Genomic DNA, 57,671 nt, shown 5'->3' with positions numbered 1-57,671 from the left:
TGGGCTGGCGCACGGTGGTCAGCGGCGGCTCCGTGCAGTTCATGAACGCGGAGTCGTCGAAGCCCACCACCGAGACCTCGGAGGGCACCCCGAGCCCGCGCCGGCGGGCCGCCCGCACGGCCCCGAGGGCGAGCGGGTCGCTGGCGCAGATGATGCCGGTGACCCCGCGGTCCAGCAGGCGCGAGGTCGCCGCCTGGCCGCCTTCCAGGGAGAACATGGAGCGCTCGACGTGCTCGTCGGGCAGTTCCCCGCCCGCCGCCGTCGCGGCCGCCCGCGCCGCCGCGAGCTTGCGCCGCGAGGGGATGTGGTCGCCCGGCCCCAGCACCACGCCGATGCGCTCGTGGCCGAGCGAGGCCAGATGGCGCCACGCCTGCTCCACGGCCACCGCGTCGTCGCAGGAGATGCAGGGGAAGTCGAGGTTCTCGATGGGCGCGTTGATGAGCACCACGGGGATCCGGCGCTCGGCCAGCAGCCGGTAGTGCTCGTGCGGCGCGTCGGCCTGGGCGAAGAGCCCGCCCGCGAAGACCACGCCGGAGACCTGCTGCTGGAGCAGCAGCTCCACGTAGTCCGCCTCGGAGACGCCGCCCTTGGTCTGGGTGCAGAGCACGGGAGTGAGGCCCTGCTGGGCCAGGGCCCCGCCGATGACCTCGGCGAAGGCCGGGAAGATCGGGTTCTGGAGCTCGGGGAGGACCAGGCCGACGAGCCGCGCCCGCTCCCCGCGCAGCTGGGTCGGCCGCTCGTACCCGAGGACGTCCAGGGCCGTCAGCACGGACTGCCGGGTGGCCTCGGAGACCCCGGGCTTGCCGTTGAGCACCCGGCTGACCGTGGCCTCGCTGACTCCTACCTTCTTGGCCACCTGGGCAAGTCGTCGCGTCATGAACGCAAGACTAGCGCAAACCCTGCAAGCGGCTTGCGCCAGTCCGGCCCTTCGCGTCCGTCCGTTGCTACGGATTGATATCGATCGTGAAGGTGGACGTCGTGTTCCGTACGTCCACGGCGTTGTCGCCGAACCTCAGCCCGTTGAAGGTCACCTCACCGACCGCCGGACCCTGGCCCGCCTCGGGCAGCTCGTTCGCCCACAGACCGAAGCCCGACTTGTGGTCGAACGCGTCACCGCTCTTGCGCGCCCCGGTGATCGAGATGTCGGTCAGCACGGTGTCCTTGATCGGGAACTGCGGCTGCCCTCCCACGTAGTTGGTCTGGAACATGATCCCGCTGTACGTCGGGTCCACGATGTCCACGTTGTTCACCCGGATCCCCTGGAACACCTTGGACGCCGAGAACAGCCAGATGCCGGGGAAGGTCTGCGAGCCCCAGAAGTGGCCGCCGGCCCGGACGATCGACACGTTCTCGACCGTGGTCGGCTCGGTCCCGAAGCCGTTCATCGGGTAGCCGAAGTCCAGCGAGCTGATGGTGATGCCGGAGTAGACCAGGGTGTCCGCGATATGGATGTTGCGGAAGGTGTTGTTGTAGCCGCCGTAGACGGCGATGCCCGCCGCCCGCCAGGTCAGCGTGGAGGTCAGGTTCTCGTAGAGGTTGTTCTTCATGTCCGCGCCGCCCGCGTCGATCGCGGAGAAGAGGGCGAAGCTGTCGTCCCCGGTGGCCCGGGCGTCGTTGTTGGCGACCAGGTTGTCCGTCGATCCGTTGGTCATATTGACCCCGTCGGCGAACATGTTGCGGATCCGGGAGTTCCTGATCGTCACCCGGTCGGTGTTGGCGCCCCAGTAGAGGCACACCATGTGCTCGTTCCAGATGTTGTCGATGACGATGTCCGACACGTTCGCGAAGTCGAAGACCTTGCCCGGCCCGTCGATCCGCGAGGTGTAGTTGCCGAAGTAGGCGAAGTCCGCGAAGGAGGAGCCCTTGGCGCTCGCGTCGGCCCGGAAGCCGATGTCGGTGTTGTCCTGCGCGGCGGGCGCCCGGAACTTCGTGTACCAGGGCCCGGCGCCGACCACCTTCACGGCCTTGCCGTACACCTGGAACTTGCTCGACGTCTGGTAGTCGCCCGGCGGCAGGTAGACACCGGTCAGTGCGCCCGTCGAGTCCATCCGCACCCGGTCCAGGGCGTTCTGGACGTCCTGGTGGCTGAAGCCGGCCGGCACCGCGTACGCCGCGGGGTCGGGGTTGGCGACGGGGGCGACCTGCTCCAGGTTGATGAAGTCGATCGCGTACCGGGAGGTGTTGGCCGCGTCCTTCTGGAGCCGGATACGCGAGCCCGCGGGGACGGTCTCGCCGAGCATCAGATGCGCCTCGTCGTAGATGTGCCGCGGGGCGCCCGCGCTCGGGGAGTTGCCCGGGGACGCCTCGGCTCCGTACAGCCAGGCGTACTTGGAGGTCAGATCGAGGGCCTTGCGGAAGGTGCCGTCGACGTAGACGTTCAGGGTGGCGTCGATACCGCCGCCGCCCGGCGCGTCCGGGATGGAGAAGCGGGTGACCAGGGTGTTGGTGCTAGCCCGGGTGGTGAACTCGACGTAGTTGCCGGTGTTCTCCAGGGTCACGGCCCGGCGGCCGGAGGCCTCGCCCGCGATGTCGCCGACGGTCCGGTTGGGGCCGACGACCCGGGCTCCGCCGCCCGCCGTGCCGTCCTCGGCCTCGTACATGTCGTACGGCATGTTCGCGCCGCGCCCGACGAACAGGGGCCGGCTGGTGGTGTTGTTCTCCCGCTTGACCGGCGGCTCGTTGGCGTCCGGGGCGATGACCGCCTTCAGCGTGTACGAGCCGTTGGCCGCCGTCCAGGTGCCGAGGTCCACGGCCGGGGTGGTGGCGCCCGCGGCGATGACGCCGGTGTGGGTGCCGGTCAGGGTGCGCACCGTGGCGCCCTTGTCGTCGGTCAGGGTCAGGGTGATGCCGTGGCCGCCACCCGCCGATGCCTCGGTGCCCTGGTTCCTCAGGGCGACGGAGAAGGTGACCGTGTCGCCCGCGGCGGGCGAGGAGGGCGAGGTGGTCACCGCGGCGGCGACCAGGTCGGAGCCGGCCACCGGCTTGACCACCAGCGGGGTGGGGCTGGTGTAGGTGTTGTTGGACTCGTTCTGCTCGACGACCGCGCCCGCCTCGTCGGCGACCGCGCTGAGCTGGTAACTGCCCTCCGGGCGCTGCCCGAGGGAGGCGCTGACGGTGGTGGAGGCGCCGGCCGCGAGGGCGCCGACCTGCGCGGCGGCGGCCTTGGTGCCGCCGAGGCGCACGGCGAGGGCGCTGGCGGGGGCCGCGGCCGGGCCGCTGTTGCGGACGGTCGCGGAGACGGTGATCTCGTCCGACTCGACAGGGGAGGCGGGCGAGACGGTCAGCCCGGTGACCTCCAGGTCGGGGTTGGGGGCGGGGGTGCCCAGGATCTGGAACTCCGCGAGCTGCCCGGCCGTTGCCCCGGTGTTGGAGGTGAAGCGCAGCTGCACATCGGCCACCCGGGCGTCCACGGGCACGGTCACGGTGTTGCCGCTCGCGGGACTGAAGGCGTAGTCCCTCGCGGCGACGAGGGTGGTGAAGCCGGAGGCGTTCTGCTCGCGCCCGAGCACGGCGATGTTCTGGGTGCGGGCGCCCCAGCCGCTGTCCGGGTTGAGCTTGAGGGCGAGGCTGCTGAGGTCGGCGTTGGCGCCGAGCTCGACGGTGAGGGTGTTCGGGTAGCTGCCGGCGGCGCCCTCCCAGTAGGTGGTAAGGCTGTTGTCGTTGGCGTTCTCGGCGACGAAGGTGTGGATCACGGACGAGGCGGTGATCGGCTTGCCCACGGCCAGGTTGGAGGCGGTGCCGGTGGAGCCGTTGCGGGTGACGGAGTTGCTGTCGGCGGACTGGTTGCCGGCCGCGTCCTTGGCGCGCACGTAGTAGGTCACGGTGGTTCCGGCGGGCTGGTTGTCGGTCCAGCTGGTCGCCTCGCCGCCGAGGCTCTTGCGCAGGGTGTTGTCGGCGTACACGTCGTAGCCGGTCACGCCGGTGTTGTCGGTGGACGCGGTCCAGGTGAGCCGGATCTGACCGGTCGCGGGCTCGGTGAAGGCGAGGTTCGCGGGGGCGCTCGGGGCCTGGGTGTCCCCGGTGTCGCCGCGCCGGGTGACCGTCTTGCTGTTCGCGGACTGGTTGCCGGCCGCGTCCCGGGCGCGCACGAAGTAGGAGACGGTGGCGTTCGCCGGGCGGTTGTCGGTGACGGTGGTGACGTTCCCGGCCACGGTGGTGAGCAGGGTGTTGTCGGCGTACACGTCGTAGCCGGTCACGCCGGTGTTGTCGGTGGACGCGGTCCAGGTGAGCCGGATCCGACCGGTCGCGGGCTCGGTGAGGGCCAGGTCGGTGGGCGCGGTCGGAGCCTGGGTGTCCCCGGTCTCCGGGCCGTAGACCTCCAGTTCGGAGACCTGGGCGGCGGGCTGCACGGTGTTGGCGGTGACCAGGACGCGCACATACCGCGTGGTGGCCGCGTCAAAGGTGATGGTGGCGGACTGCCCGTTCGCCGCGTCGAAGCGGTGGGCGCGGGAGGCGGTCAGATCGGTGAAGTCGGTGCCGTTGGTGCTGCCCTGGATCTTCAGGGTCTGGCTCCGGGCGCCCCAGCCGTCGGGGAGGCGCAGCACCACCCGGTCGACGCGGACGGCGGAGCCCAGGTCGGTCTGGATCCACTGCGGGAGGGCGTTGTTGCGGCTCTCCCAGTAGCTGGCCCGGTTGCCGTCGCCGGCGTTGCCCGCGGTGTAGACCTCGGTGTGGCTGCCGGCGGTGAAGGTCCGGCCGCGGGCGAGGTTCACGGAGGAGTCACCGGCGGCGTGCACCTCCAGCTCGGAGAGCTGGGCGGCGGCCCAGCCGGTGTTCGCGGTGATGTGGACCCGCACGAAACGGGTCTGGGTCGCCGGGAAGGTCACCCAGACGGTGTTGGCCGAGCCCGGGGTGAAGGAGTACGCGGCGGACGCCTTGAGCGTGGTGAAGGCGGTGCCGTCGGCGCTGCCCTGGACGGACAGGGTCTGGCTGCGGCTCTCCCAGCCGGCGGGGAGCTTCAGTACCACCTCGTCGACGCGGGCGGTGGCGCCGAGATCGGTCTGCACCCACTGCGGCAGAGCACTCCCGGCGCTCTGCCAGTAGGAGCCCTGGTCGCCGTCGGTGACCTGGGCGGCCGCGTACTCGGCGTGGGAGCTGCTGGCGCTCGCGGGGCGGCCCGCGGCGATGTTCGGGCCGCCGGCCGCGGCGGCGTTCAGCGCCGGCCAGCCGAGCAGCAGGAGGCTGGTCGCGATCACGGCGGAGAGGCCCCGCCATCTCCAGCGTTGGGTTCTCATCTGTCCCCGATCTCTGGGATCTCTGGGCCCGTCTGCACCGCAGTACGGGCGCGGCTCTGCCACTGGGGGGTCAACTGCCTTTATGCGGCAATGAGTTCTGTCTTTTGCGTTCAGCAGCGAGAGAGTTGCAGAGAATTGGCGACCCGTCTATGGTCGCGGCGCGCCGCTCCCGCCTGCCCTCAGGTGGCCGGAGACCCTGCGTCCGCCCGCACCAGCGGCTTTCTCTCACCTTGCGACAGGAACGCAAGGCGAGAGAAATCCGCGCAAGCGGTTTGCGTGGCCGACGGCTGGGGCCGGGGAAGTTTCGGAAAGCAGGCGGTCCCGTCTACCGTTCACCGCATGTGTCCCGCACCGACCGCTCCCGCCCGGCGCCGGCGGTTCGGCTGGCCGCAGCGGGTCTTCGCCCAGGTCCTGCTGATGCAGCTCGCCGTCGCCACCGGTGTCACGGCGCTGGTCACCGGGCTGTTCCTGGCCCCGCTGAGCGACCAGCTCGACGACCAGGCCATGCGCCGCGCCCTCGCGATCGCGCAGACCACGGCCTCCCCCGAGCTGGCCGGTGAACTGACCGCCTCCCGGCCGGACGCCGAGGGGGTCGTGCAGCGCGAGGCCGAACGCATCCGGGCCGCGACCGGCGCGGAGTACATCGTCGTCATGGACACCAGCGGGGTGCGCTGGTCGCACACCTCGGTGACGGAGATCGGGCGGATCGTCTCCACCGATCCCAGCGACGCACTCGCCGGACGCGAGGTGATGGAGATCGACGACGGCACCCTCGGCCGGTCCGCCCGCGGCAAGGTGCCGCTCCGGGACGACGAGGGGCGCATCATGGGTGCCGTCTCGGTCGGCATCGAGTACGACAGCGTCCGGGCGCGGCTCCTCGCGGCAATCCCGGGCCTCCTCGCCTACGCGGGCGGCGCGCTGGCGGTGGGGGCGCTCGCCGCCTATCTGATCTCCCGCAGACTCCAGCGGCAGACCCACGACCTGGCCTTCTCCGATATCTCCGCGCTGCTGGCGGAACGGGAGGCCATGCTGCACGGCATCCGCGAAGGGTTCGTCGCCCTCGACGGCACCGGACGGATCAGGCTGCTGAACGACGAGGCCCAGCGCCTGCTGTCCGTGGGCCCGGACGTCACCGGACAGACCCTGGACGAGGTACTCGGCGACGGGCGGACCACCGAGGTCCTGGCGGGCCGGGTGACCGGCAAGGACCTGCTGACCGTCCGCGGGAACCGGGTGCTCGTCGCCAACCGGATGCCCACGGACGACGGCGGGGCCGTCGTCACCCTCAGGGACCGGACCGAGCTGGAGCGGCTCGGCCGCGAGCTGGACTCCACCCGCGGGCTGATCGACGCCCTGCGCGCCCAGGACCACGAGCACGCCAACCGTATGCACACCCTGCTGGGACTCCTGGAACTGGAGATGCACGAGGACGCGATGGAGTACGTGACCGAGGTGGTGGGCGTGCACCGGGCGACCGCGGAGCAGGTCACCGAGCGGGTCCACGATCCGCTGCTCGCCGCGCTGCTGGTGGGCAAGGCGACGGTCGCGGCCGAGCGGGGCGTCTCGCTCCGCATGGCCCCGTCCGCCCTGCTCCCGGACCGGCTGGTGGACCCTCAGGGGCTGGTCACCGTGGTGGGGAACCTGGTCGACAACGCGCTCGACGCCGCCGCGGGTACCCCGGACGCCTCGGTCGAGGTCGACCTCCGGGCCGAGGGCCGCACCGCCCTGCTCCGTATCGCGGACAGCGGGCCCGGTGTGCCGGCCGACCGGCGGGAACTGATCTTCACGGAGGGCTGGTCCACGAAGGAGCCGCCCGTGCACGGCAGACGCGGCCTGGGCCTGGCGCTGGTCCGCCGCCTCGCCGAGCGCCAGGGCGGCAGCGCGCGGGTCCACGACTCCGCGACCGGCGGCGCCGAGTTCGTCGTCGTCCTCCCGGAGGCCCTCTCCGACACCCCGACGGACGCCCCGACCGGCACGCCGTCCGACGCCCCCACGGCAGGCGCACCAGCCGCCGGCACCGGGCCCGGGGAAGACACCCCCACCAGCGGGGCGCCCACCGCCGGGCCCACCCCGAGGGAGGCGGCCCAGCCGTGACCATCGGCGTACTCGTCGTGGACGACGACACCCGCGTCGCGGAGATCAACGCGGCCTACGTCGCCAAGGTGCCCGGTTTCCGTGTGGTCGCCCGGGCGCACTCGGCCGCCGAGGCTCTGGACCGCATCCACGCCGCACCCGTGGACCTGATCCTGCTCGACCACTACCTCCCCGACGCCAACGGCCTCACGGTCGTCGCGGAGCTGCGCCGCCTCGACCGGGAGACGGACGTGATCATGGTGACGGCGGCCCGGGACGTGGCCACCGTCCAGGCGGCGATGCGCCACGGCGCACTCCAGTACCTGGTCAAGCCGTTCACCTTCGCCGGACTGCGCGCCAAGCTGGAGGCGTACGCGGCCCTGCGACGCACCCTGGACGGCGGCGGCGAGGCCGAACAGGCCGAAGTGGACCGGATCTTCGGCGCCCTGGCGGCCGGCTCGGTGGCTCCGGAGCTGCCGAAGGGCCATTCGCCGACCACGGCCGGTGTGGTGCGCCAGGTGCTGCTCACGGCCGACGGGCCCCTGTCCACGCAGGAGATCGCCGACCGGGCCGGGGTCAGCCGCCAGACCGCCCAGCGGTACCTCAAGCTCCTGGAGAAGGCCGGCCGCGTCCGCCTGACCCTCCGTTACGGCGAGACCGGCCGCCCGGAACACCGCTACGCCTGGACCAGGCCGGCCTGACCCCTCCCCCGGCAAGGCCCCCTGGAGCAGGGGCGCACCAGGGCAGGCCCAAGCCGGCCGGGGCCACCTTGACGGGCGCGGCGAGCCACGCCGCCCCCGCCAGGCGCCCGCGTCAGACCGCGCCCGCGCCCGTCAGCGCACGGACCTCCGTCTCCGCGTGCCGGGCTTCGTCCGGCGGCTCGGAGGAGGTGACCGTGCCGATCCAGCCCGCGAGGAAGCCGAGCGGGATCGACACCAGCCCCGGGTTCTCCAGTGGGAAGAGCTGGAAGTCCAGCCCCGGGAAGAGCGACTGCTCGCTCCCCGACACGACCGGCGACAGCACGACCAGCGCCACCGCCGGCACCAGCCCGCCGTACACCGACCACACCGCCCCACGGGTGGTGAAGCCGCGCCAGAACAGCGAGTACAGCAGGACCGGGAGGTTCGCGGAGGCGGCGACCGCGAACGCCAGGCCCACCAGGAAGGCCACGTTCAGGTCCTGGGCGAGCAGGCCCAGGCCGATCGCCACCGCGCCGATACCGGCCGCGGCCAGCCGGGCGACCGCGACTTCGCTGTACTCCCGCCGCTCCCCGCCGCCCTCCTTCCGTGCGCCTCCCTGCGCCGGGCGGCGGCGCAGGGAGGCGTACAGGTCGTGGGCGACGGAGACCGACGAGGCCAGCGTGATACCGGCGACGACCGCGAGGATGGTCGCGAACGCGATGGCGGCGACCACCGCGAACAGGACCGTGCCCCCCGTGGAACCCGCCCCGCCTCCGAGGTCGAGTGCCAGCAGCGGTACGGCGGTGTTCCCCGCCGCGTTGGACTCGCGGACCCGGTCGGTGCCGACCACGGCGGCGGCGCCGAAGCCGAGCACGATCGTCATGAGATAGAAGCTGCCGATCAGGCCGATGGACCAGACGACCGAGCGCCGGGCAGCCCGGGCCGTCGGCACCGTGTAGAAGCGCGACAGGATGTGCGGCAGTCCCGCCGTGCCCAGCACCAGCGCCACGCCGAGGCTGATGAAGTCCAGCCGGGACGTCCAGTCCCCGCCGTAACGCAGGCCCGGTGCGAGGAAGTCCTCGCCGTGACCGCTGCGTTCGGCGGCGGTGGACAGCAACCCGCCGACGTCCCCGCCGAAGCGCAGCAGCACGAGCACGGTCATCGTCACCGCGCCGGCCATCAGCAGCACGGCCTTCACGATCTGGATCCAGGTGGTCGCTCGCATCCCTCCCATCGACACATAGATCACCATCAGGGCACCCACGCCGACGACGGTCCACGAGCGCGCCGCCTCGCTCGTACCGCCCAGCAGAAGCGCGACGAGGGACCCGGCCCCCACCATCTGCGCAACCAGGTAGAGAACGGACACGACCACCGAGGAAGTTCCCGACGCGATACGGACTTTTCGCTCGCGCATCCGCGAGGCCACCACATCGGCCAGGGTGAACCGGCCGCAGTTGCGGACCAGTTCGGCGACGAGGAAGAGCACCACGAGCCAGGCCACCAGGAAGCCGACCGAGTAGAGCATCCCGTCGTACCCGAAGAGCGCGATGAGGCCGGAGATCCCGAGGAAGGAGGCTGCCGACATGTAGTCGCCGGCGATGGCGAATCCGTTCTCCATCGGGGAGAACAGCCGTCCCCCGGCGTAGAACTCCTCGGCCGAGCCACGCCTGTTGCGGCTCACCCAGGTCGTGATGCCGAGCGTGACGGCGATGAAGGCGCTGAACAGGACGAGCGCGAGGGCTTGGTGGTCGCCGTTCAACGCTCCGCCCCGCGGGTCATCTCCTGTGTGTCCCATCGCAGATCGAGGGCGACCCGGTCCCGCCTGAGCCGTGCGTGGCGGGCATAGGCCCAGGTCAGCACGAAGGTGGTGAGGAACTGGGCCAGGCCGGCGACCATCGCGACGTTCAGCGGGCCCGTGACCGGGGTGGCCATCAGGACGGGCGCGGAGACGGCGGCCACCACATAGGCCAGGTACCAGAGGAGGAATCCGAGCGTGGCCGGCACGACGAACCGCCGGTAGCGGCTGCGTACTTCCTGGAAGGCGGGGCTGCGCTGCACCTGCAGATAGATCTCGGCAGCGCTGGGGCCGGACTCGTGCCCCTGCCCGGCGCCGGACCGCTGCCCCGGGACGGACGACCGGGCGGCGGGCCCCTCGTCCTCCACGGCGTCGGGGTCGTCCCAGCCGCCCGCGAGGGCGTCGTACCAGGGATCCTCGATCGGCGCCGCGGCGGCATCCCGCCCTTCCTGTTTCTCCACGCTCAACTCTCCTTGTCAGCGAACCGTTTCGGTCCGCAGGAACAAGGATGGACAGAGCGGGAAGATCCCGGACTCTTCTCCCACTCCTCTTCACCCCATCAGGTGATCCAGGGCGGGAACCACGCACGAGCCGCACACCACTGCGGCGGGGGCGGGCAGGGACCCGTCGAACGGTCCCCGCCCGCCCCCGCCGCAGTGGAGGTCACGCGTCGATGCGCGAACGGTCCAGGGTGGCCGCCGAGGTGGTGATGAACTCCTTGCGCGGCGCGACCTCGTTGCCCATCAGGAGGTCGAAGACCTGCTCGGAGGCCTCCAGGTCGCCGATGTTGATCCGGCGCAGCGTGCGGTGGCGCGGGTCCATGGTCGTCTCGGCCAGCTGGTCCGCGTCCATCTCGCCCAGGCCCTTGTAGCGCTGGATGGAGTCCTTGAAGCGGATTCCCTTGCGCTGGAACTCCAGCAGGGTCTGGCGGAGCTCGTTGTCCGAGTAGGTGTAGACGTACTTGTCCTGGCCCTTCTTGGGCTGGATCAGCTCGATCCGGTGCAGCGGCGGCACGGCGGCGAAGACCCGGCCCGCCTCGACCATCGGCCGCATGTAGCGCTGGAAGAGGGTGAGCAGCAGGGTGCGGATGTGAGAGCCGTCGACATCGGCGTCGGTCATCATGATGACCTTGCCGTACCGGGCGGCGTCAATGTCGAAGGTCCGGCCCGAACCGGCTCCTATGACCTGGATGATCGCCCCGCACTCGGCGTTCTTCAGCATGTCGGAGACGGACGACTTCTGGACGTTGAGGATCTTGCCGCGGATCGGCAGCAACGCCTGGAACTCGCTGTTGCGCGCCAGCTTGGCGGTGCCCAGGGCGGAGTCGCCCTCGACGATGAACAGCTCGCTGCGGTCCACGTCGTCGCTGCGGCAGTCCGCGAGCTTGGCCGGGAGGGAGGAGGACTCCAGGGCGGTCTTCCGCCGCTGCGCCTCCTTGTGCTGGCGGGCGGCGATCCGGGTGCGCGCCGCGGCGACGGCCTTCTCCAGGACGGCACGGGCCTGGGCCTTGGCGTCCCGCTTGGTCGAGGTCAGGAAGGCCTTGAGCTCCTTGGCGACCACATTGGCGACGATGCGGTTGGCCGCCGAGGTGCCGAGGACCTCCTTGGTCTGGCCCTCGAACTGGGGCTCCGCCAGCCGCACGGTCACGACGGCGGTGAGGCCCTCCAGGGCGTCGTCCTTGACGATGTCGTCCTCGGCGACGCGCAGCAGCTTGGCGGAGCGGAGGACCTCGTTCACCGTCCTGGTCACGGAGCGTTCGAATCCGGTGACATGGGTGCCGCCCTTGGGGGTGGCGATGATGTTCACGAAGGACTTGACCGTGCTGTCGTAGCCCGTGCCCCAGCGCAGCGCGATGTCGACCCCGAGTTCCCGGGTGACCTCGGTCGGCGTCATGTGGCCGCGGTCGTCGAGGACCGGCACGGTCTCCTTGAAGGTGCCCTGGCCGGTCAGGCGCAGCACGTCGCAGACGGCCTTGTCCTGGGCGAGGTACTCGCAGAACTCGCTGATGCCGCCGTCGAAGCGGAAGGTCTCGACGCTCTTGCCCTCGCCGTCCCCGCCGGCCGCTCCGCGCTCGTCACGGACCACGATGGTGAGGCCGGGGACGAGGAAGGCCGTCTGGCGCGCCCGCTGGTGGAGGGTGTCCAGGGAGAGCCTGGCGTCCTTGAGGAAGATCTGGCGGTCCGCCCAGTACCGCACCCGGGTGCCGGTGCGGTTCTTGGGGACGCGCTTGCCCTTGAGCAGCCCGCCCGACGGGTCGAAGGGGGCGTCCGGCCCGGACTCGGTGAAGATCCCGGGCACACCGCGGCGGAAGCTGATCATGTGGGTGGCCGAGCCGCGGTCCACCTCGACGTCGAGCCGGGCGGAGAGGGCGTTGACCACGGAGGCGCCGACGCCGTGCAGACCGCCGGAGGCGGCGTACGAGCCGCCGCCGAACTTGCCGCCGGCGTGCAGCTTGGTCATGACGACCTCGACGCCCGAGAGGCCGGTCTTGGGCTCGACGTCCACCGGGATGCCGCGCCCGTTGTCGCGGACCTCGACGGAGCCGTCCTCGTGGAGGATGACCTCGATGTGGTCGCAGTGCCCGCCGAGGGCCTCGTCGACCGAGTTGTCGATGATCTCCCAGAGGCAGTGCATCAGGCCACGGCTGTCGGTCGACCCGATGTACATACCCGGCCGCTTGCGGACCGCCTCAAGGCCTTCCAGGACGAGCAGATGCCGCGCGGTGTAGTTGGAGCCGTCACGGTCTGCTGTCAGCAGCGCAGTGGACGGCACGGACGTTTCGGCGGTCACGCGGTTCGCTCCTCGCTGAATTTCAGATGTGGCCAAGTGGGGTAAAGGCCCGGGCGTCGGTCGCCGCACAGAGCGTACCGAGGCCTGGTAGAGCCGATGTAACGCCACCCACATGATGCGCCATGCTAGTCCACGCTCGCATGCGTGTTCGATCCCTCGATGGGGTGACGTGCACATCACGTTCCCTTCGAGGCATGAACCATTTAGGCTCCGGGCACGTCCTCATCAACAACCGGCAACCCAGCCGGGAGGACCGAACGAGACATGCAACCGCGAAATCCGTAGAGCGAAGCAATACGGTTCCTTCGCCGCCAACCGGCAGCAGACAGCCACCTCGGGAAAACTTTTCGAGGAAAAGCCACGAGCGGGAACGTTTTCGGGCTGGTTGGATGTTGACCCTGGTACGACAGCTCGTCGAGCTAGAGAAGAGGCGACGTGACTACTGTTCTGACCCCCGCGAGCCCGCTGACGGCCGCTGACCGCTGCGACCGCTGCGGCGCCCAGGCCTACCTGCGCGTCGTGCTGATCAGCGGCGGCGAACTGCTCTTCTGCGCCCACCACGGGCGCAAGTTCGAGCCGGAACTCAAGAAGATCGCCGCTGAGATACAGGACGAGACGGACCGCCTCACGGTCGTTCCCACGACCGTGGGCGACGAGGACCGCTGACGCCTCACGGAAACCGACGAGCCAAGGGCCGGTCCAGGACCGGCCGACGGGCGGCTGCCCCTGGAATCAGGAGCAGCCGCCCGTTCTCGTACCGTCACCTTCCCTGAGCCCTGCCCTCCCGAGCCGGGAGCGGCCAGGGGTCACCGGCTCCCGGGCCGGTCTCCGGCCCCGTCCTGGCTCGCCGCGCGTTCACCGTCCGCCGCGCGCTCGCCGAGGCCGAGAGAGGCCGCGCCGCCCTCCGTGGGGCCCTGCCCCGCCGTCGACGGCTTTTCTCCGCCGCCGTGGACGGAGGCCGCGCCCGGCCCGTCGGGGGGCTCCTGTGAGGTCGTGGGCCAGGAGGTCAGGGGCAGGCTCCCGATCGTCCCGCTGTCGTCGGCGGCTCCGTCCAGGGCCGGGGCCACGGCGGAGACCCGGGTGTAGACGCCGGGGCCGTCCGCGCGTCCGCAGCCGCTGCCCCAGGAGACCAGCCCCACCAGGCGTCCCCCGGCCACCAGCGGTCCGCCGCTGTCCCCCTGGCAGGCGTCGTGGCCACCTCGCGGATCACCCGCGCAGAGCATCGTGGCAGGGTCGTACCGCCCGCCCCGGCCTCCGGGGTACGCCCGCGCGCAGGTGGCGTCCGGCAGCACGGAGACGGGCGCGGCACGGAGCGTCGCGGCGTAGTCACCGCGGCCCGTGGTGTCGCCCCAGCCGTAGACCGTGGCCTTGGTGCCGGGTTCCTCGGCGGGGTCGTTCTCCCGCGCGACGGGGATCACCCGGGAGGCGGGCAGTTCCTCGTCGAGGGTCAGCAGCGCCAGATCGGAGCCGCTCGTCTCCGGGTCGTACGCGGGAGAGACCCATGCGGAACGGACGCCGACCTCCTCTCCGCCGTCGCCCTTCAGCGCCGACCGTCCGGCGATGACGCGCAGGTCCGGTACGGCCGCGACGTCCTTGCCGAGGACGGCGGGGCTGAGGCAGTGGGCCGCGGTCATCACCTTCGCCGGAGCGACGACCACCCCGCCGCAGAACTGGCCGGCGCGCGTTGCTCCGAACCGGTCACGGCTGGACAGGGCCACGACCCACGGGCTGCCTTCGACGTTCACCTCGTGGCCGCCGATCACCACACTGTCGGCGGCGGCGGACGGAGGCAGCGCCAGCGATGACGCGATCGCGGTGGCGATCAGGGCCGACCTCGCGGCCGGGCCTCGGGCAGTAGGACGACGCATGCGTACTCCTGACTCTGCGTGAATCGTGTTCACCCAGAGTCGGGGGTGGCGGGCGGGCCCGCACCCGCGCTCCCCGCCGCTGCCTCAGTGGCCCCGGAACGAGCGAGTGCCCGGAACCCTGCCGGGTTCCGGGCACTCGTCCGGTGCGTCGGCCGTCTCCGCGCGGGGCGGAACAGCCGGTCCGGGACGGCTCAGTCCAGGTAGTCGCGCAGGACCTGGGAGCGCGACGGGTGGCGCAGCTTGGACATCGTCTTGGACTCGATCTGGCGGATGCGCTCGCGCGTCACGCCGTAGACCTTGCCGATCTCGTCCAGCGTCTTCGGCTGGCCGTCCGTGAGGCCGAAGCGCATGGAGACCACGCCCGCCTCACGCTCGGACAGGGTGTCCAGCACCGAGTGGAGCTGCTCCTGGAGGAGCGTGAAGCTGACCGCGTCGGCCGGGACGACCGCCTCGGAGTCCTCGATGAGGTCACCGAACTCGCTGTCGCCGTCCTCGCCGAGCGGCGTGTGCAGCGAGATGGGCTCGCGGCCGTACTTCTGGACCTCGATGACCTTCTCGGGGGTCATGTCGAGTTCCTTGGCCAGCTCCTCCGGGGTGGGCTCGCGGCCCAGGTCCTGGAGCATCTGCCGCTGCACACGGGCGAGCTTGTTGATGACCTCGACCATGTGCACCGGGATACGGATGGTGCGGGCCTGGTCGGCCATGGCGCGGGTGATGGCCTGCCGGATCCACCAGGTGGCGTACGTGGAGAACTTGTAGCCCTTGGTGTAGTCGAACTTCTCGACCGCGCGGATCAGACCGAGGTTGCCCTCCTGGATCAGGTCCAGGAAGAGCATGCCGCGGCCGGTGTAGCGCTTGGCCAGCGAGACCACCAGGCGGAGGTTGGCCTCCAGCAGGTGGTTCTTGGCCCGGCGGCCGTCCTCGGCGATGATCTCCAGCTCGCGCTTGAGCTTGGGGGCGAGCTTGTCGGCGCCGGCGAGCTTGTCCTCGGCGAAGAGGCCCGCCTCGATGCGCTTGGCGAGCTCGACCTCCTGCTCGGCGTTGAGCAGCGGGACCTTGCCGATCTGCTTCAGGTAGTCCTTGACCGGGTCGGCGGTGGCACCGGCGACGGCGACCTGCTGCGCGGGCGCGTCGTCCTCGTCGTCGTCGGAGAGGACGAAGCCCTTACTCTCGCCCTCGGTCTCCTCCTCGTCGCCCTTGGCGCCGGGCTGGGCCTCGTCGAGCAGCTCCTCGCCCTCGGCCGGCTCGTCCGCGTCCTTCTTGCCCGCGGTCTTCTTGGCGGCGGTCTTCTTGGCCACCGTCTTCTTGGCGGCGGCCTTCTTCGCCGTCGTCTTCTTGGCGGCGGCCTTCTTCGCGGGGGCGGCGGCCGCGGGCTCCTCGGCGGCTGCCTCCACGGTCTCGGCGGCAGGCGCCGCCGTGGCGGCGACGGTCTTCGCCGGGGTCGTCTTGGCGGCGACCGTCCTGGTGGCGGTGCGCTTGGCCGGGCTCTTCGCTGCGACGCTCTTGCGGGCGCGCTTCGGCGACTCCGCTGCACTGACCATCAGCGTCACACCCTCTTCCTCGAGGATCTGATTGAGGCTGCGCAGAACATTCTTCCACTGGGTTGGCGGAATCTGGTCAGCCTCGAAGGCCCGACGCACGTCATCGCCGGCGATCTGCCCATCAGCCTTTCCCCGCTCGATGAGCGCCATCACAGACTCGGACTCGGCGATCTCCGGCGGGAGCGTACGGGATGTGCTGGCCGACACGAACAACCTCTCGGAACGATGGAAACGGCTTCCGGCCCCGTCCGTGACCGGACCGGAGCCGACGACCACCGGGCGGCGGATGCACCGGTGGCGTGGGCTGGACCGTGGAGCTCAGCACAGCGCCGGATGCGGCGGCTGTATTCCCTCCTCGGCTGTCACCTCTTAGGTCATCGCACTGCTTCGAGGAGCGTTACGCCCAATCCGCGTGGCCCGAGTCACACGATAAAAGCCATGAAACATGAAGAATGGCTCATACGTCGCAGAGTGTGTCGCCGGATCCGATCCGAATCCGGCGACACACCCTGCGTACACCAGACGACACGTCGCGCGATCCACGGGCCGGTCCCCGGGTGGTCCACAGACGGTCCCCGGCCGCTCCTCGGCCGGTCCACAGGTGTTCTGCGGACGGTCTGCCGCCGGCCTGCGGAAGGCCCCGGGCGGCCTGTGGACGGCCTGCGGAGGCCCCCGGCCGGTCAGTGCTCGCGGGGCGCGGGGACCACCCGGTCCACGTCCGGGTGAACGGTGAGCAGCTGGCGCATCGCGGCCTCGGCGCCGTGCTGGTCGCCGCCCGCGATCGCGTCGGCGATACGGGCGTGGTGCGCCACGGACGCCTCGGTCGGGCGGTCACAGCCGGTGACGGGGCCTCCGGACACCTGGAGCGCGGCCGAGACGATGCCGGAGAGGTGCTCCAGCATCCGGTTGCCCGCGAGCTGGATCAGCAGCGAGTGGAATTCGGCGTCGGCCCGCGAATAGGTGAGGGCGTCGCCTTGGGCGAGGGCGTGGCCCATGATCTCGACCATGTCGCCGATCCGCTGCTGCACGTCCTCACGGGCGTGGCCGGCGGCGAGGCGGGCGGCGAGGGGCTCGATGGTCCACCGCAGTTCGTTCAGCTCGCGGCGCTGGTCCTCGCGCTGCGGGCCGAAGGCGCGCCATTCGATGATGTCGGGGTCGAGGAGATTCCAGTCACTGACCGGCCGGACCCGGGTCCCGACATTGGGGCGGGCGCTGACCAGCCCCTTGGCCTCCAGCACGCGCAGCGACTCCCGCACGACGGTGCGCGAGACCTCGAAACGCTGGCCGATCTCCTCGGGGACGAGCGGCCGGTCGGCGCCGAGGTCGCCGGAGACGATCATCTGGCCAAGCTGCTGGACGAGTTGGCCGTGCAGTCCGCGGCCGCGGCTGCCCGCGGTGCGGCGGGCCGCGCGGCCCAACTCCGCGTCCCCGCCCTGCCAGGCGGAGGGGGCGACCCGGTCGCCCGGTGATTCGGCGTAGGGGTATCGGTCGAGTTCGCCCGGTCCGGCGAGGCCGCTCTCGGCGGTGCGGGCGGCGGTCATCATGGTGTGCGCAAGGGTACTCACGCATCCTTTGTCGGCCTCGTTTCCGGGCCCCTTGAGGTCTTTGGTGAAAAGCACACGAAAGGGTGATCGGTACCCGCTACCCAATTGACGCCTTATCGTAAGGAATCGGGCAGTTTTTACCGAGGGTGACGAGGGAGAGCAGGATCGGTCCTCCACGATCCGGCTCGATCTTGCTCGGTCTGGCTCGGTCCGGCTCGGTCACCACAGAGCGCGGCGGCGCATCATCGTGATCAGGCAGGCGCAGACGAGGACGGACAGCGACAACGCCAGGGCCGCGCCCACGGGTTGGGCGAGCAGATGGAGGGCCACCTCGGGCCAGCGGCCTGCCTCTCCTGGCAGTTCGAGGCCGGTGAGCGAACGGAGGCGGTCCGGCAGGCCGGTGACCGAGCGAACCGCCGGGCCCAGCAGGGCGTATTCGACGAGCGGCGCGACCAGCACCGGCACGGAGAGGACGGCCGCCACCCCGGCCGCCGTGACCCTGAACACGGCCGCGGCCAGCAAGCCCGCCCAGGCGCAGCCGACGCACAGCGCGGTCCAACTGACGCTCATCAGAATCCAGTTGTCCGGGACGAGTTCCGATCCGGTGCCGTGGAGCAGGCGCAGCGCCTGCGCGTCGACGGCCACCGACAGCACCGCCAGGACCAGGGAGGCGGCGCACGTCACCGCGAGCTTGGCGATCAGCAGCCGGGCGCGCCAGGGGGACGCGCCCCGCACGGCGGCCAGCGCCGGGCGACGGAACTCCTCACCGGCCGAGAGCGCGCCGAGCAGCCCGGCGCCGAACGCGGCCGGCGGCAGCGGCAGAAAGCCCGGCCAGGCGATGAGGACGCCGGTCTGCGAAGGGGCCGTCGTGCGGGCGAGGAGCAGGCAGAGCGCCACCGAGGAGACCAGGGCGGCGGCCGCGACCAGTACGGCGGTCCGGACGCCGAACATTCTGCGCAGTTCGTAGCGCAGCGGCCACCGCGGGCTGCGGGGGCGGCGGTCCAGCGCGGGAAGCGGATCGCGCGCCGCGGCGGTCCGTTCCTGGCGTCCCGGTGGGCGGGAGGCCGCGCTGCCGGCAACGGGCGGGCGCGAGATCGCGGTGCCAGGAACGGGCGCGGTGCCAGGAACGGGCGGGCGCGCGGCCAGGGGCACGAGGGCGGGGGCGTCCGCCGCGGCAGGGGTGCCGGGCACGCGCCCGGCACCGGCTGCATCCGCACCGGATTCGCGGAGCCCCGCGGACTCACCCGGTTCCCCCGGCAGGAGCGGTGCGTCGCCGACCTCGTCGGCGAGCCGGTGCACCAGGACGCCGTGGCGGAACGCGGCTTCACCGATCTCCGCGCAGTTGCTGCCGTAGACCGAGAGCAGGCTGCCGCCCTCCGTCACGACCTCCACCGAGCGGCGGGCGGCCCGCGCCTCGCGGCGCACCGCGTCCGAGAGCCGGGCCGCGTGCGGGGTGCGGACGACCACGCGCGGACGCAGACGGGTGCGGGCGAAGTCGGCGGCGGACTGGTCCGCGACGAGGCGGCCGCCGTCGACGGTGACGACGTGATCGGCGAAGCGGGCGGCCTCCTTGGCGTCCCTCGTGGTGCACAGGACCGTGCCGCCGGCCTCCGCGTGCGCACGCAGACGACCGAGGACCCACCCGGCGTCGGCCACGGGGAGACCGTGGCACGGCTCGTCGAGAAGGAGCGTCTGCGGCTCCCCCAACAGGGCTGCGGCCAGGCCGAGTCGGCGGTCCATGGACCGGGACAGCACACCCAACTGCTCGTCGCGCAGGCTGCCCAGACCGAACGCGTCGATCAGCTCGTCGGCCCGGGAGGCCGGCACGCCCACCGCCGCGGCGAGCATCCGCAGATGGCCGCGCACGGTACGGGCCGGGTGGCCCTGCACATCGCCCAGCAGCAGACCGATCTCACGCGCGGGTTCGGCGAGGCGGTGCAGGGGCGTCCCCTGGAAGTACGCGAGCCCCCTGCCCCGGTCGAGCCCCGCCACGAGCCGCACCAGGGTGGTCTTCCCCGCCCCCGGCCCTCCGAGGACGGCGGTCACCTGGCCGGGCAGGGCCTCGAACGAGACGTCGTCGACGGCGGATCGGCCGTCCTTGCGGGCGGCACTGGTGAGTCCGACGGCCTGAAGCATCGCTTCTCTCGCCTCTTTCGCGGAAGGTGAGACCGCTCAGCGGCAGCACGGGTACCGAAGCAAGATAACGCGACATTTCAGGCAATCTATGCACCGAATCCCGCCCGGTTGGCACCGATCCGAGCCGGATGTCCCGGACGGCGGCGCGGTGCGGACCTCAGTCCTCCGGACGCTCAGACCTCCGGGCGCAGCATCGGCGGATTGAGCAGCGTCGCACCGCCGGCACGGAACAACTGGGCGGGGCGACCGCCCTGGCGCGTGGTGGTGCCGCCCGCCGGAACGAGGAATCCCGGCGTGCCGGTCACCTTGCGGTGGAAGTTGCGCGGGTCGAGCGCCACCCCCCACACGGCTTCGTAGACCCGGCGGAGTTCCCCGACGGTGAACTCCGGCGGGCAGAAGGCCGTCGCCAGCGAGGAGTACTCGATCTTCGACCGGGCACGCTCGACACCGTCCGACAGGATCAGCGCGTGGTCGAAGGCGAGCGGCGCCGGGGGGTCGTCGTCCTGCCTGGCGGCCTCTACTTCCGGTCCCAGCAGTTCGTCGACGGGCGCCCAGCGCGCGAGGTTGGCGTCGCCGCCGGCCCGGGGGGCCGGCAGGTCGGGCGCCAGCACCAGGTGGGCGACGCTGACGACCCGCATCCGCGGGTCCCGGTCCGGAGCCCCGTAGGTGGCGAGCTGCTCCAGGTGGGCACCGTTCCCGGGGGCGGGCGACGCGGGGTCGTGCGCGCTGAGCCCGGTCTCCTCGGCGAGTTCGCGTGCCGCGGCGGCGCCGAGGTCCTCGTCGTCCCGCACAAAACCGCCGGGCAGTGCCCAGCGGCCCTGGAACGGCGGCTCCCCGCGGCGCACGACGAGCGCGCAGAGCGCGTGACGGCGCACGGTGAGCACGACCAGGTCGACGGTGACGGCGAAGGGAGGGAAGGCCGACGGGTCGTAGGGAGACATGTGGCGATCATAGTCGTCTGCCTGACGATAAAGACAGCCTTCCTCACGGGCGGCGACGGTTTCCGGCTGGCTCCGGTGTGCGGGATTCCGGCCCGGTCCGCGTGGGGGCGGCGCACGGGGCGCGGTGCCTCGTCCTGGACGCGTCATCGACCGCTGCTCCTCTCTCCGCCGGGCGCCGTGGCGCGGCGCGAGGCGGACGCGCTCTCCCGCCCCGTGCCCCGGGCGGTGCGGACCGGCTGGCGGGGACGACGGCGGGCACGGCGCACACCCCGCTTCGGCAGTACCGGGGCGTCGGCCGCCTCCTCCGGTGCCGGGCCCGCCTCCGGATCCGGTCGGGTCGCCTCGTCGGGCGGACCGGCATGCGTCCGCCCCGCACCGCCGGGCCCAGGATTTCCATCACCCGATCGAGGGACAGCGGGCTCGGAATCGGCCGGCTCGGCCGGCTCGGCAGCCACCGAATCCCCCGGCCCCGGCGGCGCGGCGGGCCAGTCCTGGTCCTGGCGCAGACAGTGCCGGAGCGTCTCCGGATCCAGCCCCTCGTTGCACGCCTGATGGAGGAGTTGCGCGAAGACGTAGTCGGGATCGGCCCGCAGGGCGAGGCCGAGGGCCACACGCGCCGAGGGCTCGTCCCCCATCGACCAGGAGACCCATCCCGCCAGGGTGAGCGGCGCCGCCGCGTATCCCTGGTGCACGGCCACACAGCGCCGGGCCAGGGAACGCCACAGGCGCAGCGCGGGCCCCGCGTCACGCCCCTCCATCCACTGGGCCGCCCGGTCCCGGGTCCGGCGGTCCTGGAGGCCGATGATCAGCTCGGCGGCCTCCCGGTCCGTGAGGAGCCGGTCGTCCTCGGCGTCCGTCCCGGGCCCCGTGCCGCCGCCGGGTTCGGCCGCGAACCGCTCCAGCGCGTCGCGGGCCAGTGCCAGGGTCTCGGCGGCCAGTTGCCTGCGTCCCCCTTCCTCGACTGCCCGGGCGACGAGCGCCGCGCCCACGGCGTCCAGCTCGATGGCCTGTGCCATGGCCCGGGGTGTGTGCGCCGGGACCAGCCGGGCCTCCATCTCCTTCTGCGTGCCGCGGACCTGAAGCCCCGCGTACGCCGCGGCCGCCGCCATCACGGAGGTGCCGCCCAGCGGAAGCGGCGTCCCGTCGGCCGGGCAGCAGCGGGCGTCGGGGCAGCAGTACGACCAGAAGCGGCCGCCAGAGATGCACAGCGCCTCGTAGACCGGCACGTCCAGGGCGCCGCAGGCGACGCGCAGATACTGGGCCAGCGGTCGGAGCCGCTCCACGACCTGGTCTCCGCCCTCCCCCACCGCCGGGTCCCGGCAGAGGAAGACGACCATGCCGTCGGGGTGCGCGCCCCGGCGCTCGCTGCCGCGGATCAGACAGTCGGCGACCTGGTCCGCCACGGGCTCCCACTCGTCGGGCGACCGGGGGATGCCGATCCGGAGCCGCCCGCCGAACCTGCCCTCACCGCCGTGGAGAGTCACGAGCACGATCGAGTCGTTCGGGTGGAAACCCATCATGTAGGGCAGCGCGTCGGCCAGTTCGGCCGGGCTGCGCAGGGTGATCTGCCGGTCTCCCGTGAGCCGGGGACCTGATGAATAGTGCTTGTTCATGGCATGACCGTCTCGCGGCTTTCCTCCGCCCGCGACCCCCTGTGGACAAGTTGTCCACAGGCCGGCGGCCTCGTTCGCGCTCTGTCGGTCCCATCGGGTTGCATGGGGGCATGACCAACGCAGACCGCGCGGAGCTCCGAGCCGCCGCCGATTCCGTCCTCGCCCGACTCGTGGCCGATCCCACGGGCACCGCCCGGCTCCGGGAGGACCAGTGGCGCGCGATCGAGGCGCTCGTGGCCGACAGACGCCGGGCTCTGGTCGTCCAGCGCACGGGCTGGGGCAAGTCGGCCGTGTACTTCGTCGCGACCTCGCTGCTCCGGGCGCAGGGCAGCGGCCCGACGGTCATCGTCTCGCCCCTCCTCGCGCTGATGCGCAACCAGGTCGAGGCGGCGGCACGGGCCGGGATCCGCGCCCGGACCATCAACTCCGCCAACACGGAGGAGTGGGAGACGGTCCAGGCCGAGGTCGCGGCCGGCGAGGTCGATGTGCTGCTCGTCTCCCCCGAGCGCCTGAACAACCCCGACTTCCGCGATCAGGTCCTACCCAGCCTGGCGGCCGCCACCGGGCTGCTGGTCGTCGACGAGGCCCACTGCATCTCCGACTGGGGCCACGACTTCCGACCGGACTACCGCAGGCTGCGCACCATGCTGGCGGACCTGCCCGCCGGGGTCCCGGTGCTCGCCACGACGGCCACGGCGAACGCCCGTGTGACGGCCGATGTCGCGGAGCAGCTCGGCACGGGAGCGGGCACCGACGCTCTTGTGCTGCGCGGGCCCCTGGACCGGGAGAGTCTCAGCCTGGGCGTGCTGCAACTCCCGGACGCGGCGCACCGGCTCGCCTGGCTGGCCGACCACCTCGGCGAGCTGCCCGGGTCCGGGATCATCTACACCCTCACGGTCGCCGCGGCCGAGGAGGTGACCGCCTATCTGCGCCAGTGCGGTCACACCGTGGCCTCCTACACGGGCCGCACGGAGAACGCGGACCGCCAGCAGGCGGAGGACGATCTCATCGCCAACCGCGTGAAGGCACTGGTGGCCACGTCGGCGCTCGGCATGGGCTTCGACAAACCCGACCTGGGATTCGTGGTCCACCTGGGCTCTCCCTCCTCCCCCATCGCCTACTACCAGCAGGTGGGCCGTGCGGGCCGTGGTGTGGAGCACGCGGAGGTGCTGCTGCTGCCGGGCAGGGAGGACGAGGCGATCTGGAAGTACTTCGCCTCGGTCGCCTTCCCGCCCGAGGAACTGGTCCGGCGCACCCTGGACGTGCTGGCGCAGGCGGACCGGCCGCTGTCCCTCCCGGCGCTGGAACCCCTCGTGGAACTGCGCCGCACCCGCCTGGAGACGATGCTCAAGGTCCTCGACGTGGACGGTGCGGTGCGCCGCGTCAAGGGCGGCTGGACGACGACCGGGCAGCCGTGGGTGTACGACTCCGAGCGGTACGCGTGGGTGGCCCGGCAGCGCGAGGCCGAGCAGCAGGCCATGCGGGACTACGCGCGCACGACGGCCTGCCGGATGGAGTTCCTGCGCCTGCGGCTGGACGACGAGGAGGCCGCGCCCTGCGGCCGCTGCGACAACTGCGCCGGGGCCCGGTTCAGCGACAAGGTGTCCGCCGCGGCACTGGACGCGGCGCGAGGTGAACTGGGCCGCCCGGGAGTGGACCTGGAGCCGCGGAAGATGTGGCCGACGGGTCTGGCGGCGGTGGGCATCAATCTCAAGGGCCGCATCCCGGAGGGCGAGCAGTCCTTCCCAGGGCGGGCGCTCGGTCGCCTGTCGGACATCGGCTGGGGCAACCGGCTCCGTCCGATGGTCGCCCCCCAGGCGCCGGACGGCCCGGTGCCGGACGACATGCTCGGCGCCGTGGTCACGGTCCTGTCCGACTGGGCCAGAGGGCCCGGCGGTTGGGCCTCGGGCGCGGCCGACGCCCCGCCCCGGCCCGCCGGTGTCGTCACCGTCGCGTCCAGGTCGCGGCCGGCGCTGGTCGGCTCGCTCGGGGAGCGGATCGCGGAGGTGGGCCGTATGCCACTGCTCGGATCGCTCGACTACGTTCCGGAGTCGGCGGACGCGCATGTCTCCCGGACGAACAGCGCCCAGCGGGTCCGGGCCCTGCACGAGGCGTTCACGGTGCCGCCCGGGTTGCAGGAGGCGCTCGCGCGGGCCGAGGGGCCGGTGCTGCTGGTCGACGACTACGCGGACACCGGCTGGACGCTCGCGGTCGCCTCACGTCTGCTGGTCAGAGCGGGTGCGAAGGGGGTGTTTCCGCTGGTCCTCGCCATCCAGTCGTGATCGCCGGGCACGGGCCGGGGTGAACCGGGAGCGGGGCGGCCCGCTCCCGGGTGGTGGGGCGGTCACGGGGGCTCGCGCGGGCCTCCCGAGCGCCCTCCGGTCGCTCCGCGTGAGTGAACTGGCGTCCAGCGGGCAGGGATATGAGCCACATACCCGCTGATTCCCGTCGGTCGCGCCGAATTGCTCGTTGCCGCACGGTCACGCGACAGGAAGAATTGAACTGCTCCCCGCTCGGGCCCGATTCGGCCTTGATGGGCCCTGCCGTGGTGCGCCCTCACCCGACCCTGCCCGCTCTGTGGGCGCGTATGCGAAGGGAGGACCGTGACCTTCGGATTCGCTTCGTCCGCAGCCTCTACGATCACCGCGTCGGCCAACGCCGCCAGCCGCCTCGCCCGGATGCTCGAACCCGCCGAGTGGGCGGCAGCCGGGATCCCGCTGCTGCGCAACCCGCGCGAGGTGGTCAGTGGGCTGCACGCACGCCATCGCCCCGTGCCGGCGACGGCCGTCGTCGCCGTGCTCGACCACGAGGAACGGCTGGCCGCCAGCGCGTCGTTCTCCCGCCGCTCCGACCCGGTGGACGGCTGGGAGTTCCGCAACGCGCTGCTGGACCATCTGCGCCGCGTGATCCCGCACGACCTCCGTCGCCGCACCCCGGCGCGGACGGCGGTACTGCTGTACTGCCGGGACGGCGACGAACGCTGGACGGAGGAGGACGGCGCCTGGATGTGGGGGCTGCGTGACGCGTGCACCCTGCACGGGCTGCGCTGCGGCGCGTACATCACGCTGACGCGCGGCGGCTGGCAGGTCCTCGGCGAGGGGCGCGGCGGGCGGCAGCCCAACTCCACGTCCACGCCGGGGCGTCTGGCCGACTCGGTGCTCGACCACGACCCGGTCCCGCTCCGCACCGCGGGCGGTGCGCCGGACGTCCTCCGGCGCACCGCGGCCCGCTGACCGGGGCGCGGCCGCTCGGGCCCGGGCGGCCCACCGCGGCCCGCTGACCCGGCCCGTGAGGACCGGGCCCGGGTTGCCCCCGGGCGTGAGTGCCCGGGGCGGTCAGCCGGCCGTCGAGCCCAGGATCGCGTTGATCTTCTGCGGTTCGCCGCAGACGATCAGCAGCGCCGACGCCTTGGCCATGGCGGCGGGCAGCGCCCTCGCCGCGGCCTCGTCGGAGCCGCCGTTGACCGCGACGACCACCACGGGCCGGGTGGCCGTGCGGTCCACGGCGGAGGCGGCGGCGTGGAACACGTCGTCCCCCGCGTCGTGCTGCGCCCAGTAGGACGACTCGCCGAAGGAGAGCTCGTGCTCCGCCCACGGGTGCCGGTCACCGGTGGTCAGGACCAGGACGTCGCCCGGCGCGCGATCGGTGTCGAGCAGCAGGTCGACGGCCTCGTCCGCGGCGTCGAGCGCGCCGCTCACCGGGGCGGGGATCAACTGGATCTGCGGCCCGGGGCGGTCGCCCTGCGCGGAGGACGCGGCGGGCGCGGGCTGCGGGGACTTCCGGGCAGCGGCCGGGCGCTGTCCGGACGGAGCGGGCCGGGCCGGACCGGGCCCCGGGTGTCCGGGACGCGGCGAGGCCGCGGAACGCGGACCGGGTACGGGGCGAGGGGTCGGCGCGGTGCGGCCTGCGGCCGGAGTGACGCGGGGACCCTGGGCACTCTCGTGAATCTGAGGCTCCTCGGGGATGAGAGGCATGGGTGGATGTCTATCAAATGTCGGTGCGCATGGCATCGGCGGGTAGGCACAAAAGTGCGAACCGCCGCGGGCCGGGCCCGGTTCAGAAGTCGAAGCCGAGCTGGCCTCCGCCTTCCAGTGCAGCCGTTTCCGGCGTCTGCCGGACCTTCTTCAGATGCCGCCACCGGGGCAGTGCATCGAGGTAGGCCCAGCTCAGCCGGTGGTGCGGGGTGGGGCCGAGTTCCGCGAGTGCCGCCTTGTGGACGGGCGACGGGTAGCCGGCGTTCTCCCCGAAGGCGAAGTCTCCGTAGTCCTGGTGCAGTTCGGCCATCATGGCGTCCCTGCGAACCTTGGCGATCACCGAGGCGGCGGCCACGGCCACACACGACCGGTCGCCCTTGATGACCGTGCGGACCTGCCACGGCACGCCGAGATAGTCGTGCTTGCCGTCGAGGATGACGGCGTCGGGACGTACCGGCAACCCGTCCAACGCCCGCACGGCGGCGAGCCGGAGAGCCGCGGTCATGCCCAGCTCGTCTATCTCCTCGGGCGACGCGTGCCCGAGTGCGTGAGCCGTGACCCAGGACTCCAGCAGGCCCGCGAGCTCGGTACGGCGCTTCGGGGCGATCAGCTTGGAGTCGGTGAGTCCGGCGGGCGGCCGGCGCAGTCCGGTGATCGCCGCGCAGACGGTCACCGGCCCCGCCCAGGCCCCCCGGCCCACTTCGTCGACACCAGCGACGATCCTGGCTCCGGTGGTCGCCCGGATCGATCGCTCGACTGTGTGGGTGGGTGCTTCGTACGGCATGGCGCCAGCAAGCGTACGCCGCCGCCCGCGCCGCGCGACACCCGGATCAGGTCACGACTTGGCGGGCTCACGCCAGGGGCACGTCCGGCAGCCACTCCGGCAGGGGTTCGGTGCGCTCCAGCCAGCCCTCGGGCGGCTGTCCGGCCCGCCCCGCGGCGACCACCCCGCAGGCGATCGCACAGGTGGTGTCCATGTCCCCGCCGACCTGGGCGGTGGTCCAGAAGGCCCGCTCGAAGTCGTCCAGCGACCGCGCGGCCGACCAGAGGGCGAACGGCACCGTGTCGTGCGCGCTGGTGCGGCGCCCGCTGCCCAGGACGGCGGCCACGGTCCCGGCGTCGCCGTAGTCGAGCATGTCCCGGGCCCGGCGCAGCCCGGCGCCGACGGCGCTGCGGGGCACCAGGGCGACCACGCCGTCCAGCAGGTCCCCGGGCGACGGCGGGCCGGCGGGATCGGCGGCGAGGGCCGCCGCGGCGGCCACGGCCATCGCGCCGACGACCGCCTCCCGGTGCTGGTGGGTGGGGTACGAGGAGATCTCGGCCTGGTGGGTGGCCTGCTCCGGGTCGTCCGCGTACCAGGCGCCCAGCGGGGCGATCCGCATCGCGGAGCCGTTGCCCCAGGAGCCCTGGCCCTTGAAGAGGGCGGAGGACAGCTCGCGCCAGTCGCCGCCCTCCCGGACCAGGCGCAGCAGGCGGTTCACGGCGGGGCCGTACCCGCGGTCGAAATCGTGGTGCTCGGCGAAGGAGCGGGCCAGGGCGTCCTGGTCCACCCGGTCGTGCCGGGCCAGGACGGCCAGCACCGAGCAGGCCATCTCGGTGTCGTCGGTCCACTGCCAGTCGGGCGGCGGCAGCTCGCGCCGCTTCAGCAGGGGGTAGTGGGAAGGTACGAAGAACTGGGAGCCCAGGGCGTCTCCCACGGACAGTCCGCGCAGGCTGTCCAGGGCGCGTGCGAAGCGCCTCTCGCGAGAGGATTCTGCGGTCATCTTCCCGCCACTCTATCCGGTGACGCCGTACGGCTCCGGGGTCCGCCACCGGTCGAACGGCCGGTCAAGGCGGTAGCGTCCGTCCTCGCACAGCTCCAGGACCCGGATCTCGCCGTTGCCCGGATTGGACAGCGACTCGAACTCCGCCACCGGCCAGTGGAACCAGCGCATGCAGAACAGCCGCATGGTCAGCCCGTGCGTGACCAGCAGGACGTTCTCCGGGTGGTCCGGGTCCGCGAAGCTGCGGTGCAGGCTCTCCAGGAAGGCGCCGACGCGGTCGTAGACGTCCGCCCCGGACTCGCCCTGGGCGAAGCGGTAGAAGAAGTGCCCGTAGGCGTCGCGGTTGGCCTTCTGGACGCGTACGTCGTCACGGTCCTGCCAGTTGCCCCAGTCCTGCTCGCGCAGCCTCGGCTCCTCCCGTACGCGCACCAGGCCGGGGTCGAGCCGGAAGGCGCGGAAGGTGTCGTGGGTGCGGCGGTAGGGGGAGATGTAGACGCTGACGTGCTCCCGGCCGAAAAGCGCGCGGAGGCGTTCGCCGGTCTCCTCGGCCTGGCCGCGCCCGCGGTCGGTCAGCCGGAGGGCGTGGTCGGGTTCCCGCTCGTAGACGGTGTCGTCGACGTTGCCGGTCGACTCCCCGTGCCGGACGAGGACGATGCGTCGCGGTCGTGCCATGACACGACCCTACGGCCGTCCGCGCACTCGGACCGCCTCGGCCGCCCCTGCCGTCCAGGACCGGTTCCGGGCCGGTTCAGACCGTCCAGGACGGCTCCAGCTCCACCACGTCCCCCGCCAGGGCCTCTATGTCGGCCTCGGTCTGGGCGCGCAGCAGCAGGCGTTCTATCCGCTCCTGCCGGTACTTGCCGTGCTCGGCGGCGGACTGCCACATCGACAGCACCAGGAACTCGTTGCCGGGGGCCTCGCCGAAGAGTCCGCGGACCATGCCCGGGGAGCCCGCCATGGCCGGGTTCCAGACCTTCTCCTGCATCAGCGAGAAGTGCTCGACCCGCTCGGCCCTCACCCGGCAGTGCGCCACGCGCAGCACATCGGCGTCGGTGAACCGCGGCTCGAAGCCGGTCCGCACGTCGAAGCGGTGCTCGAACAGCGTGACCTGGGCGTCCTTGTAGGTGCCGGCCTGGCCCGCGGCGAGCCGGTCGTGCGAGCGCGCCATGAACGAGTCGTAGAAGGGACGGCTCTCCCAGAACGCGACGACATGCGCGACGTTCGGGCGCAGCCGGCTCCACCCGCCGCCCTGCCCCCGGAAGCCCGGCTCCCCCGGCAACCCCGCCCACTTCCGCTGCCCCCGCTCGAACCCTCGACGGTCCACCACGGTGCAGCGAATCCACTTGACCAGCACCGCGCCATCGTACGGCGCGGAACGTGGCCCCGGTCACGCTCCGCGCGGTTGCGTCCGCGCGTGATCCGGTGCGCCGGTGCGTGCACCGGATCCGGTCACGCCGGGCCGTGATCCGGTCACGCGCCCCGCCCGCGCACCTCCCGCCGGCCGTCCCGTCCGCGATCACCCCGCCACGCGCCGCGCGGAGCCGATACGGTCAACCCTGAAAGGAATTCGCGCAGTTACGGAGGGGGAGACCGGGTGAGCAGCCTCAGCAAGGGCGTGCGCAAGGCCGAGGTGGCACTGAAGTGGGACCCGAGCCCGCTGGGCGAGGCGGCCCACGACCTCGACCTGGTGGCGGCGGCCTACGAGCAGGGCGCGAGCGACCCCGCCTATGTGGTCCATTTCGACAGCAGGTCGCCGGACGGGACGATCATCCTGGCGCGCCAGAGCGGGACCGGGCAGGGCTTCGGCGCGGACGAGGTGCTGACGGTCGAGTGCGACCGGCTGGCCGACCGCTACGACCGGGTGATCGTGGGCGTGGTCGCCCAGCAGCGGCACGGGCGCCTGGTCTTCGGCGACGTCGCCAACACCGGGGTGAAGGTGACCGAGGGGTACACCGAGCTGGCCTCGTACGACCTGGGCGAGGTGGCGGAGAGCACGGCCGCGGTCCTCTGCTCCTTCGGCAGGGACGAGACGGGCGCCTGGGTCTTCCACGGCGGCCTGCGCGGCTTCGACACCGACCTGGAGGCGTTCACCGGCCTGATGGGCCGCTGACCGGCGCGCACGGGCACCGTCGCACCGGAAACACGGAGGGTCGCACCGCATACGCGGAGGCGGGGAGGTCCCTGGGACCTCCCCGCCTCTCGCCGTCCGTCACCCGGCCTCACTCACGGCCGGGCGCCGCCCGGGGTGCGTCAGCTGCAGCCGCTGGTCGAGCCGCAGCCCTCGCAGATGTAGCAGGAGCCGGCGCGCTGCATCTTGGTGCCGCAGGAGAAGCAGAGCGGGGCGTCGGCGCTGATGCCGAGCTGCATCTCGACCAGTTCGGCCGAGGTGTGGGCCTGCTTCGGGGCCGGGACCGCGGCGGACGGGGTGGCGACCGCCTGGATCTCCTGCTGCTGGACGGGCGCGGACTGGGCCAGGCTCTCGACGTCCACCTCGTCGTCGGCCGGCTCGTAGGACCCGGTCTCCAGGTGGCGGCGGCGCTCCTCGGCGGAGTGGATACCGAGCGCGGAGCGCGTCTCGAAGGGCAGGAAGTCGAGCGCCAGGCGGCGGAAGATGTAGTCGACGATCGACTGGGCCATCCGCACGTCCGGGTCGTCCGTCATACCGGCCGGCTCGAAGCGCATGTTGGTGAACTTCGAGACGTAGGTCTCCAGCGGAACCCCGTACTGGAGGCCGACGGAGACGGCGATCGAGAAGGCGTCCATCATGCCCGCGAGGGTCGAGCCCTGCTTGGACATCTTGAGGAAGACCTCGCCCAGGCCGTCGTCCGGGTAGGAGTTGGCCGTCATGTAGCCCTCGGCGCCGCCGACGGTGAAGGAGGTCGTGATGCCCGGGCGGCCCTTGGGGAGGCGCTTGCGGACCGGACGGTACTCGACGACCTTCTCGACCGCGGCGCGGATCGTGTCCTCGGCCTTCTCGGTGATCTCGGCCTTCTCCTTCTCCTTGGTCTTGGCGGAGAGGGGCTGGCCGACCTTGCAGTTGTCGCGGTAGATCGCGAGCGCCTTGACGCCCATCTTCCACGCCTCGAAGTAGATCTCCTCGACCTCTTCGACGGTGGCCGACTCGGGCATGTTGACCGTCTTGGAGAGCGCCCCCGAGATCCACGGCTGGATGGCGGCCATCATGCGGACGTGGCCCATCGCGGAGATGGAGCGCTCACCCATGGCGCAGTCGAAGACCTCGTAGTGCTCGGTCTTCAGGCCCGGGGCGTCGATCACATTGCCGTTGTCGGCGATGTGGGCGACGATCGCCTCGATCTGCTCCGGCTGGTAGCCGAGGCGGCGCAGGGCCTGCGGCACGGTGCCGTTGACGATCTGCATCGAGCCGCCGCCGACCAGCTTCTTGAACTTGACCAGCGCGAGGTCCGGCTCCAGGCCGGTGGTGTCGCAGGACATCGCCAGACCGATGGTGCCGGTCGGGGCGATGACGGACGCCTGGGAGTTGCGGAAGCCGTTCTTCTCGCCGAGGCGGATCACGTCCTGCCAGGCCTCGGTGGCCGCGGCCCACACCGGGGTGTCGAGGTCGTCCATGCGGACGGCCGCGGCGTTGGCGTCGGCGTGCTGCTTCATGACCCGCTTGTGCGGGGTGGCGTTCTTGGCGTAGCCGTCGTACGGGCCGACGACCGCGGCCAGTTCGGCGGAGCGGCGGTAGGAGGTGCCGGTCATCAGCGAGGTGATCGCACCGGCCAGCGCGCGGCCGCCGTCGGAGTCGTAGGCGTGGCCGGTCGCCATCAGCAGGGCGCCGAGGTTGGCGTAGCCGATGCCGAGCTGGCGGAAGGCGCGGGTGTTCTCGCCGATCTTCTGGGTGGGGAAGTCCGCGAAGGAGATGGAGATGTCCATCGCGGTGATGACCAGCTCGACGACCTTGGCGAAGCGCTCGACCTCGAAGGACTGGTGGCCCTCGCCGTCGTCCTTGAGGAACTTCATCAGGTTCAGCGAGGCCAGGTTGCACGAGGTGTTGTCCAGGTGCATGTACTCGCTGCACGGGTTCGAGCCGTTGATGCGGCCGGACTCGGGGCAGGTGTGCCAGTGGTTGATGGTGTCGTCGTACTGGATGCCCGGGTCGGCGCAGGCCCAGGCCGCCTCGGCCATCTTGCGGAAGAGGGACTTGGCGTCGACCTCCTCGATCACGTCGCCCGTCATCCGGGAGGTCAGACCGAACTTCCCGCCCGACTCGACGGCCTTCATGAACGCGTCGTTCACCCGGACCGAGTTGTTGGCGTTCTGGTACTGGACGGACGTGATGTCGTCGCCGCCCAGGTCCATGTCGAAGCCCGCGTCGCGCAGGGCGCGGATCTTCTCCTCCTCCTTCACCTTGGTCTCGATGAAGGCCTCGATGTCGGGGTGGTCGACGTCCAGGATGACCATCTTGGCCGCGCGGCGGGTGGCGCCACCGGACTTGATCGTTCCCGCGGAGGCGTCGGCGCCGCGCATGAAGGAGACCGGGCCGGAGGCGTTGCCGCCGGAGGAGAGGAGCTCCTTGGAGGAGCGGATGCGGGAGAGGTTCAGGCCGGCGCCGGAGCCGCCCTTGAAGATCATGCCCTCTTCCTTGTACCAGTCGAGGATCGACTCCATGGAGTCGTCGACGGAGAGGATGAAGCAGGCGGACACCTGCTGCGGCTGGGGCGTGCCGACGTTGAACCACACCGGGGAGTTGAAGCTGAAGATCTGGTGCAGGAGGGCGTGGGCGAGCTCGTGCTCGAAGATCTCGGCGTCCGCCGGGGAGGCGAAGTAGCCGTGGTCCTCGCCGCCCTTGCGGTAGGTCTTCACGATCCGGTCGATCAGCTGCTTGAGACCGGTCTCGCGCTGCGGGGTGCCGACGGCCCCGCGGAAGTACTTGCTGGTGACGATGTTGACCGCGTTGACCGACCAGAAGTCGGGGAACTCGACGCCGCGCTGCTCGAAGTTGACCGAGCCGTCGCGCCAGTTGGTCATGACGACGTCACGGCGCTCCCAGACCACCTCGTCGTACGGGTGCACGCCGGGGGTGGTGTGGACGCGCTCGATGCGCAGCCCCTTGTTCGCCTTGGCACCCTTGGTGCGGGCCCCTCGTGCCGGGCCGCTCGTCGTCTCGGTCATGCCGCCTCCCATATACGGGCGAAAACGCCCTGGAGTGCCCATGTCTTCCCTGGGCACATGTGTGTCTGTCGTCCCGGACGTCGCTCACAGCGCCCGGAACACGTCGTTGCCGCCCACGGCGGACCGGAGGCCGCCCGGGACCGGGCTCCTCCTCGGGTACCGCCGGTCAGTCGGCGGTGGTGGTGGCGGGCACGGGCAGCCCGACGGCCCCCGTGCTTCCGCTCTCCTGCGCGGGAGGCCGTTGTTCGCGGAGTTCCGCGATGGCGGCCTCGAAGTCTTCCAGCGAGTCGAACGCCCGGTAGACGGACGCGAACCGCAGGTACGCGACGAGGTCGAGTTCCTGCAGGGGGCCGAGTATGGCCAGACCCACGTCGTGGGTGGTCAGCTCGGCGCTGCCGGTGGCGCGCACCGCCTCCTCGACCCGCTGGCCGAGCTTGGCGAGGGCGTCCTCGGTGACCGGCCGCCCCTGGCACGCCTTGCGCACGCCGGAGATGACCTTGGTACGGCTGAAGGGTTCCGTGACGCCGCTGCGCTTGATCACCATCAGCGACGCGGTCTCGACCGTCGTGAAACGACGGGAGCAGTCGGGGCACTGGCGGCGGCGTCGGATGGACGTCCCGTCGTCGGTGGTCCGGCTGTCGACGACCCGGCTGTCGGGGTGCCTGCAGAAGGGACAGTGCATGGCTCCCAACCCCTCCTTACACAGCACGACGAGATAGCCCCGGAAGGCTCGCTGAGCCCCGGAAGCATCCCCAAGCATAGGCGATACTCACGCCCCAAGTGACCCGGGGACCACAACTTCTGGGCGACGCGGAACATCCAACCACTACATGTGGGGTTGAGTCCCACTGGGGTGCCCTCTGCGTGTCGGGCGGGCGTGTCGCGGGCGGGTACGTCCGGGGCGGGCGCGGGCGCGCGGCGGGCGGGGGACGGCCGGGGCGGTGCGCGACGCCGGGCAGTCTTCCACGCGGGGCGGGCGGCGGGCGCGCGCACACGCGCGGCGCGTGCGACACGGCGGGCTCGGCGCGGCACGCCCCGGGGCCGCGCCCGGCGGCAGCGCTACGGTGGAGGCCGTCACCCGGGTGGCCCGCCGCCCGCCGAACACACGCGCATACACCCGGCCGAGTGGACGAGCGAGGAAAACCGCGAATTTTCACTCGAACGTGTGTTTGGCGCAACCTTTCGAAACCAACTACCGTTGTCCAGCTAGGGAGACCATTCGAGAGGGGCCGACGTGACCACCACCGCTGACAGTGCCGCCATCACTGCCCAGGACCGCTCCCAGACCCGATACGAGCCGGTGCATGCCATGAATGACGCACTCACGAGCCCGGAGGGGCCCAAGCCCGCCCGCTCCCTGCCCGGCCGACCTCCGGGCATCAGGGCCGACAGCTCCGGGCTGACCGACCGGCAGCGGCGGGTCATCGAGGTGATCCGCGACTCCGTGCAGCGCCGGGGGTACCCGCCGTCCATGCGGGAGATCGGCCAGGCGGTCGGCCTGTCCAGCACCTCGTCCGTCGCCCATCAGCTCATGGCCCTGGAGCGCAAGGGCTTCCTGCGGCGGGACCCGCACCGCCCCCGGGCGTACGAGGTCCGCGGCTCGGACCAGCCCAGCAGCCAGCCCACCGACACCACGGGCAAGCCCGCCGCCTCCTATGTGCCGCTCGTCGGCCGGATCGCGGCCGGCGGCCCGATCCTCGCGGAGGAGTCGGTCGAGGACGTCTTCCCCCTCCCCCGGCAGCTCGTCGGCGACGGTGAGCTCTTCGTCCTCAAGGTCGTCGGCGACTCGATGATCGAGGCGGCGATCTGTGACGGCGACTGGGTCACCGTCCGCCGCCAGCCCGTCGCGGAGAACGGCGACATCGTCGCCGCGATGCTCGACGGCGAGGCCACGGTCAAGCGCTTCAAGCGCGAGAACGGCCATGTCTGGCTCCTCCCGCACAACGCGGCCTACCAGCCCATCCCGGGCGACGACGCCACGATCCTCGGCAAGGTGGTGGCGGTCCTCCGGCGCGTGTGACCACCCACCACCTGCCGGCACCGACCGGACCCCGGGATCCACTGCGCCGGTCCCGGGGTCCTGCTGTGTGTCGGGGGCGGGGGCGCCTCTCTTAGGCGGGCCTCGGGGAGGGGGCGTCCGTCCGGGTGGCGCGGATCAGGCGGATGCGCCAGTGGGTTTCCGCGGCTTCGGGGTCACGGCGCACCCGCTCCGCGAGGCCCGTCTCGAAGCGCTCGGCCACATGCCGGGCGCCCGAACCGAAGAGTGACGGCCCGAAGGCGACGAGGAAGGAGGCGGCGACCTCCTGCCCGTACGCCTCGGGGTCCCCGTTCCGGAGGAAGCGCTCGTATGCGGCGTCGGGGAGAGCGAGGAAGTCGGACTCCTCCAACGTCAGGAGGCCGCCGACGCCGGGCGTGGTGAACGCCTCCAGGTACTCGCTCTCGGTGCGGTTCCATGTCGGAATCGCCATCTCGGCCCAGGTGTCCTCCGACAGCAGCCCCCGGCGGAGCATGGTCTCCAGCTCGGCGGCGGCCATGTCCATGATTCCCTCGGCGCCGCTGGAACCGTCCTCGGCCGCCGCGCCGCCGACGACCACGAGCTGGCCGCCGGGAGCCAGTTCCACGGCCCGGTGCCGCAGGAAGGCGTGCCAGTCCTCCCGCGCGCGGCGGGCCAGCGCGGCACGGACCGGGCCCGAGGTGCTCGGCCCGTAGATGTGGCCGGTCAGGGGGCCGGGCAGCCGGGAGAGCCAGTGCACGGCAATGCTGCTCCAGGCGAGATCGATCTCCGCCGCCGCGAAGAGGCGGTTGTAGAACGACCCGCAGCGGGCGGCGGCGTACACGCCGGGCAGCGCGGTGTGGGAACCGGGGCCGGCGAGGCGCTCGAACAGCGCGTTGAAGTCGTTGCCGGGGATGTCGGTGTGCGTGACGAGGACGTCCGCGCCCTCGTGCGCGCGGCGCAGGCCGCTCACCGCGCGGTGCATGGGTGACAGGGAGTTCGCGCCGTCGGCGCAGCCGAGGTCCGCGAGGCGGAAGCGGCGGGGGTCCTTGACGGGGGCCGCTCCGCCGACCGGGGCGGCTGCGACGGCGGCGACCGCGCGATCCAGCAGGTCCAGGGCGGCGTCCGCCCCGGCGCGCTGGGCCTCGGCGTGCCGGCCGTAGCCGGCACCCATCACCCCGCGGGGTGCGGTGCGCGCCGCCTGAGCGTCCTGAAGGGTCTCGTCCACGACCGACACCTCCGTCCGCCGCGGTGCGGCGGGGTGGGAACACGTCCTCCCCAGCGTAGGCGCGCCCCCACCGGCCTGCCGGGCCCGCCCGCCCCGACCGGGCCGTGCGGCCGGCCAGGGGGTTCCCGGTGGGAACGGCCCCCTGCCCCGTCCGGGCCCCTCGGGCGAGTCACGCACCTCCGGCCCGGGCCCGGTCCCGCCCGGAGGTTGTGGCGCTTCAAGGCCGGCCCCGACCTGGCCGACGCCCCGCGCAGCCCGGACCACGCGGGCGAGCCACGCGCCCGTGGCCGGCCCGTGAGCCGTGACCGTGGCCAGCTAGGTCCCGCTCGGGACCAGGCGCAGACCCCCGCGGGCAAGCGGGTGTGGGCCCGGGCCCACACCCGAGGGCCTAGCGGCCCTCGGCCCTGGCCGCCGTGTCGATCGCGGCCAGGGAGCGGCGGGCCTGGTTGCGGTCGACCGTGTACCAGAAGTCCGGGAGGGAGGCCCGCAAGTAGCTGCCGTAGCGCGCGTTCGCCAGGCGGGGGTCGAGGACGGCGACGACGCCTCGGTCGCCGGTGGCGCGGATCAGGCGGCCGGCGCCCTGGGCCATCAGGAGGGCCGCGTGGGTCGCCGCGACGGCCATGAAGCCGTTGCCGCCCGCCTCCTCCACCGCCTTCTGGCGGGCGCTCATCAGCGGGTCGTCCGGGCGGGGGAAGGGGATCCGGTCCATGACCACGAGCTGGCAGCTCGGGCCCGGGACGTCCACGCCCTGCCACAGGGAGAGCGTGCCGAACAGGCAGGTCTCCGGGTCGGCCGCGAAGCGTCTGATCAGCTCGCCCAGGGTCTCCTCGCCCTGGAGCAGGATCGGCTTCTCCGTCCGGCCGCGCAGTTCCTCCGCCGCCGCCTTCGCCGCGCGCATCGAGGAGAAGAGACCGAGGGTGCGCCCGCCCGCCGCCTCCATCAGCTCGGCCAGCTCGTCCATCATGTCGCCGCGCGAGCCCTCACGGCCCGGGGTGGCCAGATGCCGGGCCACATAGAGGATGCCCTGCTTCGGATAGTCGAAGGGCGAGCCGACGTCGAGGCCCTTCCACTGGGGCAGGTCCTCTCCCCCGGTGCCCTCCGGGGCCAGCCCGAGCGAGGCGCCCACCCCGTTGAAGTCGCCGCCCAGCTTGAGGGTGGCGGAGGTCAGCACCACCGACCGCTCCGTGAACAGCTTCTCCCGCAGCAGCCCCGAGACGGACAGCGGCGCGACCCTCAGCGAGGCGCCGAAGCGGTCGTGCCGCTCGTACCAGACGACGTCGAACTCCGAGCCGTGCGTGATGCGTTCGGCGACCGCGTGGATGCTCTCCACCGAGGCCAGCGCCTGCTTGCGCACCGCGTCCTCGTCCTGGACCGACTTGTCGCGGGTGGCGCCGATGGCGCTGATCACCGTGCGGGAGGCGTCCCGCAGAGCCATCAGCGCATAGCCCAGGTCCTCCGGGATCTCCTCCAGCCGGCCCGGCAGGGCCAGTTCCATCACGCGCTCGAAGGTCTCCGAGGCGGTCTGGAGGGCGTCCGCGGCCTTCTCGTTGACCAGTTTGGCGGCCCGCCGGACCGCCCGGCCCACCTGCCCGGGCGTGAGTTCGCCGGTGGCGACCCCCGTCACCCGGGAGACCAGTTCATGGGCCTCGTCCACGATCAGCACCTCGTGCTGCGGCAGGACCGGCGCGCCCTCGATCGCGTCGATCGCCAGCAGCGCGTGGTTGGTGACCACCACATCGGCGAGCTTGGCCCGCTCCCGGGCCGTCTCGGCGAAGCACTCCGCTCCGTAGGCGCACTTGGACGCGCCCAGGCACTCCCGCGAGGAGACCGAGACCTGGCCCCAGGCGCGGTCCGAGACGCCCGGGGTGAGGTCGTCCCGGTCGCCCGTCTCGGTCTCGTCGGACCAGTCCCGCAGCCGTAGCAGGTCCGCGCCGAGCTTGCTGGTCGGCGCTGCGGCCTCGAACTGGTCGAAGAGGCCCTCCTCCTCGTCCTGCGGCGCCCCCTCGTGCAGCCGGTGCAGACAGAGGTAGTTGGAGCGCCCCTTGAGCATGGCGAACTCGGGCCGCCGCCGCAGCAGCGGATGCAGTGCGTCGACCGTGCGCGGGAGGTCGCGCTCGACGAGCTGGCGCTGGAGCGCCAGGGTCGCCGTGGCGACCACCACCCGCTCGCCCTGGGCCAGCGCGGGCACCAGATAGCCGAGCGACTTTCCGGTGCCGGTGCCGGCCTGCACCAGCAGATGGGAGCCGTCGTCGACGGCCTCCGCGACGGCCTCGGCCATGGCGGCCTGGCCAGGTCTTTCCACCCCGCCGACGGCGGTGACGGCGGCGTGCAGGAGATCGGAGAGGGGTGGCTTCGTCATAGCCCGCCCAGCCTACGGGGCGCCACCGACAGCGCCGTCACCTCGCGCTCCCGGGACGGGCGGCCGGGCGCACCCGGTCCCCTCATCCGCCCGTCGCCAGCGGGTTGGCGACGCTCCCGTGCTTCGCCGCGTGCGGCCGGTGCGGCCGGTCCCGGTAGCCGTCCAGGTGCAGCCGGTTGCGGTTCAGACAGAGCCGCTCGATACGGTCCGTGAGCAGGTCGAACAGCTCGTAGCGCTCCTTCAGCTCGGGAAAGCGCGCCTGGTGGGCCAGGATCTCGGAGCGCACGAGAGCGAAGAACCGGTCCTCGGGGACGCCGAGTTGCTCCTCGAAGAGCGGCGCGAGGTAGCGGAACACCCCGGTGAAGAGCCCCGAGTGGATGAACTGGGTCAGAAAGCCCGGTTCCTCGGTGAGCAGCACCCGCCGCACCTCGTCGGGCATCGCGTCCAGTTCGGGGACCGGCCGGGCGCTGACGTTGACGTCGTCCACGAAGTCCTTGATCGCCAGGCGGACGGGGACGTCGTGCTCGTCGTAGACGACGATCGCGTTCTCCCCGTGCGGTGAGAACACCGTGCCGTAGCGGTAGAGGAAGTGCAGCAGCGGCGGGAGGAGGGCCGCGAACAGGCGGCGCAGCCACACCTCCGGGGCGAGTCCGGACCGTTCGACCAGTTCGGCGGCGAAGGCGCGGCCGGCCGGGTCGGTGTGCAGCAGGGCGGCGAGGGTGCGGGCGCGCTCGCCGGGGTCCAGCCGGGGCTGGAGGGGTTCGCGCCAGATCGCGCCGAGGAGTTCCCGGTACTGGTAGGGCACATCGTCGAGCCGGTCGTACAGGGGGTGTTCGACGGTGACGGAGGCGACCTCGCCGAGGAGGATCACCCGGGTCTCGTCGCGCAGGAAGGGGTCCGCGTCGCGCAGGCCCTGCACCCAGGCGGTGACGGCGGGGGCGGCGAGGGTGCGTTCGGTGGGCAGGCCGCGCCAGACGAGGGTGTTCAGGATCGAGAGCGGCAGTTTGACCATGTGCCGGTCGGGCCGGTCGGTGTTGACGAAGGTGCGGATGGACTGCTGCGGCAGCCGCAGGTCGCCGTCGCTGGGCAGGGGCACGATCTCACGGCGGGCGACGGACGGGGCGTAGAGCGGGAGGACGGTCTCGTCCCACTGCCAGGGGTGGACGGGCAGCAGCAGATACCCGGCGGGGTCCAGGCCCTGGCCGCGCAGCACGGCCTCGAAGCGGGCCCGGGTCCCGTCGCTCAGCTCGCGCCGGTAGAGGTCGGCGGGGGTGCCGACGGGTCCGGTGCCCCGGTAGGCGGCGATCCGGGTGGAGACCGCGAGCCAGGGCAGGGCGGTCGCGCGGCGGGACTCGGGGGCCCAGCGGACGGTGTCGGAGGCGGCGAAGCCGATGCGGCCCTTGTTGAGGACCAGCCAGGGGTGGCCGGTCTGGTGGCCCTCCAGTTCGGCGTAGCCGAGGTCGGCCAGTTCGGCGGCGGTGCGGGCGGTGTGGTCGAGGGCGGTGTCGGCGGTCAGGGTGAGCGACAGTTCGCGCAGCAGGTGGCCGAGGGTGGCGCCGTCGAGACCGAGGGCGTCCCGTGCGCGGGCGAGGAAGGCGAGGGGGTCGGCGAACGGCTCCCCGTCCCAGGCGATCGAGCCGGCCTCGACGCGCCAGCTCCCGTACGCGCCGCGCCGGGCCCGGAAGGTGAGGCGGCCCGCGTCCCCGAGACCGAGGGCGTACGCGGCGTCGGGCGCCCGGTCCGGGTCGGAACCGGCGGACTCCCCCGGGGCCCGGTCGGTCTCCCGGAGCGGGCGGGGCGTGACGATCTCCTCGTACGCGAACTCACCGAGCATCTTGGCCAGCAGCCGGCCCGCCGCCCGGTCCCAGTTCGGCCCGGTCAGCCCCGGGGGCGTGTGCAGTACGGGCGCTTCGGGGCGGGGGCCGCCGGCGGGGGCGGCGGGCACGGAGGTGTTCGGCACGGGGACTCCTCGGGGTGAATCGGCGCGGGGCGCACGGGGTATGGAGGACGGCGGCTGCTTCACGGACGGCTCCCGGGGGCGCGGTCGCGGACCATGAGCGCGGCCCGCTTGTCGAGCAGGTCGATCTCCTCCTGGAGGCGGAAGCCGGCCCTGCGGAAGGCGGCGACGGAGGGCGCGTTGCGCACATCGGGTTCGGCGACGACCCGCCCGCAGCGCGGGCGGTGGCCGAGCACGAGGTCCCCGACGGCGCGCAGCAGGGCGGTCCCGAGGCCCCGGCCCCGGTCGGCGCCGTGCCCGATGAGGACATGGACGCCGGTGTCGTGCGGGCGCGCCGGGTAGTGGCGGGCGAGCGGGTCGAGATCGGCGCGGTAGAGCTCGAAGTAGCCCACGGGGGCGCCGTCGAGAAGGCCGAGGCAGGGCACGCTCCGCCCGTCGCCGTCGAGTTGGGGCCGCAGATGGGCGAGGGTGACGCTCTCGGGCCCGGCCAGCTCCCAGAACGCGGCGACGGCCGGGTCGTTCATCCAGCCCGTGATCAGCGCGAGGTCCCGCCCTGCGTCGACGGGCCGCAGGCGCAGTTCGCCGAAGGGCGTGCGCGCGGGGTGCCAGCTGCCGGGCGCGCCGAGGAGCCCGCCGGGCGTGCCGAGGGGTCCGGACGGCGGGCCGGTCCCGCCGCGCGGGCCGGTCCCGTCCTCGGCGCGCAGGCCCGTCCCGGCCCTGGTGCTCTCCGGTGCGGCCACCGGCCCCTCCTCCTGTTGTCGTCCCGGTCGTCGGGCGGGCGGCGGTCCCGGTGCGGACCGCCGCCCGCTGCTCACGCGTGCAGCGGATTGGCGACGGTGACGTAGACGGACTGGGTGTCGACCGGGCCGACGAGTTCGTCCAGGCCGTGCAGCCGGGTGAGCAGGTTCGCCTTGGCGCGGAGCACCGGCGCCGCCAGGAGCTGACCGGGCAGCGGCGAACCCCCGGTGGCGGCCTCCGCGGCGAGGAAGCGCCGCAGCGCGGCGAGCAGAACGCGTTCGTCCGCGAGTCCCTGCGCCCCGAACGCGCCGACCAGGCCGAGGACGTTGTTGATGCCGAGGTAGTAGGCGAAGCGCTCGTCGGTGACGGCGTCGGGGACGAAGGTGTCGCTCGCCCCGCCGATGCCGGGCAGCCGGCGGGTCAGCTCCTCGCGGTGGGACTCCCGGAAGTAGTAGCCCTGGTTGTCGCGGTAGCGCCCGCCGGCCGGCCAGCCCTCCCGGTCGAGCAGGACCAGGGTGTTCTGCTGGTGGGCCTCCAGGGCGATGCCCGCGTGCGTGTCGAGCCAGAGCACCGGGCGGACCACCTGGTCCAGATAGCGCAGGAACCACTCGGCGGCGACGGCGGGGGCCGGGCGGCCCGTGCGCGCGGCGAGCTGTCCGATCACGTCGGCCAGACGGGAGCGCATCCGGTCGTGGCCGGGCCAGGGTCGGGGCGAGGTGAGGGCGGCGACGCACACGGCGTCGTCCCCGGGGCCGAAGGGGTTGTGGCGCAGGACGACGTCGAGCCCGGTCACCGGTTGGCCGTCCGTGGTGTCCACGGCGAGCCAGGCCGGGTCGCGGACGATGTCGAAGCCGGGGTGGGCGGCCCGCCAGCGCGCCGAGAGGCCGGTGCGGAGCAGGCGGTGGACCTCGACGCCCCGGTGGAGTTCCTTGCGCAGGTTCTCCCGGCGGGAGTTGGTGATGCGCAGCCCGAGGGAGAGCTTGAGCATCGCGGGCGCGCCGGGCCGGTGCACGGTCCGCACGGAGGAGGTGGGGTGCCAGGGCTCGCCCCCGGGGCCGAGGTCGCGCAGCAGACCGGCGTCGAGAAGGGCGGCGACGGCGGGGCGGTGGCCCAGCTCGCGTGCCTGCCAGGGGTGCAGCGGCAGCACGGCCCAGCCCTCGGGGGCCCGGCCCGCGATCTCGTCCCCGGCCAGGCGGGCGGCGAGCCGGGGGGCGGGCAGCGGGCGGCCCTGCTCGGTCCAGGCGGAGTCGGCGGCGAGGACGGAGGGGTCGGCGGCCATCCAGTGGAGCGGGAAGGAGCCGTGGGTCTCGGGCGAGTAGCGGTCCGCCTCGCTCTCGGAGAGGCCCTCCCGGCTCTTGGGGGTCGGGTGCAGGGGGTGGCCGAGGAGGAGGGACTGCTCGGCGGCGAGGAAGAGGTCCGTGCCGTGCGGGCTCTCGGGCCGTTCGCGTCGTGCCGTGACGAAGGCGGCGGTGCGGCGGACGGAGTCGGCCACCCGCCCGACGAGTTCGGCGCCCTCGGTCGCGCCCGCCTCCCGGTGGAGGAGGGCGGCGACGGTGACGGCGTCGGCGGGCCCGGCCCCGGCCGGGGCGCCGGCGAGGACGGGCGGGCCGAAGCGGTGCCAGCCGGTCGGCGACCAGTAGCGGACGGGCACCAGGAGCACGGTCCCGCTGGCGGTCAGGGGGATGCTCAGGGTGTCGCCGGCGGGGCGGGGCAGGTCGATCTCCCGGACCCAGCAGCGCAGCAGGCTCTCCACGGCGGCGCCGTCGGCCGCGCGGTAGGGGTCGGGGTCGTCGAGATGGTCACCGGGGGGCGTCGGGGCCGGGTCCCGGTCGGGGGCGGTCTCCGGGACCGCGTCCCGGGCGGGGTCCGCGCGGTGCGGGAGGGCGTCGTCGAGAGGGCCGTGGTGCTGGCGGGGCACGGTCGGCGTCTCCTGCGCGGGCCCGGTGACCGGGGCGGGGCGGTCGTCGGCCTCGGGCGCTTCGGGGGCGTGGCTGGGGTTCACAGGGTTCCTCGGGGGTCCGGGTGGGGCGGTGTCCGGGTGGAGGGGCCCGGGGGTGGGGGCCGTGCGGGACGGGGCCGGGGGTGGGCGGTCCCGTGGGAGAGGTGGCCGGGTGGTGCCGGGCGGGGCGGGGGACGCGGGCCGGGGCGGCCCGGCACAGGGCGCCGGACCGGCGGTCAGCCCACCGGGGCCGCGCGGACGCCCCGGCTCCGGACCGACCGCTCCGCCGTGGCGAGCGCGTCGGCGAACCGGTCGAGTACGGCGTCGGCCTGTTCGTCGGTGAGCGTCAGCGGCGGCAGCAGCCGTACGACCGCCGACTCCCGTCCGCCCAGCTCCACGATGAGCCCGCGCTCCAGGCACTGGTGGCGCACCTCGGCCGCGAGGCGCGGCGCGGGCGGCGGGGCCAGGGCGTCGGGCGCGGTCGTCTCGGGGTCGACCAGCTCCACACCGATCATCAGCCCGCGCCCCCGGACGTCACCGATGCAGCGGTGCGAGGCGGCGAGGCCCTGGAGGCGGGCGAGCATCCGGGCGCCGAGGGTGGCGGCGCGTTCGGCGAGGCGGTTCTCGCGGACGAAGGCGAGGGTGGCGGCGCCCGCAGCCATGGCGAGCTGGTTGCCGCGGAACGTTCCCGCGTGGGCGCCGGGCTGCCAGGCGTCCAGGCCGGAGCGGTAGACGATCACCGCGAGGGGCAGGGAGCCGCCGATCGCCTTGGACATCACCATCACATCGGGCACCACACCGCTGTGCTCGACGGCCCAGAAGGCGCCGGTCCGCCCGACGCCGGTCTGCACCTCGTCGGCGATCAGCGGGACGGAGCGGGCGGCGGTGATCTCCCGCATCCGGCGCAGCCAGGAGTCCGGGGCCGGGACGACCCCGCCCTCCCCCTGCACGGGTTCCAGGATCATGCCGGCGGGCGCCGGGACACCGCTCTTGGGGTCGTCCAGGACTCCGGCGGCCAGCCGGGCGGCGAGTTCGGCCCCCCGCTCGCCGCCGACCCCGAACGGGCAGCGGTAGTCGTACGGGAAGGGCAGCCGGGTGACGCGCACATCGGTGGCCCCGCCGGAGACGTCGAGCGCGCCCGCGGTCATGCCGTGGTACGCGCCGGTGAAGGCGAGCATGCCCTGGCGGCCGGTCGCGGTGCGGACGAGTTTGAGCGCGGCCTCGACGGCGTCGGTGCCTGCCGGGCCGCAGAACTGGATCCGGGCGTCGTCCGCCAACTCCCGCGGCAGGGTGGCGAACAGCTCGGTGGTGAACGCGTCCTTGACGGGTGTCGCGAGGTCGAGGACGTGCAGGGGCGCCCCCGAGTCCAGCACCTTCTTGATCGCTTCGAGGACCACGGGGTGGTTGTGGCCGAGCGCCAGGGTGCCCGCGCCGGAGAGGCAGTCGAGGTAACGGCGGCCGTCGGCGCCCTCGATGGTCAGCCCGCGGGCGCGCACCGGCACGATCGGCAGCGAGCGGGCGTACGTCCGGGCGGCGGACTCGCGCAGCGACTGCCGGCGCAGGATGCCCTCGTGGACGGATGTGGCAGCCGTCGGGGCTGGTCGGTTCACGGCCACGGCTCTCGGTCCTCCCGCTGTCACGGTTGTGTCGTCGGGGGTACGGCTCCCGTACGCGGAACGCTCGGCGCGGCGCACCGGCCTGTCGGCCCGTCGGGTCGTGAGGCAGCCGGGCCGTCCCCCGCACGTACCAACGACGGCGGGCCCGGAGGATCACGCTCCGCCGGAAGATCCGTCCGGCGGGGGAACCGCGGACCTGCCGCACGCCGTCCCCAACGGCACCGGCATAGTGGGGGGCCGCACCCGGCGGCACGTCCGCCAGGAGCGGCCGCGGACCCGTCCGCGACCAGCGGCGACGACGCCGCGGCACCGATATTTCCGACACGTTGTGGTTCGGCAGAAGAGCGGAACAGCAGCACCGAAGTCCCAGGGGGATCACGAGATGCGACCCATTCGCCCGACGCTGGCGGCGGCCTCGCTCGCCGCCGTACTGGCGCTCACCGCCACGGCCTGCGGTCCGAGCGAGGAGCAGGCCGGGGACAAGCCGAGCGCCCCGGTGAGCGAGCCGGCGACCGACGGCAAGATCACCATTCCGGACGATCTGAAGGACCGGCTCAAGGAGCACGGGATCGACCTGGACAAGTGGCGGGACGGCGAGTGGAAGAACTGGGACCGCGACAAGTGGCTGCGCGAGGCCAAGGACTACGTCAACCCGATCATCGAGGACCTGTGGGACCCGGACCGGATGCGTGACGCGGAGAAGCCGCCGACCAAGCCGGTCGAGCCGGACATCTCCGGGGACGAGGGCGTCACCGACCCGACGCCCGAGCCGGTCGACGCCGTGCCGGTGAAGACGCCGTACCACTCGGCCGTGCCCGAGGCGGGCAAGGTCTTCTTCGACGGCCCCCAGGGCTCGATGGTCTGCTCGGCGACCGTGGTCAAGGACCCGGCGAACCCCGGGAAGTCCAACATGGTGTGGACCGCGGGCCACTGCGTCCACGCGGGCAAGTCCGGCGGCTGGTACCGCAACATCGCCTTCGTCCCCGCGTACAACGACAAGGCCACCCAGTCCACGGACAAGGACGAGATCGCGCCCTACGGCGTGTGGTGGGGTGACTGGGCGCAGACCTCGGACCAGTGGATCGCGCAGGGCGCGGCCACCGGCGGCCAGGGCGCGCCGTACGACTTCGCCGTCATCCACGTCACCCCGGAGAAGGGCCGCACCGGCAAGTCGCTGGAGGAGACGGTCGGCGCCGCGCTGCCCGTGGAGTTCAACGCACCCGCCGTGCCGAAGATCGCGAAGATCACCGCGACCGGCTACCCGGCCGCCCCGCCGTACGACGGCGAGAAGATGTTCCAGTGCGCCGACAAGCCGGGGCGTCTCTCCCTCAAGGCCGAGCAGCCCACCATGTACCGCATCGGCTGCACGATGACCGGCGGTTCCTCCGGCGGCGGCTGGGTGGCGCAGGGCCAGGACGGCAAGCCGGCCCTGGTCTCCAACACCTCCATCGGCCCGGTGACGGCGGGCTGGCTCGCCGGTCCGCGGCTGGGCGACGAGGCCAAGGGTGTGTACGACGCGGTGAGCCGGAAGTTCGCCGGGCGGTGATCCCCGGCGACCGGTGACCGGCCCGCCGCCCGCTGTCCGCTGTCCGCTCCAGCGGGCGGCGGGCCGGTCCCGAACAACGACCGCACGCTTCTTCCAGGGGGAACACGTCCATGCGATCCATACGTCCACTGCTGGCCGCCGCCGGGCTCGTCCCGGTCCTCGCGCTGGCCGTGACCGCCTGCGGCCCGGGTGAGGACACATCCGCCGGCAAGCCCGCCGCCTCGGAGCCGGCCGGTGGCGGGGCGGACGGCGGGGGCGGTGAGCAGCCCGGGGCGGTCCCGGGGGACCTGGCCGACCGCTTGAAGGAACGCGGCCTGGACGTGGACAAGTGGAAGGAGGGCGAGTGGAGGAACTGGGACCGCGACACCTGGCTGCGCGAGGCCAAGGACTTCGTCAACCCGGTGATCGAGGGGCTCTGGAAGCCCGAGCGCATGGCGACCGCCACCGCCCCGACCCGGACCCTCGCCGCCGGTGACATCACCGGCGACCGGGACGTGACCGACCCCGAGCCCGCACCGGTGCGTGCCGCGCCCGAGAAGACGCCGTACCACCGCAACGCCGCTCCCGTCGGCAAGGTCTTCTTCGACGCCCCCGAGGGCTCGATGGTCTGCTCGGCGACCGTGGTCAAGGACCCGGCGAACCCCGGGAAGTCCAACATGGTGTGGACCGCGGGCCACTGCGTCCACGCGGGCAGGTCCGGCGGCTGGTACCGCAACATCGCCTTCGTCCCCGCCTACAACGACAAGGGCCGGTCGCCCGCCGCGCTGGAGTCCGCCCCGCCGCGGGAGGTCGCGCCCTACGGCGTCTACTGGGCCGACTGGGTCGCCACCTCCGGCGGCTGGATCGACCAGGGCGGGCCGAGCGGCGGCACCGGCGCGGCGTACGACTACGCCGTGATGCATGTGAAGCCCGAGCGGGGCACCACGTCCCTGGAGGAGACGGTCGGCGCGGCCCTCGACGTCGACTTCGCGGCGCCCGGGGCGAAGCGCATCGGCACGATCGGCGCCTGGGGCTACCCGGCGGCGCCGCCGTACGACGGCGCGCTGATGCACAAGTGCGTGGACCGGGCCGGGCGGTTGTCCGTCGCGCCCGGGACGCCCACGATGTGGCGTATCGGCTGCACGATGACCGGTGGTTCCTCGGGAGGCGGCTGGTTCGTGAAGCAGCCCGGCGGGAAGACCGTGCTCGTCTCCAACACCTCGATCGGGCCGGTCACTTCGGGCTGGCTCGCCGGTCCCCGGCTGGACGAGGACGCCGAGCAGGTCTACACGATGATGAGCGAGAAGTTCGCCGGCCGGTAGCGGCCCGCTCGTCGGGGCCCGGAACAACTCGTCGGGACCCGGACCAAGCGGAAGGGCCCGCTCCCCGAGGGGAGCGGGCCCTTCCGTATCCGTGCGGTGCGTGCGGCCCGTGGCCGGTCAGCGGTTCGCGGGCGTGTACGGCGCGAGCGCCGCGGCCAGTTCCTCGTGGACCCGGCCCTTGAGACGGGTGCCCTCCTCGGTGTGCTCCTCGGAGATCACCTCGCCCTCGGCGTGCACCCGGGACACCAGGGACCCGTGCGTGTACGGCACCAGGGCCTCGACCTCGATCTCGGGCCGCGGCAGCTCGTTGTCGATGAGCGCCAGCAGCTCGGCGATCCCGGCACCGGTCCGGGCCGACACCGCGATGGCGTGCCGTTCGATCCGCAGCAGCCGCTGGAGGACCAGCGGGTCCGCCGCGTCGGCCTTGTTGACGACCACGATCTCGGGCACGTCGACCGCGCCGACGTCACGGATGACCTCGCGCACGGCGGCGAGCTGCTCCTCCGGCGCGGGGTGCGAGCCGTCCACCACATGCAGGATGAGGTCGGAGTCGCCGACCTCCTCCATGGTGGAGCGGAACGCCTCCACGAGGTGGTGCGGCAGGTGCCGGACGAAGCCGACGGTGTCGGCGAGGGTGTAGAGCCGGCCGCTCGGCGTCTCGGCGCGGCGCACGGTCGGGTCCAGGGTGGCGAACAGGGCGTTCTCCACCAGGACTCCGGCGCCGGTGAGGCGGTTGAGCAGCGAGGACTTGCCCGCGTTGGTGTAGCCGGCGATGGCGACCGAGGGGACCTTGTTGCGCCGGCGTTCCTGGCGCTTGATCTCGCGGCCGGTCTTCATCTCCGCGATCTCCCGGCGCATCTTCGCCATCTTCTCGCGGATCCGCCGCCGGTCCGTCTCGATCTTGGTCTCACCGGGACCACGGGTGGCCATGCCGCCACCGCCGCCGCCACCCATCTGACGGGAGAGCGACTGGCCCCAGCCGCGGAGCCTCGGCAGCATGTACTGCATCTGCGCGAGGGCCACCTGCGCCTTGCCCTCACGGGACTTGGCGTGCTGGGCGAAGATGTCGAGGATCAGGGCGGTCCGGTCGACCACCTTGACCTTGACGACGTCTTCGAGGTGGATGAGCTGGCCGGGGCTGAGTTCACCGTCGCAGACGACGGTGTCGGCGCCGCTCTCGAGCACGATGTCCCGCAGCTCCTGCGCCTTGCCCGAGCCGATGTAGGTCGCCGGGTCCGGCTTGTCGCGGCGCTGGATCACGCCGTCGAGCACGAGGGCGCCCGCCGTCTCGGCGAGGGCGGCGAGCTCCGCGAGGGAGTTCTCCGCGTCCCGCACGGTGCCGGAGGTCCAGACACCGACGAGGACGACGCGCTCCAGACGGAGCTGCCGGTACTCGACCTCGGTGACGTCCTCCAGCTCGGTGGACAGGCCCGCGACGCGGCGCAGCGCCGCACGGTCGGAGCGGTCGAACTGCTCGCCGTCCCGCTCCGTGTCGATCTCGTGGCTCCAGGCGACGTCCTCTTCCATCAGGGCATCGGCCCGAAGGCTCTCGGTGCGCGTCTCCGCGAAGCTCTGCTCGTCCTGGGAAGGGGATGAAGAGGAGGTCATTGGATCCTTTGCGTCGAAGGAAGGGCTGGGAAGCCGGTGCGGGGCGCACCGTGCACCCTGTTCGCCCTGTGGGAGAAGTGTGCCCGGTGCTTCACAGAGGAGAACGCACCGCGGTGCGGGAAGATTCCCCGGCCCGGGGTGCGGCCCGTGGTCCCGGCCCGCGGCGGGCGCCGCCGGCCCGTCGATGGTGCCACGGGCGCGACGGACGCGTCACGCGGGTTTTCCGGGGGCGGGCGCGGACGGTTGGGCGGCCGCGGACGGTCCGGGGGCGGGCGTGCGCTGCCCGGGCGCGCGCTGACCGGGGGCGTCGCTGCGCCAGTCCGGGTGCCCCGGCATCGGCGGGGTCGTGGCGCCGTACAGCCAGCCGTCGAAGAAGGCGCCGAGGTCGCGGCCCGCGATGCGGGAGGCCAGGTCGGTGAAGTCCTCGGTGCCCGCGGTGCCGTCACGGTGGGTGCTCACCCAGGCACGTTCCAGGCGCTCGAAGGCGGCCGTGCCGATGGTCTGCCGCAGCGCGTACAGGACGAGGGCGCTGCCGTCGTAGACCACGGGCCGGAAGAGGCTGAGCTTCCGGCCGGGCTCGGGGGCGTCGGGTCGGGCCGGCGGGCCGCCGGCGGCGCGCCAGCCGTCGGAGAGCCGGTAGGCGCGGCGCATCCGCTCGACGAGGGACCGCTCCCCCTTCTCCTGCGCGTACAGGGCCTCGTACCAGGTGGCGTGGCCCTCGTTGAGCCAGAGGTCGGACCAGGTGCGGGGCGAGACGCTGTTGCCGAACCACTGGTGGGCCAGCTCGTGCACCATGATCGACTCGACGTACCACGCGGGGAGGTCGGGGCGGGTGAACAGGGAGCGCTCGAACAGGGACAGGGTCTGGGTCTCCAGCTCGAACCCGGTGTCCGCGTCGGCGACCAGGACGCCGTAGTTCTCGAACGGGTAGCGCCCGACGCGCTGTTCCATCCAGGCGATCTGCTCGGGGGTCCTGCGCAGCCAGGGCTCCAGCACCGCCCGGTCGGCCGCGGGCACCACGTCGCGCACCGGCAGCCCGTGCGGGCCGCGCCGTTCCAGCACGGCGGAGCGGCCGATGGACACCTGGGCCAGCTCGGTGGCCATCGGGTGGGCGGTCCGGTAGGTCCATGTGGAGGTCGTCCCCTGGTGGCCGAGGTCCACCCGGCTGCCGCCCGCGACCACGGTGGTGTCCTTGGGGGCGGTGACCCGGAAGGTGAAGTACGCCTTGTCCGAGGGGTGGTCGTTGCACGGGAAGACGCGGTGCGCCGCGTCCGCCTGGTTGGCCAGGGCGAGCCCGTCCCCGGTGCGCACCCAGCCGCCCGCGTCGGCGGGGCCGCGGGGGTCGCTGGTGTGGGTGACGGTGATCGCCATGCGGGTGCCGGCCGCCACGGGCCGGTCCGGTTTCACGACCAGGTCCTCACCTGCGGTCGCGAAGGCGGCCGGGCTGCCGTCGACCTCGACGGAGCGGACGGTGCCGTGGGTGAAGTCCAGGTTGACGCGGCCGAGTTCGCGCTCCGCCCAGGCGTCGATCACGGTGACGGCGTCCATGGGCCGGTCGTTGGCACCCCGGTAGGCGAGGGAGATGTCGTAGGCGATGACGTCGTAGCCGGGGTTGCCCAGTTCGGGGAAGAGCCGGTCGCCGATGCCTAGCGCGCGGGGCTCGGGCAGCACCGCGGCGACGAGGGCGGAGGCGGCCGCGACGAGCAGAGCGGCGCGCAGGCGCCGCCGGGAGGAGTGGAGCATGCCCTACCGGTACCAGCGCACCGCCGGGCGGACGGGGAGGGCGCGCGACGGCGCCCCGGCCGCCCACCCGAACGAAGGGCTCCGGGCCGGGCGGTCGGCGCCGGGTGCCCGTGCGGGGTGCCGGGCCGGACCGTCGACGCCAGGGGTCTGCGCGGGGGGCGCGTCAGACCGTCGACGCCAGGGGTCCACGCGGGGGGCGCGTCAGACCGTCGACGCCAGGGGTCCGCGCGGGCGCCGCGTCAGACCGTCGACGCCGGGTGCCGGCTCCGGCTGACGTCGTACACGCCGGGGATGTCCCGCATCGCCCGCATCAGCGCGGGCAGCCCCGCCGCGTCCGGCAGGCGCAGGGTGTAGGTGTGCCGCACCCGCTGCTCGCTCGGCGGCTCGACGGTCGCGGAGACCACGGCCGCGCCCTCGGTGGCGATGGCCTCGGTGAGGTCGGCGAGCAGCCGGGGCCGTCCGAAGGACTCGACGACGAGGGTGACCCGGCACTCCGCCGCCTCGCCCCACCGCACGTCCACCGGGGCCCGGCCGGCGTCCGCCATCCGCAGCACGGCCGGACACTCCTGCCGGTGCACGGTCACCGCTCCCCCGCGTACCGGGAAACCGGTGACCCGGTCCGGCGGTACGGGGGTGCAGCAGCCGGCCAGGCGGACGGTCGCGTCGGGCAGGTCCACCACGGCGTTGGCGGCGTCCGGGCGGCCCGCCGCGCGCTGGGCGGGGCGGCGCGGCACGGCGGCCGGGGCGCCGGGGCCCTCGGGGTTGGCCTCCAGCCAGCTGGTGATCGCGATACGGGCGGCCGGGGTGCGGGCGTGGTCGAGCCATTCCGGCGACGGCCCGGAGGCGGCGTCCTGGGCGAGGAGGACGTGCACGGTGTCCCCGTCGCGGAGCTGGGTGCTGAGGGTGGCCAGGCGGCCGTTGACCCGGGCCCCGATACAGGTGTGGGCCAGCTCGCCGTACTGGGCGTAGGCCGCGTCCACGCAGGTGGCGTCCGCGGGCAGGCCGAGGGCGCGGCCGTCGGCGCGGAAGACGGTGATCTCGCGGTTCTGGGCGAGGTCGGCGCGCAGGGAGGTCCAGAAGGTGTCCGGGTCGGGGGTGGCCTCCTGCCACTCCAGCAGCCGGGACAGCCAGCCGGGCCGGGTGGGGTCAGCGCGCTCCCCGTCCGGCGGTTCGGCGCCCTCGGTGGGGACGTAGGGGTTGCCGAGGGCGACGACGCCGGCCTCGGCGACCTTGTGCATCCGGTGGGTGCGGATGAGGACCTCGGCGACGGCGCCGTCCGGTCCGGCGACGGCGGTGTGCAGCGACTGGTAGAGGTTGAACTTGGGGGCCGCGATGAAGTCCTTGAACTCCGAGATCACCGGGGTGAAGCAGGTGTGCAGTTCGCCGAGGACGCCGTAGCAGTCGGCGTCCTCGGGGACCAGGACCAGCAGCCGTCCGAAGTCGGTGCTGCGCAGTTCGGCGCGTTTGAGGCAGACGCGGTGGACGGAGACGAAGTGGCGGGGCCGGATGAGGACCTCCGCCGGGATGTCCGCCTCGCGCAGCACCGAGCGGAACTGCTCGGCGATGGCCTCCAGGGCGGTGCAGGCGGTCGCGTTCCCGGCGATCAGGGCGCGGGTGCGCTCGTACTCCTCGGGGTGGAGGATCGCGAAGACCAGGTCCTCCAGTTCGGTCTTGAGCGCCTGTACGCCGAGCCGTTCGGCGAGCGGGATGAGGACGTCCCGGGTGACCTTGGCGATACGGGCCTGCTTCTCGGGGCGCATCACCCCGAGGGTGCGCATGTTGTGGAGCCGGTCCGCGAGTTTGATCGACATCACCCGGACGTCGTTGCCGGTGGCGACGAGCATCTTGCGGAAGGTCTCCGGCTCGGCGGCGGCCCCGTAGTCGACCTTCTCCAGTTTGGTGACGCCGTCCACGATGTAGCAGACCTCGGCGCCGAACCCGGCCTTGACCTGATCCAGCGTCACCTCGGTGTCCTCGACGGTGTCGTGGAGGAGGGAGGCGGTCAACGTGGTGGTCTCCGCGCCCAGTTCGGCGAGGATCAGGGTGACGGCGAGGGGGTGCGTGATGTACGGCTCGCCGCTTTTGCGGAACTGGCCCCGGTGGGACGACTCCGCGAGCACGTAGGCCCGGTGCAGCGGATCGAGGTCGGCGTCGGGGTGGTGGGCACGGTGGGCTTCCACGACATGGCCGATGGCGTCCGGCAGGCGGTCCCGGCCGTTGGGTCCCATCAGGGCGGCACGGCCGATGCGGCGGAGGTCGATGCGCGGGCGCCCCCGCCGCCGGCTGTGGGCACCAGGGTTCGCGGCCTCTGCAGTCATGGGCACCTCCGGCGGCGTCGACCGGCGAAGGGGAGGATCGGATCGCTTCTCCCGGCCGGTGCTTGATGCTACCGAGCCCACCACGCGCCGCAGTCCCGCTCTCGCCCAGCGTGAAACGGATCACCCATTCGAGCGATGGCCAGGGAACGGCGAACGTGAGAAAGGGCTAAAGTGTCCCGCTTCGCGCCGGGCGGCGCACCCGTCCCGTGCGGAGCACGGGCACAGGAGAGAGGTCAGCCGTCGAGCAGGGCGGGCGCGATGCGCCCCTCGGCGACGATGACCGCCGGACCCGTCATCTCGATCTCGCCGTCCGGCCGCTCGGTGATCACCAGCCGCCCGCCGGGCAGATCGACGGTGTACGCGACGGGCACTCCGGTCGCGGCCGGGTCCGCGCCGTCCCTGCGGGCGGCGGCGACGGCGACCGCGCAGGCGCCGGTGCCGCAGGAGCGGGTCTCGCCCGAGCCGCGCTCGTGCACCCGCATGGCGACATGGCGCTCGCCCCGGTCGACGACGAACTCCACGTTCACCCCGTCCGGGTAGACCGCGGCGGGCTCGAAGGCGGGGGCGGCCGTCAGCTCGCCCGCGTGGGCCAACTCCTCGACGAAGGCGACCGCGTGGGGGTTGCCCATGTTGACGTTGCGGGCGGGCCAGCTCCGCCCGCCGACCGTGACGGTGACGCCCTCGGCGGGCAGCAGGGCGCGGCCCATGGAGACGGTGACATCGCCCTCGGCCGAGCCGGTGCCGGGCTTCGCCAGGTGGACGCGCTTGACGCCGCCCCGGGTGGCGACGGCGAACTCGCCCGAACCCGCGTGGCCGGCGTGCTGGAGGTAGCGGGCGAAGACGCGGACGCCGTTGCCGCACATCTCGGCGACGGAACCGTCCGCGTTCCGGTAGTCCATGAACCACTCGGCCTCGCCGGCCAGGTGCCGGGCCTCGGGGTGCGCGGCGGAGCGGACGACGCGCAGCAGGCCGTCGCCGCCGATGCCGGCCCGGCGGTCGCAGAGCCGGGCGACGAGGGGCGCGGGCAGATCGATAACGCCGTCCGGGTCGGGGACGATCACGAAGTCGTTCTCGGTGCCGTGGCCCTTGAGGAAGGGGAGGTGCGAGGTCTGCGCGGTGGTCACGCCCTCCATCGTACGAGCCGCCGCCGACAGCGCGTCCGGTGGTCGGGGCGGGCACGGCTCGGGGCGGGCCACCGGGTGCGCCCGGCTCGGCGCAGGCGGGGGTGGGCGGGGGCCGGCGGGCCCGGATCAGCGCAGGCGGGCGACGCGCCAGACGGCGAGGGCGACCAGCAGCGCGCCCGCGCCCACGTACAGCGCGATGACCCGCCAGTCGGGCCGTTCGCCGGAGCCCCGCTGCGGCAGCCCGGGCCAGGTGTGGCCCACCCGCCGGGCGGCCATCACGCCCCAGCCCGCGGCGCAGCAACTGATCAGGAGCCCCAGCATGGCGACGACCGCGCCGCCGTCACCGGTGCCGAAGGCGAGCGGGAAGGCGAACATCAGCGAACCGAGGGCGGCGAGGCCCACGATGGGGGCGAGCTGCCAGAAGCGCAGCCGGCGCTGCGGGCGGAGTTCGACCTCGACCTCGACCTCGTCCGCGAGCACGTCCTGCTCGTCCGGACCGTCGGGGGTCAGCCCCGACGTGCCCGCTGCGGCGTCTCGGCGTTCCCGCTCGGTGTCGCGAGGGCCGGCCTCCATCGCCACGCGCCCTCCCCACTCGGACTCAACTGTCGATCGATGCTCGATGATGGCACGCCCGCGAAGGGCGACATGACGGCCGGAGCATCCCGATGCCATGACGTGATCAGGCTGTGACCGCTCGTTCGATCAACGCCAGCGCGCGGTGCGGAAGTTCCCCGCGGTCGGCCGCCGCGCCGCTGAGCCAGGTCACCCGCGGGTCGCGGCGGAACCACGAGTCCTGGCGGCGCGCGAAGCGCTTGGTGGCGCGCACCGTCTCCTGCCTCGCGTGGAGTTCGGTGCACTCGCCGGCGAGCGCGGCCAGCACCTGCTGGTACCCGAGGGCGCGCGAGGCGGTGCGCCCCTCGCGCAGTCCGCGCGCCTCCAGGGCGCGGACCTCGTCCACGAGCCCGGCCTCCCACATGCGGTCCACCCGGGTGGTGATGCGCTCGTCGAGTTCGGGGCGCGCGACGTCGACGCCGATCTGCACGGTGTCGTAGACGGATTCATGGCCGGGGAGGTTGGCGGTGAACGGCCTGCCGGTGATCTCGATGACCTCCAGCGCGCGCACGATCCGGCGGCCGTTGCCGGGCAGGATCGCGGCGGCCGCCTCGGGGTCGGCGGCGGCGAGCCGGGCGTGCAGCGCGCCGGGGCCGTCGGCCTCCAGCTCGGCTTCGAGCCGGGCGCGGACCTCCGGGTCGGTGCCGGGGAACTCCAGGGCGTCGATCGCGCCCCGGACGTACAGCCCCGAACCGCCGACGAGGACGGGGGTGCGCCCCTCGGCGAGCAGCCGGTCGATCTCGGCGCGGGCGAGGCGCTGGTACTCGGCGACGCTCGCGGCCTCGGTCACGTCCCAGATGTCGAGGAGCCGGTGCGGGACGCCGCCGCGTTCCTCCTCGGTCAGTTTGGCGGTGCCGATGTCCATGCCCCGGTAGAGCTGCATGGAGTCGGCGTTGACCACCTCGCCGTCCAGGTGCCGGGCGAGGAAGACGCCCAGATCGGACTTGCCGGCCGCGGTCGGGCCGACGACGGCGATGACCCGCGGCGCGGGAGCTGCGCTTCTCACCGCCCCAGTCTCGCAAACCGCGGGGCGCGCTCCGACCGGGCGGGGCGGCGGGGGACGGCACCGGAGCGGGCGGCGCGGGTAGGCTGAGGAACCGACACGGGAGTTTTGTCACACTTTCCGGCACGGCGTCCCGTTCGAAGCGGATCATGGATCACCGATCACGGTTTACGGAAGGAAGGTGGCCGATGGGCTTCCTGGACAACCTGAAGGCCAAGCTCGCCCCCGCCAAGGACAAGGTCACGGACCTCGCCCAGCAGCACGAGGGCAAGATCGGCCAGGGTCTGGACAAGGCCGCGCGGACGGTCGACGACCGGACCAAGGGCAAGTACAGCGACAAGATCGAGACGGGTACGGGGAAGGCGAAGGACGCCCTCGGGCGCATCGCGCACCCGGAGACGCCGGAGGGCGGGAACCGCCCGCCGTCCGCCTGAGCGCACCCCCGTTGCGGCCCTCTCAGCCGCGGAGCCCCGGGTTCCGCGGCTGAGGCGTGTCCGGGCCCGGGGGGTCACGCCCAGGTGGCGACGTAATAGCCGACGCCGTAGGGCGCGTCCTCGTACAGCAGGCGCCCGTCCAGGCCGGCGCCCTCCGCCGCGCCCGCGAGGACCTGCCAGGGGGTCCGCCCCGACACCTTGAGCTGCCGCGCGAGGTCCGGGTCGAGGGCGCCGAGGGCCGCGAGGTCGGCCGATCCGAGCGCGCGGGCGGCCTCCGCGTCGAAGCCTGCGGCCCGCTCGTCGAGGTAGCCAGGCGCCTTGACCGTCCGGCAGGCGCTGCCGTCCCCCATCACCAGCAGGGCGACCCGCTCCTCCCGTGCCGCGAGTCCGCGGCCCGTCTCGGCGCAGCCGGCCGCGTCGGCGTTCTCGTCCACGCCCAGCCCTTCGACGTGGCACGCGTCCCAGCGGGCCCGCTCCAGCAGCCACGCCCCGACCGCCAGCGAGGCCGGCAGCTCCCGGTCCGCCGCCCCGCCGGTCCCGTGGCCGAGACGTACGCCGAGGTCCACCCCGAAGCCCCGGAAGGACCCGCCGGCCCCGCCCGGGTGCACACCGGGAGCCGTCCCCCCGGCGGGTCCGACGACCACGAGCAGCTCGGGCCGGGAGGCGGCCAGCACGCCCACGGCGTCGGCGCAGGCGTCCCGCAGCCCCTCCAGCTCGGCGGCGGCCCCGGCCGCGACCTCGGGCACGAGCAGCGGCGGACAGGGGCACACGGCGGCGGCGACAAGCATGATCGCCACCCTAGCCCGTGCGCCCGCCCGCACCCTGCGGGCGGGCCGGCCCGGCGGGGCACGCCACCGCGCCGGGCCCGGGCAGCGCCCCTGTCTGGTCGCCCCCGGGCGGAGCGGCCCGTGCCGGGTGGTCCGGCGGGGGCCGCGCCGGCGCGCGGCCTGCTCGCAGCGAACCGGCCCCGGCACGCCCACGCGGGCCGGCGCAACACCCCGGCGGGCGCGGCCCGCGCCCCCGCACACACCTGTGGGCCCGTCGCGCTCCCACCGGTCCAG

General features: G+C 73.1%; 40 protein-coding genes and 1 pseudogene (1 of these 41 running past the window's edge). 10 read left to right on the top strand and 31 right to left on the bottom strand.

The window, feature by feature from the left end; all coding sequences use genetic code 11:
* Positions 1-877, bottom strand: the 5' portion of a protein-coding gene (locus ABZ457_RS16880) for a LacI family DNA-binding transcriptional regulator (protein WP_359158330.1). It extends 146 nt beyond the left edge of the window; 877 of the gene's 1,023 nt are visible here — the first part of the coding sequence; the start codon lies at positions 875-877; its stop codon lies off the left edge, out of view.
* Between the two features lie 67 nt (positions 878-944).
* Positions 945-5,234: a discoidin domain-containing protein gene (locus ABZ457_RS16875; RefSeq protein ID WP_359158329.1), complete on the bottom strand. Its 4,290-nt coding sequence runs from the start codon at positions 5,232-5,234 to the stop codon at positions 945-947.
* A gap of 339 nt (positions 5,235-5,573) precedes the next feature.
* On the opposite strand from ABZ457_RS16875, the gene ABZ457_RS16870 reads away from it, so the two are divergent.
* Positions 5,574-7,328 (top strand): sensor histidine kinase, encoded by a 1,755-nt coding sequence (locus ABZ457_RS16870; protein WP_359158328.1) that lies wholly within the window; start codon positions 5,574-5,576, stop codon positions 7,326-7,328.
* Positions 7,325-8,008: a response regulator gene (locus ABZ457_RS16865; protein ID WP_359158327.1), complete on the top strand. Its 684-nt coding sequence runs from the start codon at positions 7,325-7,327 to the stop codon at positions 8,006-8,008. Before ABZ457_RS16870 ends, ABZ457_RS16865 begins: the two co-directional genes overlap by 4 nt.
* Positions 8,009-8,120: 112 nt before the next feature.
* Here the strand turns inward: ABZ457_RS16865 and ABZ457_RS16860 are convergent, their stop codons facing one another.
* The 3 genes from ABZ457_RS16860 to ABZ457_RS16850 all read right to left on the bottom strand — a co-directional run bounded on the left by ABZ457_RS16860 (position 8,121) and on the right by ABZ457_RS16850 (position 12,575).
* Entirely contained in the window at positions 8,121-9,749 is a 1,629-nt protein-coding gene (locus ABZ457_RS16860; RefSeq protein ID WP_359158326.1) for a cation acetate symporter, read from the bottom strand.
* Positions 9,746-10,246, bottom strand: a complete 501-nt coding sequence (locus tag ABZ457_RS16855) for a DUF485 domain-containing protein (protein WP_359158325.1) — start codon at positions 10,244-10,246, stop codon at positions 9,746-9,748. The genes ABZ457_RS16860 and ABZ457_RS16855 overlap by 4 nt, the downstream gene beginning before the upstream one ends.
* 202 nt (positions 10,247-10,448) lie before the next feature.
* Positions 10,449-12,575 (bottom strand): DNA topoisomerase IV subunit B, encoded by a 2,127-nt coding sequence (locus ABZ457_RS16850; protein ID WP_359158324.1) that lies wholly within the window; start codon positions 12,573-12,575, stop codon positions 10,449-10,451.
* 435 nt (positions 12,576-13,010) lie between these two features.
* Between ABZ457_RS16850 and ABZ457_RS16845 the strand changes: the two genes are divergently transcribed.
* Complete coding sequence (locus ABZ457_RS16845) at positions 13,011-13,241, top strand: hypothetical protein (RefSeq protein WP_359158323.1); 231 nt, start codon at positions 13,011-13,013, stop codon at positions 13,239-13,241.
* A gap of 401 nt (positions 13,242-13,642) precedes the next feature.
* Here the strand turns inward: ABZ457_RS16845 and ABZ457_RS16840 are convergent.
* The 6 genes and pseudogenes from ABZ457_RS16840 to ABZ457_RS16815 form a co-directional block, all read right to left on the bottom strand.
* A pseudogene (locus ABZ457_RS16840) lies at positions 13,643-14,443 on the bottom strand (serine protease); the annotation flags it as partial.
* Between the two features lie 191 nt (positions 14,444-14,634).
* Positions 14,635-16,191 (bottom strand): RNA polymerase sigma factor, encoded by a 1,557-nt coding sequence (locus tag ABZ457_RS16835; RefSeq protein WP_359158322.1) that lies wholly within the window; start codon positions 16,189-16,191, stop codon positions 14,635-14,637.
* A 473-nt stretch (positions 16,192-16,664) separates the two neighbouring features.
* Positions 16,665-17,603: a FadR/GntR family transcriptional regulator gene (locus ABZ457_RS16830; protein WP_359158321.1), complete on the bottom strand. Its 939-nt coding sequence runs from the start codon at positions 17,601-17,603 to the stop codon at positions 16,665-16,667.
* A gap of 144 nt (positions 17,604-17,747) precedes the next feature.
* Complete coding sequence (locus tag ABZ457_RS16825) at positions 17,748-19,664, bottom strand: ATP-binding cassette domain-containing protein (RefSeq protein ID WP_359158320.1); 1,917 nt, start codon at positions 19,662-19,664, stop codon at positions 17,748-17,750.
* A gap of 173 nt (positions 19,665-19,837) precedes the next feature.
* Positions 19,838-20,605: an NUDIX domain-containing protein gene (locus ABZ457_RS16820; protein ID WP_359158319.1), complete on the bottom strand. Its 768-nt coding sequence runs from the start codon at positions 20,603-20,605 to the stop codon at positions 19,838-19,840.
* Positions 20,606-20,748: 143 nt separating this feature from the next.
* A complete protein-coding gene (locus tag ABZ457_RS16815; RefSeq protein WP_359158318.1) occupies positions 20,749-22,218 on the bottom strand; it encodes a DUF4192 domain-containing protein in 1,470 nt (489 codons plus the stop codon).
* A 110-nt stretch (positions 22,219-22,328) separates the two neighbouring features.
* On the opposite strand from ABZ457_RS16815, the gene ABZ457_RS16810 reads away from it, so the two are divergent.
* A complete protein-coding gene (locus ABZ457_RS16810; RefSeq protein WP_359158317.1) occupies positions 22,329-24,500 on the top strand; it encodes a RecQ family ATP-dependent DNA helicase in 2,172 nt (723 codons plus the stop codon).
* 321 nt (positions 24,501-24,821) lie between these two features.
* Positions 24,822-25,451 carry a hypothetical protein gene (locus ABZ457_RS16805; protein ID WP_359158316.1) on the top strand — a complete coding sequence of 210 codons (630 nt, stop codon included), beginning with the start codon at positions 24,822-24,824 and terminating at the stop codon, positions 25,449-25,451.
* A gap of 102 nt (positions 25,452-25,553) precedes the next feature.
* Here ABZ457_RS16805 and ABZ457_RS16800 read toward each other — a convergent pair whose 3' ends face one another.
* The 5 genes from ABZ457_RS16800 to ABZ457_RS16780 all read right to left on the bottom strand — a co-directional run bounded on the left by ABZ457_RS16800 (position 25,554) and on the right by ABZ457_RS16780 (position 29,309).
* On the bottom strand, positions 25,554-26,192 hold the full coding sequence (locus ABZ457_RS16800; protein ID WP_359158315.1) for a hypothetical protein: 639 nt from the start codon (positions 26,190-26,192) through the stop codon (positions 25,554-25,556).
* A gap of 82 nt (positions 26,193-26,274) precedes the next feature.
* Positions 26,275-26,976 (bottom strand): ribonuclease HII, encoded by a 702-nt coding sequence (locus tag ABZ457_RS16795; RefSeq protein ID WP_359158314.1) that lies wholly within the window; start codon positions 26,974-26,976, stop codon positions 26,275-26,277.
* A 67-nt stretch (positions 26,977-27,043) separates the two neighbouring features.
* Entirely contained in the window at positions 27,044-27,955 is a 912-nt protein-coding gene (locus tag ABZ457_RS16790; RefSeq protein WP_359158313.1) for an ADP-ribosylglycohydrolase family protein, read from the bottom strand.
* Between the two features lie 12 nt (positions 27,956-27,967).
* Entirely contained in the window at positions 27,968-28,627 is a 660-nt protein-coding gene (locus ABZ457_RS16785; RefSeq protein ID WP_359158312.1) for a histidine phosphatase family protein, read from the bottom strand.
* A gap of 76 nt (positions 28,628-28,703) precedes the next feature.
* Positions 28,704-29,309: a YdbC family protein gene (locus ABZ457_RS16780; RefSeq protein ID WP_359158311.1), complete on the bottom strand. Its 606-nt coding sequence runs from the start codon at positions 29,307-29,309 to the stop codon at positions 28,704-28,706.
* Between the two features lie 240 nt (positions 29,310-29,549).
* Here ABZ457_RS16780 and ABZ457_RS16775 point away from each other — a divergent pair, with 240 nt between their 5' ends.
* Entirely contained in the window at positions 29,550-30,065 is a 516-nt protein-coding gene (locus ABZ457_RS16775) for a TerD family protein (RefSeq protein ID WP_359158310.1), read from the top strand.
* A 140-nt stretch (positions 30,066-30,205) separates the two neighbouring features.
* On the opposite strand, the gene ABZ457_RS16770 is transcribed toward ABZ457_RS16775, so the two are convergent.
* Together ABZ457_RS16770 and nrdR are read right to left on the bottom strand one after the other, a co-directional pair.
* Positions 30,206-33,091 (bottom strand): vitamin B12-dependent ribonucleotide reductase, encoded by a 2,886-nt coding sequence (locus tag ABZ457_RS16770; protein ID WP_359158309.1) that lies wholly within the window; start codon positions 33,089-33,091, stop codon positions 30,206-30,208.
* A gap of 166 nt (positions 33,092-33,257) precedes the next feature.
* Positions 33,258-33,773, bottom strand: coding sequence for a transcriptional regulator NrdR (gene nrdR, locus ABZ457_RS16765; RefSeq protein WP_359158308.1), 516 nt, complete (start codon positions 33,771-33,773; stop codon positions 33,258-33,260).
* A gap of 552 nt (positions 33,774-34,325) precedes the next feature.
* Between nrdR and lexA the strand changes: the two genes are divergently transcribed.
* Positions 34,326-35,111, top strand: coding sequence for a transcriptional repressor LexA (gene lexA, locus ABZ457_RS16760; protein ID WP_359158307.1), 786 nt, complete (start codon positions 34,326-34,328; stop codon positions 35,109-35,111).
* A gap of 91 nt (positions 35,112-35,202) precedes the next feature.
* Here lexA and ABZ457_RS16755 read toward each other — a convergent pair whose 3' ends face one another.
* The 6 genes from ABZ457_RS16755 to ABZ457_RS16730 form a co-directional block, all read right to left on the bottom strand.
* Positions 35,203-36,312 (bottom strand): hypothetical protein, encoded by a 1,110-nt coding sequence (locus ABZ457_RS16755; protein WP_359158306.1) that lies wholly within the window; start codon positions 36,310-36,312, stop codon positions 35,203-35,205.
* Positions 36,313-36,700: 388 nt separating this feature from the next.
* Complete coding sequence (locus tag ABZ457_RS16750) at positions 36,701-38,671, bottom strand: ATP-dependent DNA helicase (RefSeq protein ID WP_359158305.1); 1,971 nt, start codon at positions 38,669-38,671, stop codon at positions 36,701-36,703.
* 82 nt (positions 38,672-38,753) lie between these two features.
* On the bottom strand, positions 38,754-40,571 hold the full coding sequence (locus ABZ457_RS16745) for an IucA/IucC family siderophore biosynthesis protein (protein ID WP_359158360.1): 1,818 nt from the start codon (positions 40,569-40,571) through the stop codon (positions 38,754-38,756).
* Positions 40,572-40,690: 119 nt separating this feature from the next.
* Entirely contained in the window at positions 40,691-41,332 is a 642-nt protein-coding gene (locus ABZ457_RS16740) for a GNAT family N-acetyltransferase (RefSeq protein WP_359158359.1), read from the bottom strand.
* Positions 41,333-41,439: 107 nt separating this feature from the next.
* Positions 41,440-43,368, bottom strand: a complete 1,929-nt coding sequence (locus ABZ457_RS16735) for an IucA/IucC family protein (RefSeq protein ID WP_359158304.1) — start codon at positions 43,366-43,368, stop codon at positions 41,440-41,442.
* 173 nt (positions 43,369-43,541) lie between these two features.
* Positions 43,542-44,921: a diaminobutyrate--2-oxoglutarate transaminase family protein gene (locus ABZ457_RS16730; protein ID WP_359158303.1), complete on the bottom strand. Its 1,380-nt coding sequence runs from the start codon at positions 44,919-44,921 to the stop codon at positions 43,542-43,544.
* A 382-nt stretch (positions 44,922-45,303) separates the two neighbouring features.
* Between ABZ457_RS16730 and ABZ457_RS16725 the strand changes: the two genes are divergently transcribed.
* Both ABZ457_RS16725 and ABZ457_RS16720 read left to right on the top strand, forming a co-directional pair.
* Positions 45,304-46,467 (top strand): hypothetical protein, encoded by a 1,164-nt coding sequence (locus ABZ457_RS16725; RefSeq protein WP_359158302.1) that lies wholly within the window; start codon positions 45,304-45,306, stop codon positions 46,465-46,467.
* A gap of 110 nt (positions 46,468-46,577) precedes the next feature.
* Positions 46,578-47,768, top strand: coding sequence for a hypothetical protein (locus ABZ457_RS16720; RefSeq protein WP_359158301.1), 1,191 nt, complete (start codon positions 46,578-46,580; stop codon positions 47,766-47,768).
* Positions 47,769-47,885: 117 nt separating this feature from the next.
* Here the strand turns inward: ABZ457_RS16720 and hflX are convergent, their stop codons facing one another.
* From hflX to miaA, 6 genes are all read right to left on the bottom strand, one after another.
* Positions 47,886-49,376, bottom strand: a complete 1,491-nt coding sequence (hflX, locus tag ABZ457_RS16715; protein ID WP_359158300.1) for a GTPase HflX — start codon at positions 49,374-49,376, stop codon at positions 47,886-47,888.
* Between the two features lie 210 nt (positions 49,377-49,586).
* Complete coding sequence (locus ABZ457_RS16710) at positions 49,587-51,119, bottom strand: M1 family metallopeptidase (protein ID WP_359158299.1); 1,533 nt, start codon at positions 51,117-51,119, stop codon at positions 49,587-49,589.
* Positions 51,120-51,358: 239 nt separating this feature from the next.
* Positions 51,359-53,437 (bottom strand): HD domain-containing protein, encoded by a 2,079-nt coding sequence (locus tag ABZ457_RS16705; protein ID WP_359158298.1) that lies wholly within the window; start codon positions 53,435-53,437, stop codon positions 51,359-51,361.
* A 233-nt stretch (positions 53,438-53,670) separates the two neighbouring features.
* Positions 53,671-54,570, bottom strand: coding sequence for a diaminopimelate epimerase (gene dapF, locus ABZ457_RS16700; RefSeq protein ID WP_359158297.1), 900 nt, complete (start codon positions 54,568-54,570; stop codon positions 53,671-53,673).
* 117 nt (positions 54,571-54,687) lie between these two features.
* Positions 54,688-55,134, bottom strand: a complete 447-nt coding sequence (locus ABZ457_RS16695) for a hypothetical protein (protein ID WP_359158358.1) — start codon at positions 55,132-55,134, stop codon at positions 54,688-54,690.
* A gap of 106 nt (positions 55,135-55,240) precedes the next feature.
* Entirely contained in the window at positions 55,241-56,179 is a 939-nt protein-coding gene (miaA, locus tag ABZ457_RS16690) for a tRNA (adenosine(37)-N6)-dimethylallyltransferase MiaA (protein ID WP_359158296.1), read from the bottom strand.
* 185 nt (positions 56,180-56,364) lie between these two features.
* Between miaA and ABZ457_RS16685 the strand changes: the two genes are divergently transcribed.
* A complete protein-coding gene (locus tag ABZ457_RS16685; protein WP_359158295.1) occupies positions 56,365-56,610 on the top strand; it encodes an antitoxin in 246 nt (81 codons plus the stop codon).
* Between the two features lie 74 nt (positions 56,611-56,684).
* Here ABZ457_RS16685 and ABZ457_RS16680 read toward each other — a convergent pair whose 3' ends face one another.
* Complete coding sequence (locus ABZ457_RS16680; protein WP_359158294.1) at positions 56,685-57,398, bottom strand: class III extradiol dioxygenase subunit B-like domain-containing protein; 714 nt, start codon at positions 57,396-57,398, stop codon at positions 56,685-56,687.
* Between the last annotated feature and the right edge of the window lie 273 nt (positions 57,399-57,671).

The organism is Streptomyces sp. NPDC005805 (assembly GCF_040630445.1).
GTDB lineage: Bacteria > Actinomycetota > Actinomycetes > Streptomycetales > Streptomycetaceae > Streptomyces.
Note: the sequence above shows the minus strand (reverse complement) of the source record. Positions and strands in the feature narration are given on the sequence as shown.

Excerpts from the sequence above, each read along its gene's own strand:
- ABZ457_RS16725 (WP_359158302.1), top strand. The coding sequence starts at position 45,304 with ATGCGACCCATTCGCCCGACGCTGGCGGCGGCCTCGCTCGCCGCCGTA.
- ABZ457_RS16825 (WP_359158320.1), bottom strand. The coding sequence starts at position 19,664 with ATGCTTCAGGCCGTCGGACTCACCAGTGCCGCCCGCAAGGACGGCCGA.
- ABZ457_RS16785 (WP_359158312.1), bottom strand. The coding sequence starts at position 28,627 with ATGGCACGACCGCGACGCATCGTCCTCGTCCGGCACGGGGAGTCGACC.
- ABZ457_RS16750 (WP_359158305.1), bottom strand. The coding sequence starts at position 38,671 with ATGACGAAGCCACCCCTCTCCGATCTCCTGCACGCCGCCGTCACCGCC.
- ABZ457_RS16680 (WP_359158294.1), bottom strand. The coding sequence starts at position 57,398 with ATGCTTGTCGCCGCCGCCGTGTGCCCCTGTCCGCCGCTGCTCGTGCCC.
- ABZ457_RS16720 (WP_359158301.1), top strand. The coding sequence starts at position 46,578 with ATGCGATCCATACGTCCACTGCTGGCCGCCGCCGGGCTCGTCCCGGTC.
- dapF (WP_359158297.1), bottom strand. The coding sequence starts at position 54,570 with ATGGAGGGCGTGACCACCGCGCAGACCTCGCACCTCCCCTTCCTCAAG.
- hflX (WP_359158300.1), bottom strand. The coding sequence starts at position 49,376 with ATGACCTCCTCTTCATCCCCTTCCCAGGACGAGCAGAGCTTCGCGGAG.
- nrdR (WP_359158308.1), bottom strand. The coding sequence starts at position 33,773 with ATGCACTGTCCCTTCTGCAGGCACCCCGACAGCCGGGTCGTCGACAGC.
- ABZ457_RS16710 (WP_359158299.1), bottom strand. The coding sequence starts at position 51,119 with ATGCTCCACTCCTCCCGGCGGCGCCTGCGCGCCGCTCTGCTCGTCGCG.
- ABZ457_RS16870 (WP_359158328.1), top strand. The coding sequence starts at position 5,574 with ATGTGTCCCGCACCGACCGCTCCCGCCCGGCGCCGGCGGTTCGGCTGG.
- ABZ457_RS16820 (WP_359158319.1), bottom strand. The coding sequence starts at position 20,605 with ATGTCTCCCTACGACCCGTCGGCCTTCCCTCCCTTCGCCGTCACCGTC.
- ABZ457_RS16795 (WP_359158314.1), bottom strand. The coding sequence starts at position 26,976 with ATGCCGTACGAAGCACCCACCCACACAGTCGAGCGATCGATCCGGGCG.
- ABZ457_RS16875 (WP_359158329.1), bottom strand. The coding sequence starts at position 5,234 with ATGAGAACCCAACGCTGGAGATGGCGGGGCCTCTCCGCCGTGATCGCG.
- ABZ457_RS16815 (WP_359158318.1), bottom strand. The coding sequence starts at position 22,218 with ATGAACAAGCACTATTCATCAGGTCCCCGGCTCACGGGAGACCGGCAG.
- ABZ457_RS16810 (WP_359158317.1), top strand. The coding sequence starts at position 22,329 with ATGACCAACGCAGACCGCGCGGAGCTCCGAGCCGCCGCCGATTCCGTC.
- ABZ457_RS16790 (WP_359158313.1), bottom strand. The coding sequence starts at position 27,955 with ATGACCGCAGAATCCTCTCGCGAGAGGCGCTTCGCACGCGCCCTGGAC.
- ABZ457_RS16770 (WP_359158309.1), bottom strand. The coding sequence starts at position 33,091 with ATGACCGAGACGACGAGCGGCCCGGCACGAGGGGCCCGCACCAAGGGT.
- ABZ457_RS16685 (WP_359158295.1), top strand. The coding sequence starts at position 56,365 with ATGGGCTTCCTGGACAACCTGAAGGCCAAGCTCGCCCCCGCCAAGGAC.
- ABZ457_RS16705 (WP_359158298.1), bottom strand. The coding sequence starts at position 53,437 with ATGACTGCAGAGGCCGCGAACCCTGGTGCCCACAGCCGGCGGCGGGGG.
- ABZ457_RS16800 (WP_359158315.1), bottom strand. The coding sequence starts at position 26,192 with ATGCCTCTCATCCCCGAGGAGCCTCAGATTCACGAGAGTGCCCAGGGT.
- ABZ457_RS16695 (WP_359158358.1), bottom strand. The coding sequence starts at position 55,134 with ATGGAGGCCGGCCCTCGCGACACCGAGCGGGAACGCCGAGACGCCGCA.